49 protein-coding genes and 3 pseudogenes (1 of these 52 cut by a window edge) are annotated in these 56,805 nt (G+C 67.3%); 18 read left to right on the plus strand and 34 right to left on the minus strand.

Going from position 1 to position 56,805, the window contains the following annotated elements; genetic code table 11:
- The 5 genes and pseudogenes from FPJ27_RS27690 to FPJ27_RS36945 form a co-directional block, all read right to left on the minus strand.
- On the minus strand, nt 1-41 hold the 5' end (the start) of the coding sequence (locus FPJ27_RS27690; RefSeq protein WP_204423364.1) for a pyridoxal 5'-phosphate synthase. The gene continues 613 nt to the left of window position 1, outside the view; only the first 41 of its 654 coding nucleotides appear in the window; it begins with the start codon at nt 39-41; its stop codon lies beyond the left edge, outside the window.
- Nucleotides 42-49: 8 nt separating this feature from the next.
- A complete protein-coding gene (locus FPJ27_RS27695) occupies nt 50-952 on the minus strand; it encodes a CoA ester lyase (protein WP_204423366.1) in 903 nt (300 codons plus the stop codon).
- Between the two features lie 49 nt (nt 953-1,001).
- Nucleotides 1,002-2,144 (minus strand): acyl-CoA dehydrogenase family protein, encoded by a 1,143-nt coding sequence (locus FPJ27_RS27700; protein WP_204423368.1) that lies wholly within the window; start codon nt 2,142-2,144, stop codon nt 1,002-1,004.
- Nucleotides 2,145-2,578: 434 nt separating this feature from the next.
- A complete protein-coding gene (locus FPJ27_RS27705; protein WP_072441393.1) occupies nt 2,579-3,454 on the minus strand; it encodes a lipid A biosynthesis lauroyl acyltransferase in 876 nt (291 codons plus the stop codon).
- A pseudogene (locus FPJ27_RS36945) lies at nt 3,451-3,962 on the minus strand (phospholipid methyltransferase); the annotation flags it as partial. The gene FPJ27_RS27705 and the pseudogene FPJ27_RS36945, both read right to left, overlap by 4 nt.
- Nucleotides 3,963-4,200: 238 nt before the next feature.
- Between FPJ27_RS36945 and FPJ27_RS27715 the strand changes: the two are divergent.
- The 5 genes from FPJ27_RS27715 (at nt 4,201) to FPJ27_RS27735 (ending at nt 6,673) form a co-directional block, all read left to right on the plus strand.
- Complete coding sequence (locus tag FPJ27_RS27715) at nt 4,201-4,674, plus strand: universal stress protein (RefSeq protein ID WP_204423370.1); 474 nt, start codon at nt 4,201-4,203, stop codon at nt 4,672-4,674.
- Between the two features lie 49 nt (nt 4,675-4,723).
- Nucleotides 4,724-4,999 carry a DUF1488 domain-containing protein gene (locus FPJ27_RS27720; RefSeq protein ID WP_072441130.1) on the plus strand — a complete coding sequence of 92 codons (276 nt, stop codon included), beginning with the start codon at nt 4,724-4,726 and terminating at the stop codon, nt 4,997-4,999.
- A gap of 182 nt (nt 5,000-5,181) precedes the next feature.
- Complete coding sequence (locus tag FPJ27_RS27725) at nt 5,182-5,616, plus strand: Hsp20/alpha crystallin family protein (protein ID WP_072441132.1); 435 nt, start codon at nt 5,182-5,184, stop codon at nt 5,614-5,616.
- Nucleotides 5,617-5,727: 111 nt separating this feature from the next.
- Nucleotides 5,728-6,378 carry a BON domain-containing protein gene (locus tag FPJ27_RS27730; protein WP_072441396.1) on the plus strand — a complete coding sequence of 217 codons (651 nt, stop codon included), beginning with the start codon at nt 5,728-5,730 and terminating at the stop codon, nt 6,376-6,378.
- Nucleotides 6,379-6,433: 55 nt separating this feature from the next.
- Nucleotides 6,434-6,673 (plus strand): hypothetical protein, encoded by a 240-nt coding sequence (locus tag FPJ27_RS27735; RefSeq protein ID WP_072441134.1) that lies wholly within the window; start codon nt 6,434-6,436, stop codon nt 6,671-6,673.
- 86 nt (nt 6,674-6,759) lie between these two features.
- On the opposite strand, the gene FPJ27_RS27740 is transcribed toward FPJ27_RS27735, so the two are convergent.
- The 5 genes and pseudogenes from FPJ27_RS27740 to FPJ27_RS27755 form a co-directional block, all read right to left on the minus strand.
- Nucleotides 6,760-8,508, minus strand: a complete 1,749-nt coding sequence (locus FPJ27_RS27740; protein WP_204426363.1) for a SulP family inorganic anion transporter — start codon at nt 8,506-8,508, stop codon at nt 6,760-6,762.
- Between the two features lie 186 nt (nt 8,509-8,694).
- Nucleotides 8,695-8,931 carry a hypothetical protein gene (locus FPJ27_RS36635; RefSeq protein WP_239483323.1) on the minus strand — a complete coding sequence of 79 codons (237 nt, stop codon included), beginning with the start codon at nt 8,929-8,931 and terminating at the stop codon, nt 8,695-8,697.
- Between the two features lie 151 nt (nt 8,932-9,082).
- Nucleotides 9,083-9,892 (minus strand): annotated as a pseudogene (locus FPJ27_RS27745) (TIGR00730 family Rossman fold protein); the annotation flags it as partial.
- Nucleotides 9,893-10,027: 135 nt separating this feature from the next.
- Complete coding sequence (locus tag FPJ27_RS27750) at nt 10,028-10,363, minus strand: c-type cytochrome (RefSeq protein WP_204423372.1); 336 nt, start codon at nt 10,361-10,363, stop codon at nt 10,028-10,030.
- 41 nt (nt 10,364-10,404) lie between these two features.
- Complete coding sequence (locus tag FPJ27_RS27755) at nt 10,405-11,406, minus strand: nitroreductase family protein (protein ID WP_204423373.1); 1,002 nt, start codon at nt 11,404-11,406, stop codon at nt 10,405-10,407.
- A 176-nt stretch (nt 11,407-11,582) separates the two neighbouring features.
- Here FPJ27_RS27755 and FPJ27_RS27760 point away from each other — a divergent pair, with 176 nt between their 5' ends.
- Nucleotides 11,583-12,572 (plus strand): zinc-dependent alcohol dehydrogenase family protein, encoded by a 990-nt coding sequence (locus FPJ27_RS27760; RefSeq protein ID WP_204423374.1) that lies wholly within the window; start codon nt 11,583-11,585, stop codon nt 12,570-12,572.
- 34 nt (nt 12,573-12,606) lie between these two features.
- Here the strand turns inward: FPJ27_RS27760 and fnr are convergent, their stop codons facing one another.
- Nucleotides 12,607-13,380 carry a fumarate/nitrate reduction transcriptional regulator Fnr gene (gene fnr, locus FPJ27_RS27765; protein WP_204423375.1) on the minus strand — a complete coding sequence of 258 codons (774 nt, stop codon included), beginning with the start codon at nt 13,378-13,380 and terminating at the stop codon, nt 12,607-12,609.
- Between the two features lie 302 nt (nt 13,381-13,682).
- A pseudogene (locus FPJ27_RS27770) lies at nt 13,683-13,790 on the minus strand (DNA-binding response regulator); the annotation flags it as partial.
- A gap of 138 nt (nt 13,791-13,928) precedes the next feature.
- On the opposite strand from FPJ27_RS27770, the gene FPJ27_RS27775 reads away from it, so the two are divergent.
- Entirely contained in the window at nt 13,929-14,387 is a 459-nt protein-coding gene (locus FPJ27_RS27775; protein ID WP_204423376.1) for a universal stress protein, read from the plus strand.
- 52 nt (nt 14,388-14,439) lie between these two features.
- On the opposite strand, the gene FPJ27_RS27780 is transcribed toward FPJ27_RS27775, so the two are convergent.
- From FPJ27_RS27780 to FPJ27_RS27790, 3 genes are all read right to left on the minus strand, one after another.
- On the minus strand, nt 14,440-15,273 hold the full coding sequence (locus tag FPJ27_RS27780; protein ID WP_204423378.1) for a universal stress protein: 834 nt from the start codon (nt 15,271-15,273) through the stop codon (nt 14,440-14,442).
- Complete coding sequence (locus tag FPJ27_RS27785; protein ID WP_072441161.1) at nt 15,270-15,773, minus strand: universal stress protein; 504 nt, start codon at nt 15,771-15,773, stop codon at nt 15,270-15,272. The genes FPJ27_RS27780 and FPJ27_RS27785 overlap by 4 nt, the downstream gene beginning before the upstream one ends.
- Nucleotides 15,774-15,964: 191 nt before the next feature.
- Nucleotides 15,965-16,804: a universal stress protein gene (locus FPJ27_RS27790; RefSeq protein ID WP_204423379.1), complete on the minus strand. Its 840-nt coding sequence runs from the start codon at nt 16,802-16,804 to the stop codon at nt 15,965-15,967.
- Nucleotides 16,805-17,014: 210 nt separating this feature from the next.
- Between FPJ27_RS27790 and FPJ27_RS27795 the strand changes: the two genes are divergently transcribed.
- The 5 genes from FPJ27_RS27795 to FPJ27_RS27815 are packed head-to-tail and all read left to right on the plus strand — an operon-like array spanning nt 17,015 to nt 21,257.
- Complete coding sequence (locus tag FPJ27_RS27795) at nt 17,015-17,512, plus strand: hypothetical protein (protein WP_072441166.1); 498 nt, start codon at nt 17,015-17,017, stop codon at nt 17,510-17,512.
- The gene (gene phbB / locus FPJ27_RS27800; RefSeq protein ID WP_204423380.1) at nt 17,502-18,248 is read left to right on the plus strand and encodes an acetoacetyl-CoA reductase; all 747 of its coding nucleotides are present in this window, start codon (nt 17,502-17,504) and stop codon (nt 18,246-18,248) included. The genes FPJ27_RS27795 and phbB overlap by 11 nt, the downstream gene beginning before the upstream one ends.
- On the plus strand, nt 18,245-20,059 hold the full coding sequence (locus FPJ27_RS27805) for an alpha/beta fold hydrolase (protein ID WP_204423381.1): 1,815 nt from the start codon (nt 18,245-18,247) through the stop codon (nt 20,057-20,059). Before phbB ends, FPJ27_RS27805 begins: the two co-directional genes overlap by 4 nt.
- Nucleotides 20,056-20,220: a hypothetical protein gene (locus FPJ27_RS27810; protein ID WP_177318398.1), complete on the plus strand. Its 165-nt coding sequence runs from the start codon at nt 20,056-20,058 to the stop codon at nt 20,218-20,220. Before FPJ27_RS27805 ends, FPJ27_RS27810 begins: the two co-directional genes overlap by 4 nt.
- Nucleotides 20,217-21,257, plus strand: coding sequence for a zinc-dependent alcohol dehydrogenase family protein (locus FPJ27_RS27815; protein ID WP_072441170.1), 1,041 nt, complete (start codon nt 20,217-20,219; stop codon nt 21,255-21,257). Before FPJ27_RS27810 ends, FPJ27_RS27815 begins: the two co-directional genes overlap by 4 nt.
- An 81-nt stretch (nt 21,258-21,338) precedes the next feature.
- Here FPJ27_RS27815 and FPJ27_RS27820 read toward each other — a convergent pair whose 3' ends face one another.
- Entirely contained in the window at nt 21,339-22,742 is a 1,404-nt protein-coding gene (locus FPJ27_RS27820) for an MBL fold metallo-hydrolase (RefSeq protein WP_204423382.1), read from the minus strand.
- A gap of 285 nt (nt 22,743-23,027) precedes the next feature.
- On the opposite strand from FPJ27_RS27820, the gene FPJ27_RS27825 reads away from it, so the two are divergent.
- A complete protein-coding gene (locus tag FPJ27_RS27825; RefSeq protein WP_239483324.1) occupies nt 23,028-23,549 on the plus strand; it encodes a hypothetical protein in 522 nt (173 codons plus the stop codon).
- 40 nt (nt 23,550-23,589) lie between these two features.
- Here the strand turns inward: FPJ27_RS27825 and FPJ27_RS27830 are convergent, their stop codons facing one another.
- From FPJ27_RS27830 to FPJ27_RS27845, 4 genes are read right to left on the minus strand one after another with little or no spacing between them, the layout of a single operon-like run.
- Nucleotides 23,590-24,714 carry an ABC transporter permease gene (locus FPJ27_RS27830; protein ID WP_204423383.1) on the minus strand — a complete coding sequence of 375 codons (1,125 nt, stop codon included), beginning with the start codon at nt 24,712-24,714 and terminating at the stop codon, nt 23,590-23,592.
- A 2-nt stretch (nt 24,715-24,716) separates the two neighbouring features.
- On the minus strand, nt 24,717-27,521 hold the full coding sequence (gene rbbA / locus FPJ27_RS27835) for a ribosome-associated ATPase/putative transporter RbbA (protein WP_239483325.1): 2,805 nt from the start codon (nt 27,519-27,521) through the stop codon (nt 24,717-24,719).
- A complete protein-coding gene (locus FPJ27_RS27840; protein WP_204423384.1) occupies nt 27,518-28,591 on the minus strand; it encodes an efflux RND transporter periplasmic adaptor subunit in 1,074 nt (357 codons plus the stop codon). Before FPJ27_RS27840 ends, rbbA begins: the two co-directional genes overlap by 4 nt.
- A complete protein-coding gene (locus tag FPJ27_RS27845) occupies nt 28,588-30,087 on the minus strand; it encodes an efflux transporter outer membrane subunit (RefSeq protein ID WP_204423385.1) in 1,500 nt (499 codons plus the stop codon). Before FPJ27_RS27845 ends, FPJ27_RS27840 begins: the two co-directional genes overlap by 4 nt.
- A gap of 617 nt (nt 30,088-30,704) precedes the next feature.
- Between FPJ27_RS27845 and FPJ27_RS27850 the strand changes: the two genes are divergently transcribed.
- From FPJ27_RS27850 to FPJ27_RS27870, 5 genes are all read left to right on the plus strand, one after another.
- Nucleotides 30,705-32,198: a basic amino acid/polyamine antiporter gene (locus tag FPJ27_RS27850; RefSeq protein ID WP_204423389.1), complete on the plus strand. Its 1,494-nt coding sequence runs from the start codon at nt 30,705-30,707 to the stop codon at nt 32,196-32,198.
- Nucleotides 32,199-32,335: 137 nt separating this feature from the next.
- Nucleotides 32,336-33,559 carry an arginine deiminase gene (locus FPJ27_RS27855; protein WP_204423391.1) on the plus strand — a complete coding sequence of 408 codons (1,224 nt, stop codon included), beginning with the start codon at nt 32,336-32,338 and terminating at the stop codon, nt 33,557-33,559.
- A 38-nt stretch (nt 33,560-33,597) separates the two neighbouring features.
- The gene (locus FPJ27_RS27860) at nt 33,598-34,599 is read left to right on the plus strand and encodes an ornithine carbamoyltransferase (RefSeq protein ID WP_072441181.1); all 1,002 of its coding nucleotides are present in this window, start codon (nt 33,598-33,600) and stop codon (nt 34,597-34,599) included.
- A 14-nt stretch (nt 34,600-34,613) separates the two neighbouring features.
- Nucleotides 34,614-35,546: a carbamate kinase gene (locus FPJ27_RS27865; protein WP_204423395.1), complete on the plus strand. Its 933-nt coding sequence runs from the start codon at nt 34,614-34,616 to the stop codon at nt 35,544-35,546.
- Nucleotides 35,547-36,172: 626 nt separating this feature from the next.
- Nucleotides 36,173-36,484, plus strand: a complete 312-nt coding sequence (locus FPJ27_RS27870; RefSeq protein ID WP_204426366.1) for a hypothetical protein — start codon at nt 36,173-36,175, stop codon at nt 36,482-36,484.
- A gap of 140 nt (nt 36,485-36,624) precedes the next feature.
- Here the strand turns inward: FPJ27_RS27870 and FPJ27_RS27875 are convergent, their stop codons facing one another.
- From FPJ27_RS27875 to FPJ27_RS27940, 14 genes are all read right to left on the minus strand, one after another.
- Nucleotides 36,625-36,999 carry a DUF3564 family protein gene (locus FPJ27_RS27875; RefSeq protein ID WP_204423396.1) on the minus strand — a complete coding sequence of 125 codons (375 nt, stop codon included), beginning with the start codon at nt 36,997-36,999 and terminating at the stop codon, nt 36,625-36,627.
- Nucleotides 37,000-37,387: 388 nt separating this feature from the next.
- Nucleotides 37,388-39,307, minus strand: a complete 1,920-nt coding sequence (locus FPJ27_RS27880; RefSeq protein ID WP_239483326.1) for a bifunctional aminoglycoside phosphotransferase/ATP-binding protein — start codon at nt 39,305-39,307, stop codon at nt 37,388-37,390.
- 320 nt (nt 39,308-39,627) lie between these two features.
- Nucleotides 39,628-42,801 carry a multidrug efflux RND transporter permease subunit gene (locus tag FPJ27_RS27885; RefSeq protein WP_204426368.1) on the minus strand — a complete coding sequence of 1,058 codons (3,174 nt, stop codon included), beginning with the start codon at nt 42,799-42,801 and terminating at the stop codon, nt 39,628-39,630.
- A 112-nt stretch (nt 42,802-42,913) separates the two neighbouring features.
- Nucleotides 42,914-44,548 (minus strand): dipeptide ABC transporter ATP-binding protein, encoded by a 1,635-nt coding sequence (locus FPJ27_RS27890; RefSeq protein ID WP_204426369.1) that lies wholly within the window; start codon nt 44,546-44,548, stop codon nt 42,914-42,916.
- Complete coding sequence (locus tag FPJ27_RS27895) at nt 44,548-45,651, minus strand: ABC transporter permease (protein WP_204423397.1); 1,104 nt, start codon at nt 45,649-45,651, stop codon at nt 44,548-44,550. The genes FPJ27_RS27890 and FPJ27_RS27895 overlap by 1 nt, the downstream gene beginning before the upstream one ends.
- The gene (locus FPJ27_RS27900) at nt 45,605-46,657 is read right to left on the minus strand and encodes an ABC transporter permease subunit (RefSeq protein WP_175961361.1); all 1,053 of its coding nucleotides are present in this window, start codon (nt 46,655-46,657) and stop codon (nt 45,605-45,607) included. The genes FPJ27_RS27895 and FPJ27_RS27900 overlap by 47 nt, the downstream gene beginning before the upstream one ends.
- A 12-nt stretch (nt 46,658-46,669) precedes the next feature.
- Nucleotides 46,670-48,574: an extracellular solute-binding protein gene (locus FPJ27_RS27905; protein WP_204423398.1), complete on the minus strand. Its 1,905-nt coding sequence runs from the start codon at nt 48,572-48,574 to the stop codon at nt 46,670-46,672.
- Nucleotides 48,575-48,814: 240 nt separating this feature from the next.
- Nucleotides 48,815-51,595 (minus strand): TonB-dependent receptor, encoded by a 2,781-nt coding sequence (locus tag FPJ27_RS27910; protein ID WP_204423401.1) that lies wholly within the window; start codon nt 51,593-51,595, stop codon nt 48,815-48,817.
- A 351-nt stretch (nt 51,596-51,946) separates the two neighbouring features.
- Entirely contained in the window at nt 51,947-52,522 is a 576-nt protein-coding gene (locus tag FPJ27_RS27915; RefSeq protein ID WP_204423403.1) for an XRE family transcriptional regulator, read from the minus strand.
- Between the two features lie 310 nt (nt 52,523-52,832).
- Nucleotides 52,833-54,023, minus strand: coding sequence for a tetratricopeptide repeat protein (locus FPJ27_RS27920; protein ID WP_204423405.1), 1,191 nt, complete (start codon nt 54,021-54,023; stop codon nt 52,833-52,835).
- A gap of 16 nt (nt 54,024-54,039) precedes the next feature.
- Nucleotides 54,040-54,471, minus strand: a complete 432-nt coding sequence (locus tag FPJ27_RS27925) for a biopolymer transporter ExbD (protein WP_072441201.1) — start codon at nt 54,469-54,471, stop codon at nt 54,040-54,042.
- A gap of 174 nt (nt 54,472-54,645) precedes the next feature.
- Nucleotides 54,646-55,068 (minus strand): biopolymer transporter ExbD, encoded by a 423-nt coding sequence (locus tag FPJ27_RS27930; RefSeq protein WP_204423406.1) that lies wholly within the window; start codon nt 55,066-55,068, stop codon nt 54,646-54,648.
- A gap of 20 nt (nt 55,069-55,088) precedes the next feature.
- Nucleotides 55,089-55,997 carry a MotA/TolQ/ExbB proton channel family protein gene (locus FPJ27_RS27935; protein WP_204423407.1) on the minus strand — a complete coding sequence of 303 codons (909 nt, stop codon included), beginning with the start codon at nt 55,995-55,997 and terminating at the stop codon, nt 55,089-55,091.
- Between the two features lie 86 nt (nt 55,998-56,083).
- Nucleotides 56,084-56,785, minus strand: coding sequence for an energy transducer TonB (locus FPJ27_RS27940; RefSeq protein ID WP_204423408.1), 702 nt, complete (start codon nt 56,783-56,785; stop codon nt 56,084-56,086).
- Nucleotides 56,786-56,805: the final 20 nt, after the last annotated feature.

A 56,805-nucleotide genomic window follows, 5' to 3' on the forward strand; every position in this document is an offset into this window, starting at 1 on the left:
AGTGTTTTCAGCGCCTTCAGGCGCGTTGCGATCGTATCCATGGCGTGGCTCATGCGATGCCGAAGCGGGTCGCGCGGCCGATCAGCCGATGCGCGGCGAGATAGTCGGGGACTTCCGCGAGGAAACCGTCGACGACGGCCGCGGCGACGCGGCGGCCGCCGGATTCGCGCCGCGCGGTGTCGAACGCGTCGATCACGCGGCGGGCGAGGGCGACTTCGTCGGCCGTCGGCGTGAGCACGCGATTGACGACCGGCACGAACTGCGCGTTGACGATCGCTTTCGCCTGATAACCCAGGCCGCGCGACACGCGCATGTCGAGCTCCGCGCCTTCGTTGTCGGCATAGCTGTACGGGCAGTCGATCGCCGTGACGCCGACCGCCGCGCATTCGACGCGAAAACGCGAGCGCACATAGTCGAGCTCGCGGCCCGCGCGCGTGCGCTCGGCGCCCATGTCGGCCACCATGTCCTCGGTCGCGACGAGCACGGCCGTCACGCGCGGGCTCGAACGCGCGATCGCCATCGTGTTCACGAGGCCGAGCGTCGTCTCGACGTTCGGCACCAGTTCCGTCGAACCGGGCGCGATATCGTATTCGCGCTCGAAACGCGTCACGGCTTCGTCGAGCGCGACGACCTGCTCGGGCGTCGCGACATACGACATCATCACGATGTCCGGGCGGCCGCGCATCGCGGCGCGCAGGTCGTCGATCCCGCCCGCGTCGAGCGGGTTCACGCGCACGGACGCCAGTATGCCGGCGTCGCGCCAGCCCGCGAGCACGCGCTCGCTGAGCTCGCGCGCAGCCGGACGCCGGTCGGGCGGCGTAAAGGTTTCGAGTTCCTGGATCAGGACGTCAGCGCCGCTCGCGGCGCCGTCAACGAGCGCATCGTGATCGGCGCCGGCGAGAAACAGCCAGGAGCGGCGCAGGCGGGAAGGGCGTCGGTTCGTCGGTGTCATGCGTGGTTTCCTGTAGGGCGCGTGTTACGCGTATCGATGGCGCGGGCGTTCAGCCGGCGCGCATCATCTGGTTGAAGATGTTCTTGCGATGCATTTCCTCGGTCCCGCCGACGCTCATGAAGCCGAGCGCGTCCGATGCGAACGCGGCCACCGGCCCGGCCTGGTAGCCGAGGCTGCCGTACAGCCGCACGAGGCCGAGCGCGCCGTCGACGAGATCCTGTGCGCCGACCAGCTTCGCGATCGAGCAGGTCATCAACGCGCGCGGGTGATCCGTCAGCAGCTGCGCGAGCGCGCCGCGCGCGAGCCACGTGCCGCGCTCGATGCCGATCTGCAGGTCCACGAGACGACCCTGCACGTACTGATGCGCGTCGATCGTGCTGTCGAAGCTGCGCCGGTCGCGGCAATAGCCGATCGCGTCGCGCAGATACGGCGTGGTCACCTGCGCGGCAACGAGGCCGTAGTAGAGGCGGCCGAGCGAAATGATGTCGATCAGGTTGCCGAGCCCCGCACCGGGCTCGCCCAGCAACTGGCTGCGCGCGATCGGGCAGTCGTCGAAATGCAGCGCGCCGGTGGGCAGATCGTCGAGGCCGAGCTTGCGGTCGGGCGCGGCGACGGTCATGCCCGGCTGGTCGCGATCGACGATCACGAGCGCGGTATTGCGCCGGCCGGGCGTATCGATGCGCGTGACGACGAGGATGAAGCGCGCGAGCGGCGCATGCGCGATGTTGAATTTGCTGCCGGTCAGCCGATAGCCGTCGCCGTGCTCGACCAGCTTCGTCGCAATGCTGCGCACGTCGGTGCCCGTGCCCGGTTCGGCAATCGCGGTCGCGCTCAGCTCGCCGCGCAGGATCGCGCCGAAATAGCGGTCCTGTTGCGGCGCCGTGCCGTATCGTTCGAGCGCGCGCACCATGCCGGCCTGCGCGATCACCGACAGCAGCAGCGCCGGGCGGCGGATCGCCGACGCAAGCCCCTCGAGCGCCGCGGAAAAGTGCCACCAGCCGTGACCGTCGCCGCCATACGTCTCCGGCACGATCATGTCCCACAGTCCTTCCTGCCCGAGCCGCGCCCAGCCGGCTGCGTCGAAGCCGACAGGCACGCTGCCGTCGTGCTCCGCGGCAGCGGCGATCTCCGCGCCGATCCCGCGAAAACGCGCGAGCGTCGCATGCTGTTCCTGCGTCCAGTCAAATGGCATCTGTCGTGTCTCCGGTCGAAGCGGCGCGGCCTTCGACGGCGCGCCAGCGATGTCGACAAGATTACGGGGGCACGGACAGCAGGGGTACTGGCAGTAGTGGTAGTTGCCGGGTGCGTGCTCGGCACGCCGTCGAAGATCGACCGCGGTGTCGCGGATGCGGCCCCGTCGTTTCCTCGCGCGCGCATTTCGCAAGCCGACGTCATGAAGGCATCGCGTTTCGGATCGCCACGGTGGTCGTGCCGCAGGCGATCAACAGCGCTGCATCGATCGGCAGGCCTCGGCGCTGGTCGGCAAGGACAGCGGGGCATGGCAGCCGCTGCCGGATTTACCGCCCCGGTCGTAGGGCAGAGAGAAGTCGGCTCGTCATGGCACGACAAATATCATTCAAATTCGCATCTGTGCGTCAGCGCCGGGTTCTGCCGCTCATGCAGCCGTCAATAGACGCCTGGCTCGCCTGCCGGGCGATGCTTGAACCGTCGGTGCACCCAGTAGTACTGCTCGGGAAATCGAAGGATCTGCTCCTCGAGAAAGGAATTCATCGTGCGCGCATCGAACGACTCGCTGCCGGTCGGATAGCTGTCGAGCGGCTCGAAGATGGTCAGCTTGTAGCCGCGGAATTCCGGCAGCACTTCGGTCACGAACGGTACGACCCGCGCGCCGCTCAGCTTCGCCAGACGCGATACCGACGTCAACGTGCAGGCCTGCACGCCGAACAGCGGCGCAAACACCGAACCCGTCGTGCCGTGATCCATGTCCGCGGCGAGCATCACCGGGGTGCCCGCGCGAAGTAGTCTGACGAGGTGTTTCGCGCTCGCACTGCGTTCGATCATCTCGGCGCCGAAGCGCCCGCGCTGACGTTTGGCGAGGTCGCACACGCGACGGTTCGACATGCGCGTATAGAGCGCCGCCACGGGCAGCGACGACGAATAGAGCATGCAGCCCACCTCGATGCCGACGAAGTGAAATCCCATGAAGATCGTCGGCGGCGCATCCGGATCGTGGAGATCGATGCGGCTGTCCATCTCGACCAGGCGATTGAGCGACCGCGCGTTGCCGAACCACTGGAATCCGCGCTCCAGGTAGCTCCGGACGACATGTTCGAAATGGGCACGCGCGAGCACGTCGCGCTCCTCGTCGGTCTTCAGCGGAAAGCAGAGTTGCAGGTTGACATGCACCACGTGCTTGCGTCGGCTCGGTATCCGGTAGAGCGCAGCGCCGATGCCGCTGCCGGTTCTCGCGACCAGCGAGTACGGAAGAATGGACAGGAACCGTAGGAGGCCGAACAGCAGCCAATACCCGAGAGCGTTCATGATGATGATGGACTTCCGTCTGATGACTGCCCGGCGCCGCTCGAGTCGAGTGATGGGGTACGGGGAAATCGGGTTGTGTCGAGACCGTGCAGGGCAGTTGCTTGCGCGACCGCCTCCGACGGCGGCCGCGCGCCAGCGCCGATGATGGCCGACCGCTTCGATCCGACGTTCGAAGCGATACATGATGGCGGGCGGAAAGTTCATCCACGCGATGCCGAGCCGGACGGCGCGGATGCGCATGGCCTCCAGATAGCGCGCCGGGTTCGGGCAGCGCGGCACATACGTGAATCGATGGAACGCGCCACCGGCAGCCAGGTGGCGCGCGAAGGCGCAGGGAACGATCGCGGCGGCCGGTTCGACCGGCATCGCGACGATGTGGCAATCCGCTCACGATAACACGTGCGTGCTCCCCGCCGAAGAAGTCGCCCGTCATGCCGGGTCGGGCCGCATCCATCCGCATGATCCGCAACGCGGGAAACCGATGCCGAAGGGCGTTCGCGAAAGCGGGCCGGTTCCTCCTGAAACTCACGGCCTTCCTCGCCGGCTATCGCCAATCTGCCTTCATCAAGGCCGATCCCCGCAGGGTGCCGCATCTCGTTTGGTAGCCCTGCATCGTTTCGCGAACCTCGATCCATTTTGTCGGTTTTCGCACCATTGATTTCGGTCAACGTCCGATCCCGTCGCGCGCCGATGATGGAGGCAAGTCCAAACGTCGCATGTACGCCAGTCCATCCCGCGAGGTCCGTATGTACACGAATATCATGGTCGCCGTAGACGGTAGTGCTTCGTCTAGACAAGCCCTCGACGAAGGCCTGAAGATGGCCCGCCTGCATCGGGCCCGTCTGTTTGCCGTTTTCGTCGTCGACAAATCCATTCTGCTCAGCTACGCCGGACGACTCGATCCGAATGCATTGATCGAGGAGGTCAGACACGACGGCGTAGCGGTGCTGCGGGACGCCGAGCGGACGATCGCGCACGCCGGAGTGAACGGCGATACGGAAATCGCCGAAACGGAGCTCGGTCAGGATGTTGCGGAACGCCTGCAGCACTATGTCGCCGAACATGCGATCGATCTGGCCGTACTCGGCACGCATGGCCGGCGCGGCATCCGGCGCGCGATGCTCGGCAGTGTCGCGGAACGCTTCCTGCGCACGTCGAGTTGCCCGGTACTGCTCGTGCGCGGCGACGACGCGACGCGTGCAGCCGTTGCGGCCGCATAGCGCAACTGCGCAAGCGCCGGTCGGTGCGCCATCCCGTCAGGAGAGCGTCATGGAAATCTCGTTTCCCGTCGAATCACCGTCATATTCCGGGCAGGAGCCTGCGCTGGCCTTTCCGGCACTGGTAGAAGGCCGGCGCGTGCAATGCGCGATCACGGCCGCGGCACTGGAAGATCATTTCCTCGCCGCGTCGCCTCGGGAGCCGGATCTCGTGGCCGCGTTCTCGTGCAATCGTCCCGCCATCGAAAGCGCGGCACGCCGCATGCTCGAGGAACTCGGCGGCCGGCCGATCCTGCTCCACAGCGGATTTTTCCGGTTCTGCACGTAACCGGCTCGCGCCGTTGACGCGTATCAAGCCGCAGCCGGCCCGCCCGTCTACGCTGGATTCCTGACGGGACGGTTCGTTCCCCGCGCGACAGGCGTATGCCGCAGCGACGCGTCCCGCATTCCGGTCCGGCACCGTCAGGACGAACGCGCCGGGTCGATTCAACCGTTCGAGGAGTACATATCATGAGCAACCTGACTCGCTACGATCCGTTTTCGATCGATCCCGTCTCCGACCTGTTTCAGGGGCTGTTCAGGCCGTTGCGAGGCATGACGCTGACGGACGAACCCGATCTCGCGTCGATGAAGATCGACGTCACGGAAAGCGATAATGCCTACAAGGTCAACGCGGAATTGCCCGGCGTCGCGAAGGACGACATCGACGTCCAGGTGACGGGCCGGACCGTATCGATCAACGCAAAGATCGAACGCAACAACGAGCAGAAGGAAGGCGAGCGCGTGATCCGGCGCGAGCGCTACAGCGGCACGATCAGTCGCTCATTCTCGCTGCCCGGCGAAATCGACGACGCGAACGCGACGGCAGCGTATCAGGACGGCGTGCTGTCGCTGACGCTGCCGAAGAAGACGCCGGCCGGACAGAAGAAGCTGACGATCGGGTGATCCGGCGGCACGAGATATCCGTTGACCTGCATCAGCGATCCGGCGCCGCGCGTGTGCAAATCTGGCTGCATGCGGCGGACAGGCGCGCCGCGGCTCACAGGAGTGCACGCGATGAAAACCGACAAGCAATTGAAGCAGGACGTTCAGGATGAACTGGAGTCGGACCCGGCGATCGACGCGACCCGCATCGGTGTCGAGGTGGCCGACCGGATCGTGACGATTTCGGGTCACCCGCCAAGCTACGCGGAGAAACTGGCGATCGAGCGCGCGGCGAACCGCGTGGCCGGCGTCAAGGCACTCGTCGTCGACATGACCGTGCATCTGCCTGACGACGACGTCCGCACCGACGAGGACATCGCCAACGCCGTGCGGTCGGTCCTGCACTGGACGGTCGGTCTGAACGACGATGCGGTCAAGGTGCAGGTCGAGCACGGCTGGATCACGCTGTCCGGCACGGTCGACTGGGCATACCAGAGCCATGCGGCCGTGCGCGCGATCTCGCAGATGCGCAGCGTGACCGGCGTGACCAACCACATCAGCGTGCAGGGGGCGATCGGATCGGCCGACATCGGCAGCAACATCAAGCGCGCGATCATGCGTCACGCGGAGCGCGAGGCGAAGCACATCGCGATCGAGGTGCGCGACGGCACCGTGCGGCTCTCCGGCAAGGTCGGCTCGTTCTCCGAGCGCAAGGCCGTGCGCGGTGCCGCGTGGTCCGCACGAGGCGTGCGTGCCGTCGTCGACGACCTGGTCGTCGAGTGAACCCGGCCAGCGGCGGCCGGATGCGCCGTCCGCGTGGATGATGGAGGGAAGTCAGATGACAGTGTCAGGCGAGGTACATGACGCGGACTGGTCGGTGGCGATCGAGACGATCGCCGCCGAAACGGGCGGCTATCATTGCAGGATCCATGTGACGCTCACGTCGCCGGATGGCGCATGCGAACACACGTTCGCGCATAACAGGGCCCATGCCACCGAGCGCGAGGCCGCGGTCGAAGGGCTGCGAGCCGGGATGACGTGGGTCGAGATGAGGAAATCGAACACGTTCACGGTCTGAATCGCCGGCCGTCGCGGACGTGTCGCATCGACGATGATTTCCCGGGTCACGCAAGGCGACACGCGCCATCGCACGCATTCGTGTGACTACTCGTCCGCCGGATCTCGTGCGGAACCCGGTGACGACGGACGCGCGACGTGTTCGCCTTGCCGCTGGACATGATGCGCGACCGCGTCGGTCACGGTCGGAAAGAAGCTGGCTGATCCGAATACGTCGAACAAGCCGTAAGCGCGCAGGCGATCCTTCACCGGGCCCTTCATTTCCGCGAAATTCAGCGCGATGCCTTGCTCGCCGAGTTCCTCGCGAAGCGCCACGAGCCGGTCCGCCGCGCTGACATCGATATCGGTGACGGGTTCTGCCGCGACGACGACTCGATCGACCGGGCCCGTCGCTTGCGTGAGCGCAGCGTGCAGATGCTCGCAGAAAATCTCGACATTGGCATAGAAGAGCGGGGCATCCCAGCGGAACAGCACGAGCCCGGGTGTTTGCACGGCGTCCGGATGTCGCGCAATGTCGTGATAACCGCGAACGCCCGCCAGCCGGCCAAGCACCGCATCGTACGGATGCCAGGCCCGCCAGACGAACGACAGCAGCGACAGCGCGCTCGCAAGCAGGACACCCGGTACGACACCCATGCCGACGACGCCCGCAAGGCACAGCACCGAAATCAGGCATTCGCCGCGGCGCATTCGATACAGTCGTACCACGCCGCGGACGTCGGCGATGCCGAACGCGGCGTAAATCACCACGGCAGCCAGCGCCGCACGCGGGACGAGCGTCAGCAGCGCCGGCGCGACAATGAGCAGCAACACGATGCAGGCCGCCGCGACGAGATTCGTGACCTGGCTTTGCGCGCCCGCGGCAATCGCGACGGGCGTGCGGGACGCGCTGCTGCTGACCGCGCAGCCCTGCATCACGCCAGCCAGCAGATTGGCCGCCCCCAATGCGACCAGTTCCTGGTTGCGGTCCGGCGTGTCGCCTGCACGAGCGGAAAGGGCGCGCGACAACATGCTGATGTCGGCGAACGACACCAGTGCCACGGCGACCGCGCCGGACGCAAGCGCGGTCACGTCGGCGAGCGACACGGCCGGAAGATGGGGCATGGGCGCGCCGGCGGGCAACGCGCCGACCGTCGCGACCCCGTGCAACGGCAATACGCGTGCGGCCAGGGTCGCCGCCAGCACGGCGATCAATACGCCGGGCCAACGCGGCGTCACGCGTTTCATGGCCGCAATCGCCGCCAGAACGCCCACGCCCAGCACGCACGCATCGATGGAAAACCGGCGCTCGACGAGCGCCCGCACGATATGCGACAGGCTGGAGAACACGTCGTTGCCCGGCACGGACATGCCGAACAGCTCCGGCAGCCTGCCGACTGCAAGGGCGATGGCGATGCCGTTCAGGTAACCGTACTGGATCGGGCGCGACAGCAGATCGGTGACGAACCCGAGGCGGAGCGTACCGAGCAGGATGCAGATCGTTCCGGCCGATAGTGCCAGCGCGCCGGACAGCGCGACGGCCCGCTGCGGATCATGGTCGGCGAGCGGCGCGATGGCCGCTGCGATCAACGCGGCCAGCGCGGAATCCGGGCCCAGGACGAGGATCCGGCTCGGTCCGAGCACCGCATAGGCGAGCAACGCGGCGATCGATGCGTAGAGCCCGGTGACGGCGGGCAGGCCGGCCGCCTGCGCGTAGCTCATGCCGACCGGAACCAGCACCGCGGAGAGCGCCAAGCCCGCATACAGGTCGCGCGAGAGCCACGCACGCCGGTAGTTCGCGAGCAGAGCGATTCCCGGGAGCATGCGTGCGATGCGTCCGGAAAGAGGCCGGTTCATCGCGGTTTCGTCACGGAAAAGCCGGGGCGACTGACATGGCTTGCTCCGGCAAGCGTGCATTCGACGGGATGCCGTCGGACCGTAACAGGCGCGAGAAACGCAAGAGCGGGAAGCGCCATTGCGCCGGATGACGGGAGCGCGGCCGCCTGACCGGATACCGGCGGCGCGACACGACGGCGCTCGACATCACGCAGCCTGGAGCGCCGAAAGCTGCAGCGCCTGGGCAAAACGGGCCAGCGAGGCAAGCGATCCCGTCACGCTTTCGTAGCGTTCGCGCCCGATCTGGGCATCGAGCATGACCATCATGCCGGCTTCGCGCGCAAGTGCGAGGAGCGTCTGCGTATCGGGTACCGTGCATCCTTGCGCAGCGGACCTGGAGGTGCCGGTGCGGCCGGCTGCCCGGTTCGAAACAAGACATCGCATGTAGCATGACGGCTCTCCTGGGCGAACGGCCGGGAATCGATGTGCGGTACGACCGGTCGTCGTGCATCCAGTATCGTTTCCGCTCCCGCGGGATTCAATCAGGCAGCCCCGAACCGCGTGTAGGAAACGGGCAGATGAAATCGGCCGATTCCTACATCGCGCGCCGCGGCGGCCGTGATCGCCGCTGCGCATACCAGCAGCCGATTGCGTGCCAGATGTCCTGCGCGGATTCGCAATAGACGAACAAGTCGAGATCGCTGCGATCGATCATCCCGTCATCCGCGAGAAAGGCGAAATCGACGACGCGGCGCCAGTATGCTTCGCCGACGAGTATGACCGGAAGCGGCGCGATCTTCCGGGTCTGCAGGAGCGTCAGCACCTCGAACAACTCGTCGCAGGTGCCGTACCCGCCCGGGAAGAACACGGCGGCTTTCGCGCGTTCGAGCAGATGCAGCTTGCGGATCGCGAAATAGTGAAAGCGAAAGCACAGGGCCGGCGTGAGATAGGGATTGGGCGCCTGTTCGCGCGGAAGTTCGATGTTCAAGCCGATGCTCGGTGCACCGTTTTCGTAGGCGCCTCGATTGGCGGCCTCCATGATGCCCGGGCCGCCGCCGGTGATCACGGCGAGCCTTGCCGTGCGGGTACGCCGGTCGGCACGGCCGACGATGCGCCCGAATTCGCGCGCGACGCGATAGTAGGCACTGTATTTGACCAGACGACTCGCGACCGCGACGGCGCGACGCCGGCGAGCGTCGTGCGGCCGCTCCGCCAGCGCACGGCTCGCTTCGCGCAGCCGCGCATTGGCTTCGGCGGGCGCGACGATGCGCGTGCTGCCGTAGATCACGATCGTGTGGCCGATGCGTTCCTGCTGCAGGCGCTCCTCGGCTTTCCAGTAGTCGAGTTGCAGCCGGATGCCCCGCATGCCGGGGCGCTTCAGGAGCGTCGTGTCTTCATCGGCCTGTATGCAGTTCGCGGTGTCGGCCCGGCGCCGCATCCGCGGCGACAGCGGGCGCGAGGGTCGCGCGCGACGTTGCCGGGCCCTGACAGCGGTCGGTTTGACGGCGCTCATGGTGGAAGGGGGAGCTGACAAGGCCGGTTACTGACTCAGGACCCATTGCACCAGTTGACGGGCGTCGTCACGCGTGAGCGGCCCGCCGCGCTCGGCGGCGGACGGCATCGGCGTATCGCCCCAATGCGCGCGGCCGCCGAGGCGCAGCTTGATTTCGAGTTGCTCCTGGGCGTGCGGCACGCCCCGGTAACGTTCTGCAATCTGGTGGAACGATGGCGCAAGAAACGGCATGTCGGATGTATGGCAAAACATGCAGTGCTGGGCATCGACGAGCGCGGTCGGTTCGGGCACCGCCGTCTGGGCGGCCGCGATGCCGGCCGTCGCGGCGAGCATGCAGGCGGCGAGTAGGCGCGTGACGTTCATGTTTTTTTCCTCGTCAGGACGAAAGCGGGCGCGGCGCGCGATCAGGAAATCACTTCGTCGAGCGGTCGGCGCGGCGAATGCGGCACATGCGGGCCGCGCCCGATGCGCAACAGCAGTTGCGGATGCCCGCGAAGCGCGAGCATGTCGCACAGCTGCGCGCGCAGTCCGGCCGTCTCGATCGGCTGGTTCAGGTACGACGCCGTGTAGCCCGCACGCGTCGCGACGAGCAGCATGCGCTCGAGCGCTTGCCCGGCGGCGAGCCAGGCCTCGCGATCGTCGCGAGCCGTCGCGATGCAGACGATCAGCGGCGACGCACCGACGAGCTGGTGATGCAGCGCGGCCAGGCCGTTGCCGAGATCGAACGTGCGCACCGCGGTCGTCACGAGCGGCGCCGCGAAATCCAGCAGTGCCGGCACGCCGGCCGCGAACGCGGGCATGCCGTCGACGTGCCGGCGCGGATCGATCCAGCTCGCCAGTTCGCGCCGGAACCGCGGGTCGGCGAACTGCTGGCGATCCGCGTCGGCGATCACCTCGGCCACCCGCGCGCGCCGCGCGATCGAGTCGGCACAGGCCACGTCCGCGCCTTCCGCGGCGCCCGCCGCGATCAGCTCGTGCGGGAGCGCGTCCGGAACGGGTTCGGATTCGAACGGGGCGCGCGTCGTGACGCGCTCGGGGATCGCGGCGAACAGCGTACCCAGCTCCGCGTCGGTGTAGCCGTCGTCACACACGCGCACGAGTGCCAGGACGTCGGGATCGACGTCGGACGGGAACGCGCTGATCGTATGCGCGATCCCGGCATGATTGAGCGCGACGCGGAGGTTGAGCAACGCCGCCCCGCAACTGATGATCAGTTCGCGATCATACGGATCGACCACGGGCAGCGCGCGAACCCGGTCCGCGCAGACAGCAATCGTCGTGCCGTCGACGATGAACCGCCACGGCTGGGAATTGTGGCTCGACGGCGCCAGCACCGCGTAGCCCAGCAGCGACCGCAGTCGATCGTCGAGACGGGGGCTTGCAGCAACGGGGGTAACGGATGTCATTCGGCAATCTCCAGGGAGCCGGCCAGCGGCGGAACGCCATTTCATCCTGTCAGCAACCGGCCGGCGGCCGTTGACCCACGTCAAGCCCGCGTCAGCGAGTCGTACGGACACGGTTCCAGGCGCCTACGCTTGGAACAAGCGAAGCGCGCGACGCCGATCGCGCGGGGGAGGCTCATATGCTTGCGATGATGTTCGACGGTACGACACCGGATTTGCGCGAGGCACACGTGCCGGACCCACGGCCCGCGGCGGGCCAGCTGCTGATCGACGTGCACGCATGCGGCGTGTGCCGTACCGATCTCCACGTCGTCGACGGCGATCTCGCGCATCCGAAGCTGCCGCTGATTCCGGGGCATGAAATCGTCGGGACGGTACGCTCGCTGGGCTCAGGCGTGACGGGTTTCGCGGTCGGCGACCGGGTTGGCGTGCCATGGCTCGGCCGGACCTGCGGGCATTGCGCGTATTGCACCGCCGGACGGGAGAATCTGTGCGACAGCCCCGGATTCACCGGCTATACGATCGACGGCGGTTATGCCGAGCGCACCGTTGCGGACCACCGTTATTGCGTGCATCTGCCGCAGCGCTACGCCGACCGGGAGGCCGCACCGCTGCTTTGCGCCGGCCTGATCGGCTACCGTACGTTGCGCATGGCCGGCGACGCACGGCGAATCGGGATCTACGGGTTCGGCGCGGCAGCGCATCTCGTCGCGCAGATCGCACACCATGAAGGACGCCGGGTGTTCGCGCTGACGAAACCCGGCGATACCGCTGCGCAGCGGCTTGCGCTGTCGCTGGGGGCGGCATGGGCAGGCGGCAGCGACGAAGCGCCGCCCGAAACGCTCGACGCCGCGCTGATTTTCGCGCCGGTCGGCGCGTTGGTGCCGGCGGCGCTGCGGGCGGTCGACAAGGGCGGGATCGTCGTGTGCGGCGGCATTCACATGAGCGACATCCCGGCTTTTCCGTACGCGTGGCTGTGGGGCGAGCGCCGAATCGCATCGGTGGCCAACCTGACGCGCGCGGATGCCGTCGCGTTCATGCGGATCGCCGACGCGACGCCGCTGCGGGTCGAAGCAACGCGCTATGCGCTGACCGACGCGAACCGCGCGCTCTCGGACCTGCGCATGGGGCATCTATCGGGCGCCGCCGTACTCGACATGCGCGGCTGAACCGCGCGACGTGCGAGCCGGGAAACCCGCGCGCTCAGATGCGCGCGAGTTCTTCCGAATCGACGATGCGGATCTGCTTGCCCTGCGCCGCGACGAGCCCTTTCTGCTGGAACTTCGACAGCATGCGGCTGACCGTCTCGAGTTTCATGCCGAGATACTCGCCGATCTCGTCGCGGGTCATCCGCAGCACGAACTCCGCGGCCGAGTAGCCGCGCGCCTTGAAACGCGTGGAGAGATTCAGCAGGAACGCGGCCACGCGCTGTTCCGCGCTCATCGTACCGAGCAGCAGCATCAACGCGGACTCGCGGACGATCTCGCCGCTCATCATCTGGTAGACGTGGTGCTGCATCGTCCGTACTTCTCGGCAGATCTGTTCGAGCTGGCCGAACGGAATGATGCAGACGGTGCTGTCCTCGAGCGCGATCGCATCGCCGTTGTGATGGCCGGTGTGCACCCCCTCCAGTCCGAGAGATTCGCCGACGATCTGGAAGCCGGTCACCTGCTCGTCGCCGTCGCGATGCATGACGACGGTCTTGAACGATCCGGTTCTCACCGCATAGATGCTGTTGAATGTATCGCCGGCCCGATACAGGGTGTCGCCGCGCTTGACATGACGCGTCGTGCAGATCATCGCGTCGACCCGCACGAAATCGTCGGGTGTCAGTTCCTGGGGCAGGCAAACGGCGCGCAGCGCGCACGAAGAACAGCGGGACGACGCGCGCTTCGGCTGGTCCGACCGCTCGACGGGGTGCAGCGGAATAAAGGGGCGCGACTGCGGCGGCATCGACACTTCGGCATGGCTCTGCATGATCTGCTCCGGTTTGTTGGGCGGCGGCGAATCGCGTGGGCACGGTCGCGCTGGCCGCTACGGGCGGCGTGAATCTTCGCCGCCTTCATCAAGGACGCGCCGCACCGGGGCGTCGGGACGACGATGCAGTCGAGGCAGGACTGCGCCGCCGCGCCGCTCCGGGAGGCACGCGTGTTTGTTTTTCTTGACGGGAAGTATGGACAGCCGGACGCGCGAATGTAATCAGCGGAAATGGAAGATTAAGTAGGCGTTGAAGAAGGGCTGTAGGGCAATTCCTACAAGCGTGCGGCGTCTTGTCGCGCTCAGGGTTCGTCCGGGTCGTCGAACAGCTTGTGGCGTACGGCGTAACGCACGAGCGCCGCATCGTTCGGCATCTGCATTTTCTCGAGGATGCGCGTCTTGCAGGTGTTCGCCAATCGGCGCGCATGCCCGGGGCCGCCATGTCCGGCGCGAGGCCCGCTTGATCGGTGTCAACGGGCCGGACTGCGGCGGGCCCAGACTGAAGATCCCGATCCGGCCGGAACGGGATGGATAAACCGGGAGGCGCCATGTATGAACGGATCTTCGCCGCGCTCGACGACAGTCGCGGCGCGCGGCTCGCGCTCGACGAGGCGATAACGCTCGCCCGCGCGTCGGGCGGCCTCGTCGTCGCCGTGTGCGTCGTGTCGGATACGCCGCAGCCGACGAATATCGATAGCGGCTATGTCGATCGGATCGACCCGGGCGGAGTAGGGGCAGACCGCGCGGCGACGGCGGTCGCCGATGCCGAGACCGCGTTCCGGCTGTGCGGGGTGCGCGGCACCGCGCAAACGATCGACGCGTGCGGCGAGAACGTGGCGTCGGTGCTGGCGCGCGCGGCCGCCGACTGCGATGCCGACCTGATCGTGATGGGGACGCACGGCCGGCGGGGTGTTCGCAGGGCGTTGCTCGGCAGCGTCGCCGAGTCGCTGCTGCGCACCGCGGACCGGCCCGTGCTGCTGGTCCGCGACGATTCGGGCGCGTCGTGATCCGCCAGGACGACGGGGCGGCCGACGGAGGCCGCCCCGTTCGCGTTCATGCTCAGTGCGACAGCAGCACCGGCACCGTCATGGTTTCGAGGATCGTGCGCGTCGCGCCGCCGAGTACGCGCTCGTGCATCCGGGTATGGCTGTACAGGCCCATCACGATCAGGTCCGCGTGAAGGTCGGTGGCCCGGTTCAGCAGCGTCGCGCCGACGCCGACCGTGCCTGGGCGTGTCGTCGTCGAGAACGATGCGCGGATGCCGTGGCGCTCCAGGTATGCGGCGACGTCCACGCCTGCCGGCGTCTTGTCCGGATCGGGTTGCCCGTGGCTGACCGTCTCGACGTTGACGAAGCGCGCACGCGCGAGCAGCGGCAGCGCGTCGGCCATTGCGCGCGCGGCTTCGCGTCCGCCGTCCCAGCCGATCAGCACGTTCTCGCCGATCTTGCGCACGTCGCCCGCGTACGGCACGACGAGCGCCGGACGGCCGCTGCCCGTCACGACGTCCTCGATGAAATGGTGCGCGACGTGCGTCAGGCGGTCGTCCGGATCCTCCTGGCCGAGCACGAGCAGGTCGGCATGGCGCGCATGCAGGATCGCGGCGTCGGTCGCGGCGCCGGCGGGCGCCTGCCATTCGACGCTGCGCCCCGCGCGCTCGGCGGCTTCGAGGAATTTCTCCTCCGCGTCCTTGCGCCGCTGTTCGCACAGGCGCTCGTACTCCGCGAGCTTGAGCGGCTCGTCGGGCCGCCGCAACGGTTCGAAGAGATCCTGGCAGACCACGTACAGGCCGATCAGGTGCGCGTTCCAGCGTCCTGCGAGTTCGAGCGCCAGTTCGACGCGCGTCGCGCAACGATCGCTATCGTCGAGATGGACGAGCAGGGTCTTGTAGCTCATGACGGCTCCTTTTCGGTCGATGCGGCGGCGGGCGCCGCAGCGGGTACCGGCGCGCAACTCGCCGGAATCATCAGCACGGGGCACGCGGCCCGCCGCAGCAAGCGCTCGGCGACGCTGCCCAGGACGAGGCGGCTGAAGCCGCGCCGGCCGTGGGTGCCCATCACGATCAGGTCGGCGCCGGCTTCCTTCGCGACGATCAGGAGCCGCTGCGCGACGTCTTCGCCGCCCGGATCGACATTGGCGATCCGCGGCGTGCCGGTTACGCCGCGCGCAGCCATGCGCTTCGCCGCGTCGTCGGTGACGCGCAGCCCTTCCTCGCGGAACGCGTCGATCAGGATCGACGGATCGTAGCCGTACATGTCGTAGGCCGGCACCAGGAAGTCGACGACGTAGACCGGCGTGAGCCGCGCGCCCGATTCCGACGCAAGCGTCAGTGCGGCGTCGAGCGCGCGGGACGACGGTTCGCTGCCGTCGAGCGCGACCAGAATGTTCGAGTACATGGCGGTTCCCTCTGAACGCGTGTCAACGATTTCATCATCGGCGCACGCGCGCCGATCGCGCTGATCTGGATCAAGCGGCGCCGTCGCGTCGCAGCCGCCGCACCGCATCGCGTGCCGCAATCCACGCTGCGTCGGCCGGCTCGACGACGAGCAGCGCGAGCGTACGCATCGGCGCGCTCAGTGCGACATCCTCAGTGCGACATCAGTACCGGCAGCGTCATCGACGCCAGCACCGTGCGCGTGGCGCCGCCCATCAGCAGTTCGCGCCAGCGCGGATGGCCGTACGCGCCCATCACGAGCAGATCGCTGCCCGTTTCGTACGCGCGCGACAGCAGCGTGTCGCCGACGGACGTGCCGGGGCCGCTATCGATGTCGAGCACGTTGACGTCCGGCGCGTGGCGCGCAAGCATCAGCGCGGCATCCGCGGCCGGAATGCGGGTGGTCGCCGCTTCGGAATCGCCGTCGACCACCGCGACGACCGTCGTGCGTTTCGCGTGCTCGAGAAAGGGCAGCGCGTCGTGCGCGGCGCGCGTGGCCTCGCGGCTGCCGTCCCACGCCACCAGCGCGCGTTCGCCGAGCGACGGGAATTCCCCGGCATACGGCACGAACAGCACCGGACGCCCCGCCGACAGCACGAGCGTTTCCGGAAACTGGTCGTCGATATAGGTTTCGGGATCGTTCGGGTCGCTCTGGCCCGCGATCACGAGATCCGCGAGACGCGCGAGACGCGGCACCGCGACGTTGGCGCGCTCGTCGGCGCGAATCCAGGCCGACGATACGCCGGCCCGTGCCGTTTCGGCATGAAACAGGCGTTCGAGCGCGGCGAGACGCTCGTCGCGCTGGTCGCGCTGTTCGCGAAAGTAATCGGCGGAACCGGCCATCACGTAAAACGAAGTCGGCTCCGGTGTGTAGATCGCGAACACCCCGGTCAGGTGCGCCTTGAAGCGCCGCGCGAGACGCAACGCGAGCTCGAGGCGCGAATGCGCGCGAACGCTCGTATCGAGATGCACGACCATGCTCTTGTAGCTCATCGGGATCGCTCCATCGACGGTGTATCCGCCATTGCAATTCAGTCTACGAAGCGGGCTTCCCGCGCGCTTGACGCAGATCAACGGCTGCCGTGCCGCACAGCCGCACAGTGAGGCGGTCGCGGCCGGTACCGGGCAGGCGGCGCAAGACGGGTGCCGCCCGGGGTGCAGCCGGGGGGCCGACCCTTCGACCGAATCGACAGAGGGAAGACGATGACCACCGACGCTTTGACGACACCGAACGGCGCGTGCCGGGCAGCCTGCGACATCGCGCTGCGCCTGTTCGCGCTGAATCGCGACTGGCAGCACGAATGGCATGCGCTGACGGGACGGCGCATCGAGCGGGATCGCGACGCGGCGCGGCAGTTGCAGCAGGCGCTCGCGCAAACGCGCGAATGGACCGAGTTCGGCGCGGCGGCACAGCGCGTGATGCGCGATTATGCGATCGCGAGTGCCGCGATCTGGCAGGACGCCGTCGAATGGGGCATGCGCACGCAATACGAGGAGGCGGGGGTCTGGCGCACGTGGCTGCGCGAGTATGGCGCGGACATGCTGTCGCGCTACCAGACCGACTGGCTGCCCGACGTGAGCCGGCTGGCCGTGGTCAACGAAGCGAGCATGCCGTGGCACGAATGGATGGCGGCGTTCGGACGCGGCATGACGGACATGGCCGGCGCGAATGCGACGCAGGAGCACGATCATGTGCGCTGACCGTGTCGCATTCGTGACGGGCGGCACGGGCGGCCTGGGCGCCGCGATCAGCCGTCGTCTGCACGCCGCTGGCATGACCGTCGCCGTGTCGCACACGGAGCACAACGACCATATCGCGACCTGGCTGGTACAAGAACGCGAAGCAGGGCGCAGCTTCCATGCGTTCGAGGTCGACGTCGCCGACTACGACTCGTGCCAGCACTGCGCGGCGCGCGTGCTCGCGCAATTCGGACATGTCGACGTGCTCGTCAACAACGCCGGCATCACGCGCGACGCCAGCTTCGTGAAGATGACCAAGAGCATGTGGGACGCGGTGCTGCGCACCAATCTCGACAGCATGTTCAACATGACGAAGCCGTTCGTGCCCGGCATGATCGAAGCCGGCTTCGGCCGCATCGTCAACGTCGGCTCGGTGAACGGCTCGAGAGGCGCGTACGGGCAGGCCAACTATGCGGCCGCCAAGGCGGGCATTCACGGTTTCACGAAGGCACTCGCGCTCGAACTCGCGCGACACGGCGTGACGGTCAACACGGTGTCGCCGGGCTACCTCGCGACCGCGATGGTCGAGTCGGTGCCGAAGGACGTGCTCGACACGAAAATCCTGCCGCAGATTCCGCTGGGGCGCCTCGGCAACCCCGACGAAATCGCGGCGCTCGTCGCGTGGCTGTGCTCGGACACGGGCGCATTCGCGACCGGCGCGGAATTCGACGTCAACGGCGGCATGCACATGCGATGAATGATTCCGTCATCCACGTGCCGGTCACGCGCCGTCCGGCTGCCGACGCCGGTGAGCTCGCGCAGGCCCCGCGTCCGTGCGCGGGCGAGCGGCCCGACGTGTCGCCGGCTGAACAATGGGATCGCGCGGCGCGGGCGAGCCTGGCCGCGATGACACTCGGCTTGTCGCCGGTGTCGCTGGCGCTGGCCGTGATCGACTGGGGCGCGCATCTCGCCGTGTCGCCCGGAAAGTGTTTCGAACTCGCGTGGCAGGCATGGCGCGCGGCCGGTCCGTTGCCGGCGGCGAACGGCGCGTCCGACGACCCGGACGAAGCCGGGCTGACGGTGCATGCCGGGCAGGCCGATCCGCGTTTCGCCGCACCGGCATGGTCGAACTGGCCGTTTTGCGCGTATCGCGACGGCTTCCTGTCGATCCAGTACTGGTGGCACGATGCGACGCGCGGCGTGCGGGGCGTCGAGCGGCATCACGAGGCACTCGTCGGGTTCGCCGCGCGGCAATGGCTCGACGCATGCTCGCCGGGTAATTTCATCGCGACCAATCCGGTCGTGCTCGACGCGACGATACGCAGCGGCGGCGCCAATTTCGCGGCCGGTGCGCGGCACTGGCTGGACGATCTCGGCGCGCTGATCGATCGCGCCGGCGGCGCCCGTCCGCGCGATGGCCGGGCCTATCTGCCCGGGCGCGACGTCGCGATCACGCCGGGCCGGGTCGTATGGCGCAACGCACTGTGCGAATTGCTGCAGTACGAACCGACGACGGCCGGCGTCGCACGCGAGCCGATCCTGATCGTGCCGTCGTGGATCATGAAGTACTACATCCTCGACCTGCAGCCGCACAATTCGCTGATCCGCTTCCTGGTCGACGCGGGCTACACCGTGTTCGCGATCTCGTGGCGCAATCCGGGCGCGGAGTCGCGCGATCTCGGGCTCGACGATTACCTGCGCGACGGCTGCCTCGCCGCGCTCGACGCCGTTCGCGAGCGGTGCGGCGAAGCCGTCCACGCGGTCGGCTACTGCCTCGGCGGCACGCTGCTGGCCATCGGCGCGGCGGCGCTCGCGCGCGACGGGCGGCAGCACCACGCGTTGCGTTCCGTCTCGCTGCTCGCGGCCCAGACCGATTTCAGCGAACCCGGCGAACTCGGCCTGTTCGTCGACGCGAGCGAGCTGTCCGCGCTCGACGCGCTGATGTGGCGGCAAGGCTACCTGGACGGCTCGCAGATGTCCGCCGCGTTCGAGCTGCTGAATGCGCGCGACCTGATCTGGTCGCGCATGATGAGCGAGTATCTGCTCGGCAAGCGCACGAAGCCGAACGACCTGATGTCGTGGAATGCGGACGTCACGCGCATGCCGTACCGGATGCACACGGAATACCTGAAGCGGCTGTTCCTCGACAACGACCTCGCGGCAGGCCGCTATTGCGTCGACGGCCGGCCGGTCGCGCTGTCGGATATCGACGTGCCGATGTTCGTGGTCGGAACCGAGCGCGATCACGTGTCGCCGTGGCACTCCGTCTACAAGCTCCACCTGCTCACGCACAACGCGCTGACTTTCGTGCTGACCTCGGGCGGCCATAACGCAGGCATCGTGTCGGAACCCGGCCATCCGGGCCGCCACTATCGCCACGCCACCCGCGAACCGGGCGCGCCTTACCGCAGCCAGCACGACTTCGTGAACGAAACGCGCGCCGTCGACGGGTCGTGGTGGACGTGCTGGCGCGACTGGCTGCGCGCGCACGGGTCGGGCGACGTGCCGGCACGCACGCCGGACGCCGGCCTGGGGGCGGCGCCCGGCGCTTACGTGCTGGAAACATGAAGAACCTGACCGGCGGCGTTTTCGATCGCGCCGCTCGTCGTCGCGGCGGCATCGGGCCTGCGCATCGGCAGCGCTGCCGGCGCATGCGACGCCGGCCCGCAACGCGCACGCCGGGCCCGATCAACGAACGAACCTCCCTTTCGACGGAGATGACGCAATGAAAGCACTCGTATACCAGGGGCCGCGGCGCAAGGCGCTCGAACGGCGGCCGATGCCGGAGCTGCAGGCGCCGACCGACGCGATCGTCCGCGTGACGCGCACGACGATCTGCGGCACCGACCTGCACATCCTGAAGGGCGACGTGCCGTCGTGCGAACCCGGCCGCGTCCTCGGCCACGAGGGCGTCGGGATCGTCGAGCAGGTCGGCGCGGCGGTCGACTCGCTGCAGCCGGGCGATCACGTGCTGATCTCGTGCATCACATCGTGCGGCCGGTGCGAATACTGCCGGCGCGGCCTGTACTCGCATTGCACGACGGGCGGCTGGATCCTCGGCAACCGGATCGACGGCACGCAGGCCGAGTACGTGCGCATTCCGCACGCGCAGACCAGCCTGTACCGGCTTCCGCCCGGCGCGGACGAGGATGCGCTCGTGATGCTGTCCGACATCCTGCCCACCGGATTCGAATGCGGCGTGCTGAACGGCAAGGTGCAGCCGGGCTGTTCGGTCGCGATCGTCGGCGCGGGGCCGATCGGGCTCGCGGCGCTGCTGACCGCGCAGTTTTACTCGCCCGCGCAGATCATCATGATCGACCCGGACCGCAACCGGCTCGACGTCGCGCGGCGCTTCGGCGCGACCGACTGCTTCGACGGCGCCAATGGCGACCCTGTCGCGGACGTGATGAAGCTGACCGACGGCGTCGGCGTCGATTGCGCGATCGAGGCGGTCGGGATTCCGGCGACGTTCGAGATGTGCACGTCGCTCGTCGCGCCGGGCGGCGTCGTCGCGAACGTCGGCGTGCATGGCGTGAAGGCCGACCTGCATCTCGAGAAGCTGTGGGATCGCAACATCGCGATCACGACCCGGCTCGTCGATACGGTCAGCACGCCGATGCTGCTGAAGACCGTGCGCGCGGGGCGGCTCGATCCGAAGCGTTTGATCACGCACCGTTTTTCGCTCGACGACGTCGAGCGCGCGTACGACACGTTCGGCCGCGCCGCGGAAACGCATGCACTGAAAGTCATCATCGAAGTGGCGTGATGACGGCGCGCGGCGCGGCGGGAGCGGGCGCCCGTCGCGCAGGATGACGGGACACGTGCGGCATTCGTGTGCCGCACGTCGTCAGGATGACGGCGCCGCCGGTTCGCGCGTATCGTCGCGCTCAGCTTCGTCGAGATCGACGGTCTGCCCGTAGGTCGGCACCTCGCACGGCCAATGCAGGGTCTCGGCGATGCGCCGCCGCAGCGCATCGGCCGCCGCCGGCTCGCCGTGCGTGACGAAGGTCCGGAACGGCGCGCGTTGCATCGTGCCGAGCCATCGCAGGATTTCCTCGTAGTCGGCATGCGCGGACAGCGACGCGATCGACTCGACCCGCGCACGCACGCGCACGTACTCCCCGTGAATCTTCAGCGTCGGCTCATGAGCCGCCAGCGCCGCGCCGCGCGTGCCCGCGGCCTGGTAGCCCACCAGCGCGATCGTGTTGCGCGGATCGGGCGCATAGCGGCTCAGGTGATGCAGCACGCGCCCGCCCGTCGCCATGCCGCTTCCCGCAATGATGACCATCGGCCCCTGATGGTCGGCGATCGCCTTCGACTGGTCGACCGTGCGGATCATCGTCGCCGCGTGGCCGAGCGCGTTCGCTTCCGACAAGGTCAGCCGGTGCTCGAGGACGTGGTGGCGATAGATCTCCGTCACGTCCGTCGCCATCGGGCTGTCGAGAAACACCGGCACGCGCGCCATGCGGCCGGCCGCTTTCAGGCGCGCGATGTAGTGCAGGATCTCCTGCGCGCGGCCGACGGTGAAGCAGGGGATCACGACCACGCCGCCGCGCGAGAAGGTGTTTTCGAACAGTGCCGCCAGCTCGGTCTCGGGGTCCGATGCCGGATGCAGCCGGTCGCCGTACGTCGATTCGACGACCAGGTAATCCGCATGCGCCGGCGGCGTCGGCGGCTGCATGATCGGGTCGTGATAGCGGCCGAGATCGCCGGAGAACGCCAGTACCTTGTGATCCCAGTGCATGACGACGCTGGCCGCGCCGAGGATGTGACCGGCGGGCAGCAGCCGGAACGACAGGCTGCCGCCCAGTGCGACGCATTCGTCGAGTGCGGCGGGTTTCATCAGGTGCAGCGCGCGCTGCGCATCGTCGGTCGTATAGAGCGGCCGGGCCGGGTGGTGCTTCGAATAACCGTGCCGGTTCGCGAAATCGGCTTCTTCCTCCTGCAGCCGCGCGCTGTCGCGCAGCATGATGTCGCAGAGTTCGGCCGTGGCCTGCGTGCAGTACACCGGGCCGCGAAACCCGTCGCGCGCGAGCACCGGCAGGTAGCCGGTGTGGTCGAGATGCGCATGCGTGAGGACCACCGCATCCAGCGTGTCGGGCGCGACCGGCAGCGGGTTCCAGTTGCGCAGCCGCAGGTTCTTCGTGCCCTGGAACAGGCCGCAGTCGACCAGGATGCGCCGGTCGCGATGCTCGACCAGATACTTCGATCCGGTCACGGTTTCGGTCGCACCGAGAAAAGTCAGTTTCATGGCTTGCCCCGCCGGGAGTTGAGGAGTTCGGTGTTCCGATTACATCGCGTGTGCGTGCAATCGCTTTGACGGAAGTCAGGGATTGCCGTGTCCGCGTGCGAGGGAGCGCGCGACCGTGGCGATTCGACAGGAGAATGGCGGCGAGCGGCCGTCCGGCATGCGGGGCGCTCCGTTTCGCGGGCTTGATGTGTGTCAACCGCGCCCGTCGGCACCCACATACAGTCGACACCAAGGCTTGCGCACGTGGTGCGCGGAGCCGACCAGCGCGGCACGTTCGGAAGCCGGATGACCCAGCCGATGCCGCGCGTTTGCGTATGGAACTCACGGCGGTGCGAGGCGTTGGCGATGAAACGACGATGGTTGGCGATTAGCGTGCTGCTCGCGTTGAGCGCTTGCGCGGGAGAGGAGCATACCGCCGCATTCAGGAAGAAGGAAACGCAACTGCTCGAGACGCGCCAGACGGCATTGCTGCGGTGTGCGACGCAATCCGAATGCGACCGTGCGTGGAATCGCACCCGGGACTTCATCGAACGACATTCGTCGACCCGGATCACGCGATTCGGCTCGGACCTGATCGAAACCGCGCAGCCGAGTCTGGCCGGAAACGTCTATCTCTGGGCGTCCCGTACGGCATCGGCAGACGGGAGCTCGACGATCCGGCTCAAGGCGATGTGCAAAGGCATGTACGACAGCAATGGCGGCCCGGGCTGGCAATACGACGGTTGCGCGACGCAGATCCTCGAGATACAGGAAGGCTTCCGCTCGCTCCAGGATCCGTCGTCTGCACAGGGAACGCCTCCAAGATAGTGCGACAGCGCGCGCGGCGCAGTGCCGCTCGCCGGGTCGGTCACGTCATCTGGCCGATCGTCTTGCGGAACCGCATCAGCGACAGCAGGAACAGCGCGCATCCGATCGCGAACAGCACCGCGAACTGTAGCCATACCGCATCGAAGCCGGCGCCGCGATACAGGATGCGCTGCGCCAGCTCGACGAAATGGGTGGTCGGCGCGGCCAGCATGACGCCCTGCACGGCCAGCGGCATGCTTTCTCGCGGCGTCAGCCCGCCTGAGAGCAACTGCAGCGGCAGCAACACGAGCACGAGCAGCATCCCGAACTGCGGCATGCTGCGCACGAGCGTCGCGAGAAAGATCCCCATCGACGTCGTCGCGAACAGGTGCAACGCCATCCCGGCGACGAACAGCGGCACGGAGCCCGGAATCGGCACGTGCAATGCGCCGCCCACCACGAACGTCAGCGATGCGACGGCCGCCACCGTGACGACGAGCCCCATCGACCAGACCTTCGCGAGCATGATTTCCGCCGCGGTCACCGGCATGACCAGCAGATGCTCGATCGTGCCGTGCTCGCGCTCGCGGATCAGTGCCGCCCCGGTCAGGATCATCGACAGCATCGTCACGTTGTTGATCAGCTCCATCAGCGCGCCGAACCATACCTCGTCGAGATTCGGGTTGAAGCGCATCCGCATCGCGAGATCGACGGGCGGCCGCGGCGTGCCGCGATAGCGCCGCACGAACGCGTCGATCTCGCCGGACACGATCTGCTGGACGTAACCGCTGCCGGTGAATGCCTGGGTCATGCGCGTCGCATCGACGTTGAGCTGAATCGTCGCATGGCGGCCGGCCAGCACGTCGCGCTGGAAGTCCGGCGGAATATCTAGCGAGAACGTGTAGTCGCCGTTGTCGAGACCGCGATCGGCCGCGACGGCGTCGATTATCGGCGGCGCCGCGAACTGCGGCGGGAAGAACGCCGCGACGATGCGCGCCGACAGCGGCGACGCGTCCTCGTCGACGATCGCGATCGGCACTTTGTGCAGCGTTTCCGGGCGAGCGGTGGCGGCGACGTAGATCGACGCGCTGAACGTGTAGACGATGAGCGCGAGCAGGATCGGGTCGCGGGCGAGGCTCCAGAGTTCCTTGATGCCGAGCCGGTAAATGGCGAGCAGGCGAGACATGGTCAGCGCTCCTGTTTGCGCAGCAGGAGACCGGTCATGATCAGGATGACCGGTGCCGCCGCGAGCAGCGGCCAGAACTGTGACGACAGGTCGGCCAGCCCGAGCGCCTTGTTGTAGACGCCGCGGCTGATCGCGAGCATGTAGGTGGCCGGGTAGACCGTCCCGACCCACTTGCCGCTGCCTTCGAGCGACGACAGCGGCGTGAGCAGGCCCGAGAACTGCACGACGGGGATCAGCGTGCCGATGATCGTCATGAAGATCGCGGCGATCTGGCTGCGGGTGAACGTCGACGCGAACAGCCCGATGCCCGTGGCCACGACGTTGAATATCAGCACCGCGGCCGCCAGCGTCGCGAAACTTCCCTTGATCCGCACGCCGAATACGACGTCGGCCAGCACGACCATCAGCAGGAAATTCAGCATCGCCAGCATCACGTAGGGCGCCTGCTTGCCGAGCAGGAATTCCGCCCGCGTGACCGGCGTCACGTACAGGTTGACGATCGACCCGAGCTCCCGCTCCCGCACGACGGCGAGCGCCGTGAGCATCGCGGGCAGCATCAGCAGCAGCATCGGCATGATCGCCGGAATCATCGCCGGCAGGCTCTTGACGTCCGGGTTGTAGCGATAGCGGACGGCGACGTCGACCGCGGGGGTGAGCGACGCGCCGAGCCGGCGCTTCGCCTGATCGCGCAGCCAGTTCTCGTGCATGCCGGCGACATAGCCGCGGATCGTCTCCGCGCGCATCGGCATCGCACCGTCGACCCATGCGCCGATCTCGACGCGCCGGCCGCGCGCGACATCGCGTGCGAATCCGGGCGGGATCTCGATCGCGAGCGACAGGTGGCCGCCGCGCATGCGGCGATCGATGTCGCGATCGTCCACGAGCGGCGCGCGCGGCACGAAGTAGCGCGAGCCGGCGAGGTTCTGCGCATAGTCCTGGCTCAGGATCGACTGGTCGCGGTCGAGCACCGCGAACGTCAGGTTGTCGACGTCGAGACTGATGCCGATACTGATCACGCACATCAACACGAGCGAACCGAACAGCGCCAGCGTCGCGCGCAGCGGGTCGCGTCGCAGTTCAAGCACCTCGCGCCACAGATAACTGCCGGCGCGCGCCGGGCTGAACCACGCGGCCCCGTGGCTCGTGCCGGCCGCCTCGGGCGGCGCGGCAAGCCAGCCGGCGTCGGACGGTGCCTCCGTCAACGCGCCGTCCGCTTGCTGCGCATCGGTCAGGTATCCGATGAACGCCTCCTCGAGCGTGCCGGCGCCGCGCATGCGAACCAGTTCCGCGGGCGCGGCGCTCGCGAGCACGCGGCCCGCGTGCATCAGCGAGATGCGATCGCAGCGCTCGGCCTCGTTCATGAAGTGCGTCGAAATGAAGATCGTCACGCGATCGTGCCGCGCGAGCTCGATCATCAGTCGCCAGAAATCGTCCCGTGCGACGGGATCCACGCCCGACGTCGGCTCGTCGAGGATCAGCAATTCGGGCTTGTGCACCATCGCCACCGCGAGGGACAGCCGCTGCCGCATGCCGAGCGGCAGGCGCTCGGGCAGCGCGTCGAGCGCGTCGGCGAGCCCGAAGCGCTCGACCATTTCGGCAACCCGTCCGGATACCTCCGGCTCCGGTACGCCGAACAGGCGCGCATGCAGCACGAGGTTCTGCCGGACGGTCAGTTCGCCGTACAGCGAAAAACCTTGCGACATGTAGCCGACTCGCCGGCGGGTGTCGATGTCGTCCGCGGCGACCGGTCGACCGAATAGCGTCGCGGTGCCTTCGGATGCGGGGAGCAGCCCCGTGAGCATCTTCATGGTCGTCGATTTGCCGCAGCCGTTGGAGCCGAGAAAACCGAAGATTTCGCCCCGGCGGATCTGCAGGCTCACGTGATCGACCGCGACGAAATCGCCGAACCGCATCGTCAGCGCATCCGCCTCGATCGCATAACCGGCGGAAGCATCGGGCTGAAAAGGCTCGATCCGGATCGGCTGGTGCCCGCGCCGGCGCGCGTCCGGAAGCAACGCGACGAACGCGGCTTCCAGCGTGTCGCAACCGGTATGGGCGAGCAGTTCGCCGGGGCTGCCCGTCGCCAGCACGCGGCCGGCGTCCATCGCGATCAGCCAGTCGAAACGCCGGGCCTCGTCCATGTACGCGGTGGCGACCAGTACGCTCATCGCCGGGCGAGCGGCGCGAATGCGTCCGATCAGATCCCAGAACTGCGCGCGAGAGAGCGGATCCACGCCGGTCGTCGGCTCGTCGAGGATCAGCAGGTCGGGATCGTGGATCAACGCGCAGCACAGGCCGAGCTTCTGCTTCATGCCGCCGGACAGTTTGCCGGCGGGACGGTCGAGGAACGGGTGGAGGCCGGTGCTGCGCGTGAGCGCGTCGATCCGGCGGCGGCGCTCCGCCGCATCGTGGCCGAACAGTCTCGCGAAGAACTGCAGGTTTTCCTCGACCGACAGCGTCGCATACAGGTTCCGGCCCAGGCCTTGCGGCATGTACGCGATCCGCCGGCAGACGCGTTCGCGGTGGCGCCGTGACGACAGATCCCCGTCGAGGGTCCAGACCTGACCCTGCTGGACCTCGCGCGCGCCGGACGCGAGCGCGAGCAGGCTCGACTTGCCGACCCCGTCCGGCCCGATCAGCCCGACCATGCGGCCGGCCGGAATCTCGAGCGTCACATCGTCGAGCGCGTACTTGCCGCCGTATCGCAACGAGACGCCCGACAGGCGGACGACCGTGCCGGGTGCACCCGCAACAGGCGGGCCTTCGGTCGATCCGGCGTCGGCGCCGGCCGGCGACATCGATTTCATTGCGGCACCCTGATCGCGAGGCGCTCGGGCCACGCCATGTCCCGATCGACCTTCAGCCACGCGACACCCGGCAGCCCGGTCTTGACGAGCTTCAGATGGCGCTGCAGCAGATCGCGGTCGATGCGCGCCTTGACGCGAAACATCAGCTTCTGCCGCTCGGTGGCCGTCTCGACCGTCTTCGGCGTGAACTGCGCGGTGCTCGACACGTACGACACGCGTGCCGGAATCACGTATTCCGGCGCCGCGTCGAGCACGATCCGCACGTCGGCGCCGAGCGGCACTCGACCGACGACCGTTTCGGGCAGAAAGAACGTCATGTAGACGTCCGACAGGTCGACGACATTGAGCACCTTGCCGCCTGCCGGCAGCACCTCGCCCGATTCGGCCACGCGATACTGGACGCGCCCGTCGCGCGGCGACGTCAGATCGCTGTCCGAGATGTCGGCCTGCACGCGCGCGACGGTCGCCTGCGCGGCCGTCACGGCGGAGCGCGCCGCGACCAGCTGGGCCTTCGTGGCGTCGATCGCGGCCTGGGCGGCTTCCGCCTGCGCGCGCGCGGCGCTCACGGTTGCCCGCAGGCTGCCCGCGCGCGCGCGATCGTCGTCGAGCTCCTGCAGCGACGACGCCCCGTCGCGCGACAGCGTCTCGGAACGCGCGAGCCGCCGCGTCGCCGCATCGAGTTCGCTTTCCCGCTGCACGACGACAGCCGTCGCCGCGGCCTTGTCGCTGCGCCGCTGCGCGACCTGCGCGTCGATGCTCGCCGCGGTGTTCACCGCCTGCTGCTCCCTGGCGCGCGCTTCGTCGAGCTGCGCCTGCAGGACGACGACGTCCATGTGCGCGAGCGGCTGCCCGGCCTTCACGAAGTCGCCTTCGTCGACGAGCATCGCGGCGACGCGCCCCGGCAGCTTGGTCGCGACGTCGATCTCGGTCGCCTCGATCCGGCCGTTGCCGCTCACCAGGCCGGCATCCGCGTGTCCGTCACGCCAGCGTGTCCACCCGTAGTAGATCAGGCCGATCGCGAGCACGGCGGCGCCTGCACCGATCAGAAGAGGGCGCTTGATGGTTTTCATCGTCTGGAATCCGGATCGGTCGAAGTGTTGATCGGCGACGCGGCGGCCTCGTCGTCCTCGTGCGTTGCGCCGCCGAGCGCGCCGTACAGCGCGACGCGGCTCGACAGCAGCGCACGGCGCGCCATTACCCATTGCTGCTCGGCGTTCATCAGGTCCCGTTGCGCGTCGAGCACTTCGAGAAACCGTGTGGCACCGCTGTCGTAGCGCAGCTTCGCCAGGCGCGCCCGTTCGGTTTGGGAGGCCAGCGTGGCGCGCTCGATGCGTACCTGGTCGGCCAGCCAGTAGCGGGACGCGAGCGCGTCGGACACGTCGCGGAAGGCGCCTTGCAGCGTCTTTTCGTACTTCGCGAGCGCCTCGTCGCGCTGCGCATGCGCAAGGTCGAGATTCGAGCGATTTCGGCCGCCGTCGAAAAGCGGCAGCGTCACGGTGGGAACGATCGACCATACGCCGGCGCCGGACGACAGCAGATCATGCAGCGCGCTGCTGCCCGAGCCGATCGAGCTCGTCAATGCGATGCGGGGAAAGAATGCGGCGCGCGCCGCGCCGATGTTCGCGCGCGTCGCCTGCAATTCGTGCTCGGCTGCAATCACGTCCGGACGGTTGGCGAGCAGCGAGGAGGGCAGGCCGGGGGCGAGCGACGGCGTCACGGCGCCGTCGTCGAGCGCGAGCGGCGCGTCGGGCAGATCCGGCGGCCCGCCGACGAGCAACGCCAGCGCATCGGCAGCCGACGCGCGTGCCTGCTGCAACTGGACCCCAAGGGATTCCGCCTGTTGCAGCAGGATCTCCGATTGCGTCAGGTCCAGTCGCGAGATCGCGCCGGCCGCATGACGAAGCCGGAAAATCCGCAGCGATTCGCGCCGCGAGTCGATCGTCGCGCGGGTCAGCGCGATGCGTTCGTCGAGCTCGCACAGGGTCAGGTACCCGTCCGCGACCGCGGTGATCACGCTCAGCGTCGCGGCTCGCCGGGCCGCATCGCTCGCCAGGTAACGCTGGAGCGCCGCGTCTTTCAGGTTGCGCACACGGCCCCAGAAATCGATCTCCCATTGCGTCTCGGCCAGCCGAACCTCGTAGACCTGGCCGATCATGGGCGTCGGGGACAGGAAGCCGCCCGGTGTACGAAACCGTGCGTAGGCCGCGCCCGCATCGATCGACGGCCACTGGTCCGAGCGGCGGATGCCATAAACGGCGCGTGCCTGCTCGACGCGCGCGACGGCCGCGCGCAGATCGCGATTGTCGGTGAGCGCCCGCGCGATCAACGCGCGAAGCCGCGCATCGACGAAGTACTGCTGCCACGCCGGCACCTGAGCCGCGGCCAGGGCGTTGGCGTTGACGGAAGGATCCGGAAATGCGGCAGGGATCGGCGCGGCGGGACGCTCGTCGGGCGGCGCAAGCGACAGGCATCCCGAAAGCAGTCCCGCGCCCGTTGTCATCGCAACGAAACGCACGCACCGCGCAACGGCGATGTGGAAGTCAGCGGGAAGCGCGATGGCGCGCATGGAATGCCTCGGTAAATACGGGAACATGGGATGGCGCCGCCTCATGGCGTCGCCGCTTCGGGTTCACTTATATCCGACGAGTGCGGTTCCCCCCCTTGATCTGTGTCACTTCGGCGGAGATGCGTTTCGAGCGGTGCTTCGCTTGACATCTGCGCCAAGCATGTATCAAACCCACGGGTTGCGTCGTACGCCGGGCTTGAGCAAGCCGCCGGGGGGGAGAAGTGCAAAGCGTCGACGCCTGCGCCAATCCACCGCCGACCGCTTGCAGGCTCCCCGCTCTTCTCTGTTGCAGCACGCTGGTTTCCGCTTGACATGAGTCAACCGATACCGGCGATTCGGTACCTACTATCGTCATTGGAATCGACGGGCGCCACGATCCGATCGCGCGATATCCGGTTTTCTTCGATCCGAACCACATCGATCGATATAAGCAGGACTCCAATTTTTCCCGATTGGACCACGGTTTGTTACCGACGCGTTTCCCGCTCGCATTGACGAAAAACGCATCGGCCGGTTGCGCTGCCGGCAGCCGGGAAGAGTGCCCGTCACGGTGCGACGTCGCAGCGATCCAGTCGCATGCCGTGGCCAGGCCAAGTCAACGCATTCGGAGAACTGGTATGAGCCAACCTGTAGTCGAAAAACCGCCGGTCGACGGCAAGCAGCCGTCGAAGCCGGCGGCAGGCGGCCCGGAAACGCGCAAGCTCGGCCTGCTGCTGCTGAGCGGCATCGTCGTCGGCTCGATGATCGGCGGCGGTGCTTTCAACCTGCCACAGAACATGGCAGCGGGCGCCGGCCTGGGCGCCATTGCGATCGCATGGGCCATCACGCTCGTCGGCATGTTCTTCATGGCCAACGCGTTCCGCACGCTGGCGGACCAGCGTCCCGACCTGACCGCCGGTATCTATTCCTATGCACGGGAAGGTTTCGGCAAGTTCGCCGGCTTCGAGATGGCGTGGGGGTATTGGCTCAGTTCCGCATTCGGCAACGTAGCGTTCGCGGTGCTGATCATGCAGACGCTGGGATATTTCTTTCCGGTGCTCGACGGCAAGAACTGGCAGTCGATCGTGGGCGGTTCGCTGTTGATCTGGGTATTGCACTTCATGGTGCTCTCCGGCGTGAAGCGGGTGGCGATCCTCAACACGATGGCGAGCGTCGTCAACATCGTTACGCTGTCGATCGCGATCGTCGTGATCGCGCTGTTCTTCCAGAAAGGGCACTTCACGTTCGACGTCTGGGGGCAGCAGCAACACCTGGGCGGCACGCTCGCGCAGATCAAGAGCACGATGCTGGTCACGCTGTGGGTGTTCATCGGCATCGAGGGCGCCGTGGTCGTGTCCGATCGCGCGCGCAACCAGCACGAGGTGGGTACCGCGACGTTCATCGGGCTCGCGGTCTGCACGACGCTCTACTTCCTGCTTTCGGCGCTGCCGTTCGGCGTCATGTCCCAGCACCAGTTGGCCGGCCTGCAGAATCCGTCCTCCGCGTATGTGCTGGAGCAGCTCGTCGGGCACTGGGGCGCGATCTTCATCGTCGTCGCGTTGCTGTTTTCGGTACTGAGCTGTTGGCTCGCCTGGACGGTGCTCGTCGCCGAACTGCCTTATGCGGCTGCCAAGGACAACATTTTCCCGCGCTTTCTGTCCCGCGAGAACCGGCATCACGCTGCCGCGCCGTCGTTATGGCTGTCGAGCGCGGTGATGCAGGTCATGATGTTCGTCGTGCTGTTCGCGCATGACGCGTGGATATGGCTCATCAGCGTGGCCGGGGTCATGATCCTGCCGCCGTATCTCGCGAGCACCGGCTTTCTGTGGAAGTGCGCCACGCAAAAGAGCTTTCACGAGCGGGCGGGCGAGGGCAAGCGCGCGTCGATCTGGACCGGCGTGCTGGGAACCGTCTATGCGGCCTGGCTGCTTTATGCGGCCGGCCCGACCTATCTGCTGATGTCCACCATTTTCTTCGTCGTCGGCATCCCGGTGTTCTGGTATGCGCAGCGCGAGAAGGACCCGCAGTCGAACGTCTTTACCGCTCGCGAACGCGTCGCGGCCGCCGTGCTGCTTGCGGTCGCGGCGAGCGCGGTCGTGCTGTTCGCGAAGGGCATCGTGTCGGTCGGCTGACGCGCGCGCCCGCCGGCTTCCGGGTTTCGACAGCGTGATCCGGAACCTCGACGGCGGGCATGGACGCGACGGCCGCAGGCGACTCCCGACCGCCGTCGCGATCGAACCACTACTTCAGGATCAAGGACAATCAAACCATGACATTGGGCGTTCACTCCGAAGCCGGCAAGCTGCGCACCGTGATGGTGTGCGCGCCGGGCCTTGCTCATCGGCGGCTCACGCCGGCCAACTGCGGCGCCTTGCTGTTCGACGACGTGCTGTGGGTCGACAAGGCGATCGAGGATCACCAGACCTTCGTGCGCGTGCTGCGCGAACGGGACGTGGAAGTGCTGGAATTCCAGCACCTGCTGGCCGAAGTCTGCCTCGATACCAACGCGCGAGACTGGATCCTCGATCGCCGCATCACCGAGGAGGAGGTCGGCACCGGCATGTTGCGCGAGCTGCGGTTGTGGCTCGAATCGATGCCGGCGCAGCGGCTTGCCGAGGTACTGATCGGCGGCGTCGCGAAATCGGAGCTGCCGTTCGACGCGCGCGGCCTGTTCGGCGGCTATCTGGAGCGGTCCGACTTCGTGATTCCGCCGCTCGTGAACCTGATCTTTCAGCGCGATCCGAGCGCCTGGATCTACGGCGGCGTGACGTTGCATCCGATGTTCTGGCCGGCGCGACGCAAGGAAACGCTGCTGCTCGCCGCGGTCTATGCATTCCATCCGCGTTTTGCAGGCCAGGTTCGCACCTGGTGGGGCAATCCCGACGTCGACCACGGCGCCCAGACGCTCGAGGGCGGCGACGTGATGGCGATCGGTAACGGCGTGGTGCTGATCGGCATGGGCGAGCGTTCGAGCCCGCAAGCCGTGACGCAGGTGGCGCGCGCGCTGTTCGCCGGCCACGGCGCGAAGCGCGTGATCGCCTGCCAGTTGCCGAAGTCGCGCGCGTCGATGCATCTGGACACGGTGTTCTCCTTCCTCGACGCGGACTTCGTCAGCATTTATCCGGACGTGGCCGACGAGATCCGCTGCACGAGCCTGTACCCGGGCGACGCGCTCGGGCAGGTGCGCTACGAGCGCCACGACGGCCGGTTCCTGGAAGTCGTGGCCAATGCGCTCGGCGTCGGCTCGCTGCGCGTGCTGACGACGGGGGGAGACCGCTACGAGAGCGAACGCGAGCAATGGGACGACGGCAATAACGTGCTCGCGCTGGATCGCCGCGTCGTGCTCGCCTACGACCGCAACACCTACACGAATCGCAAGATGCGCCAGGCCGGCGTCGAAGTCATCGAGCTGCCGGGCGGCGAACTCGGCCGCGGGCGCGGCGGCAGCCATTGCCTCAGTTGCCCGGTGGCGCGCGATCCGATCGCGCTCTGACCGCGCATTCGACCGATATCGACAGACGGAATCTCACCATGTTCAACGTACACAACCGCAGCTACCTGACGCTGATCGACTACACGCCGCGCCAGATCCGCTATCTCCTCGACCTGTCCCGCGACCTGAAGCGGGCAAAATATGCGGGCACCGAGCAGCCGCGCCTGACCGGCAAGAACATCGCGCTGATCTTCGAGAAGACCTCCACGCGCACGCGCTGCGCGTTCGAGGTCGCCGCGCACGACCAGGGCGCGCACGTCACCTATATCGACCCGACCGGCTCGCAGATCGGCCACAAGGAATCGATGAAGGACACGGCGCGCGTGCTGGGCCGCATGTACGATGCGATCGAGTATCGGGGCTTCGGCCAGGCCATCGTCGAGGAACTCGCGCAGTATGCGGGCGTGCCGGTCTACAACGGGCTGACCGACGAATTCCATCCGACCCAGATGCTGGCCGACGTGCTGACCATGCACGAACACAGCGACAAGCCGCTGCACGAGATCGCGTATTGCTATATCGGCGACGCGCACAACAATACCGGCAATTCGCTGATGATCGTCGGCGCGAAGCTCGGCATGGACGTGCGTCTGTGCGCGCCGCGGCATCTGTGGCCGCACGACGAGCTGATCGCGCAATGCCGCGAGATCGCCGCGAAAACCGGTGCGCGACTCACGCTGACCGAGCAGCCCGCGGAGGCCGTGAAGGGCGCGGACTTCATTTATACGGACGTGTGGGTGTCGATGGGCGAGCCCGAGGAGGCCTGGGTCGAACGCATCCGCACGCTGCTGCCCTACCAGGTGAACGCCGCGCTCCTGGCGGCAACCGGCAACCCGCGCGCGAAGTTCATGCATTGCCTGCCGGCTTTTCATGACGCTCATACGGTAGTGGGCAAGCAGCTCGCGGATCGCTTCGGATTGACCGACGGCGTGGAGGTCACCGACGAGGTATTCGAGTCGGACGCGTCCATCGTCTTCGAGCAGGCCGAGAACCGGCTGCATACGATCAAGGCGGTGCTGGTCGCGACGCTGGCGAGCTAGGGGAGGGTGAACCGATGCGTATCGTGGTCGCTCTGGGTGGCAACGCGCTGCTGCGACGCGGCGAGGCAATGACCGCCGCCGCACAACAGGAAAACGTGAGACTGGCCGCCGCCCAGCTCGCGGGCATCGCGCACGGCAACGAACTCGTGATCGTGCACGGCAACGGCCCGCAGGTCGGCATGCTCGCGGCATTGTCCGGGCAGGTGCCGGTTGCCGAACGTTTCCCGCTCGACGTGCTCGACGCCGAGACCGAAGGCATGATCGGTTACCTGATCGAACTCGAGTTGCGCAACCGGCTGTCCGCATCGCGCCCGTGCGCGACGCTGCTGACGATGGTCGAGGTCAGTGCGGCCGATGCCGCGTTCGACCGGCCCGACAAACCGGTCGGCCCGGTGCTGACGCAGACGGCTGCGACCGAAGCGGCGCGTTCGAACGGGTGGACGATCGTCGCCGACGGCAGCGGTTATCGTCGTGCCGTGCCGAGCCCTCGGCCGCTGCGCTTTCTGGAGATCGAACCGGTGCGCGCGCTGCTAGCGACCCAGGCTATCGTGATATGTGCGGGGGGAGGCGGCATTCCCGTCATGAAAGCGGACGACGGTCGGCACCGGGGAATCGAGGCGGTGATCGACAAGGACCGCAGTGCGGCGCTCCTCGCGCGCGAACTCGACGCGGACCTGTTCGTGATCGCAACCGACGTGGCTGGCGTCTACCTCGACTGGGGCACGCCCGACGCACGCCTGGTCCGGCGCACGTCGCCGGAAGCGCTCGCGGCGCTGCAGTTCGCGGCCGGATCCATGGGGCCGAAGGTCGAGGCAGCCTGCGACTTTGCGCGGACAACCGGGCGACGCGCGGCAATCGGCGCGCTCCCGGATATCGCGCGGCTCGTCGACGACACGGCGGGTACATCGGTCCTGGTCAGTCAGGCAAGCATGTTCGTGGAGCGATGAGGCCTCGCGCGACGCTGGTTGCCAAGGTGCGGCTCCGAGCATTGCTGACGACGGAGTGAAGAACCGGCTCGCCGATTCCGTCGGGCGCGTATCGTGAAGCATCCGAACACCGGACGCGCGTTCATTCGATCGCACGGACAAATGCCTGCATCAGGTGAAGTTCGTCCGTGCTTCATCGTGACGCCCTGACGTTCGTGCGGATCCATTCCTGCGTGTCGGCCGAAGATTCAGTTGCCCGTCTCACGCGCACCGAGCGGGCCGGCGTGCGCTTGAGCGCCCCGGCCCGCCTGGTGCCGCCGGAGCGGAGCGGTTGCGACGCAGCGGTCGGTGAGGGTTGCTGCGTCGCGGCTCCCGCGGCACTCCGGCCTGTCCGGTTTCACGGTGAAAGCGTGCGATCCGCTGCTTGACCACGGTCGACGCGAACCGCCGGTTCGTCACGCGACCGGCGCCGGTTGTCGGGCGGCGTCGGCGATGTCCGTCGGTTGACGCACATCAACGAGGCTGTGCCGCCGCCGGGGAAGATGGACGTACGAGTACGAAATCAAGTATTGCGAGCGCACCACACTGATGAACCGGCTCTGGCCATCAATCGGCGCAATCAACAGGAGCGGAACATGGGAATCTGGATGCAAATCGCCTACTTCGGCTTTGCCGGGTCGACTCAGCTGGAGGCGGAAGCTAGCATCCAGCTGATGCGTCTCGAGCCGTTCGGTACGCAACTGGCCGGCTGCCATCTCGCGATCGAGGCCATGGGTGCGTCGACTCGACAGCCGAAGTATGACGTGCGACTCGATCTGATCACGCGCAACGGGGAATTCCGTCCGGTTCCGCATATGACGGGCGTGGACCCCATGGACGCGCTGGAGCGGGCATTCGACCTTGCCGAGCGGCAACTCGCCACGACCGCGGCCACTGGAACCCATGAGAACCCGCTCTGACACGTCCTGCCCATCGAGCGGGATTCGCCATGGCCCGCTGCGCCGGCCCGCCGCGGTTCACAGCAGTTCCCGGCGGTTCGCGACGCGTGTGCCGGTCCGCCGCAGCAAGGGAGACGGTGCGGTCGGCAGCCCTGGTCCGGCTAGCTTTCTTCGTCGCCCGTGAAGACCTCGTGTTCCGGCATCTCCGCCGTATCGTCGACACACTGCACCCGCCATGCGCCAGGCACTGGCGCCTGCCGGGCATCGCGCAACCAGCGCGCGATGCCGGCCTGGCCTTCGAACGGCCCGCACGGTGCGTCGAGATCGAAATCGTCGAGCCAGCACAGGGCGCCGGCGTTGTCGGGGCCCGTCATCACGGTGGCGCCGCCTTCGCGGACGAGCGTCCCCCACACGGGCAGGTCCATCCCTGCATGACCTTCGCGCGACCAGCGACGCATGGCCGTGTCGATCCAGAGAATGGCATAGGCCGAAGGGGTGTCGCAGGCGAAAGTATCGAGATGCAGGGTGATTCGCACGATGGGCTCCGAATCGACGAAGGAGGGCGGCCGCCGTCACCGGCGGTCGCGGCTTTTACTGGCTCATGACCCGGCGAATCAGCGCATGCTCGGAGCACAGCGGGCCGCCGTGCTCGGCGGACAGCGGCATCGCGGTATCGCCCCGGTGCGCGCGGCCGCCCGGTCTCGGCGTGTCATTGGAGCGGTAGTCGTCGCGCGGTGTCCGGCAAGTAGTCCGACTCAGTTTATGCGCGGCCCCGAGCCGGCGATTGATGCAGGTCAAACGCCGGAACGCGCTCGCCGACCGGTTCCTGTCGAGCCGGCCCGCGGCCGGACCGGAATCGGCAGGGATCGAAAGTCAGCCGGGGTTTGGAGAACGGCCGTAGGGGTATGTCAACGGTCTTTGTGCTCACGCATAGGGCCTGAGCGATCTCGGCAATCGTCTCGCCGGCGCCGTTCCTGGAAACGAACCGACGCGCGGATGCTTCGTCGCGTCTGCGGCGGCGCGCCCCCGTTCCGCGCGCAACGCGGCCAGCAGCGGCCGCCAGTATCCCGCCGACCGGAACCGTTCGATCGGCACCTCGGTGTCGAAGGGAAGCGAGATCGCCGCTTCGTCCGGCGTCAACGGCTCGGCGTCGCGCCACTGTGCGTCCAGCACCGCGGGCCCGGCATCGGACACGTCGTTTCCGGCCAGCCAGCGCCGCTTGACGCGTTCGGCCATGCAGGTCCGGCCGGCGCGGAAATCGAGGATGAACACGGGTACGCCAAGCGCCCCGGCCAGCGCGACGAAGCGCGCACGGCGGGCGTGGGCCAGGAAGGTGGCGTCGACGATCGTCGGGTAGCCGGCCCGCAGCGTGGTCTCCGCGATCTCGCGCAGCCGATCGTATTGGGCATCGATCGCGTGCGCCGCATAGGCGCTGTCGGACAATGCGCCGCGCCCGACGGGGGCGAGCGGATGCGTGCGTTTGCGCTCGCTGTCGCTCGACACGCGAACCGCGCCGATCAGATCGGCGAGCGCGCGGCTTGCGACGGATTTGCCGGAGCCGGACGCGCCGTGGCATAGCAACAGATACGGCGGCGGCCTGTGTGCGACGCGCGCGGCGAGCGCAATGTAACGTCCGGCCGCGCGCAGGTCGTCGCTTTGCGCCGATGTGAGTCGCGGGCCGCCCGAACCGGCGCGCAGCACGGCCACCTGCGCGCGCACCAGCGCGCGATAGCCGACGTACAGCGGCAGCGCCGCGAGGCCGGCGAAATCGCCGGTCGCCTCCAGCCAGCGATTGAGCAGGCGATAGGCAAGGTCGGCGCGGCCGTGCGCATACAGATCCATCGCCAGGAATGCCAGGTCGTTGACGACGTCGATCCAGCGAAGTGCGTCGCTGAATTCGATGCAGTCGAACATCAACACGTCGGTGCCCCGGCGGACCAGATTGCCGAGGTGCAGGTCGCCATGGCAGGCGCGCACGAAGCCGCCCGCCCGGCGCGCGTCGAGATGACGGGACAGTGCCGCGCAGTTGCGTCGGTAGCAGTCCCGCAGCGTGGCCGGCAGGGCCATGGGCCCGACCGCGAGCGAGGCGAGCACGGCATCGAGTTGCGCGTGCAGCAAGGCCGCGCTGCCGAACGCGGCGGACGGTACGTCCTTGCTGGCGCGCGCATGAAAGCTCGCGAGCCGGGCCGCGACGCGGTCGATATCCGCGTTCGTGAGCGCTCCCGCCGCAAGCAGGCGGGAAAACAGCGCTGCCTGGTCGAAACGGCGCATCTTCACCAGATAGTCGATGGCCGCCACCGCACGCGTATCGCAGCCGGCAAGCCGGCAACCGCGTCGCGTGCGTTCGAGCGGCATGACGGCCAGATAGAGCTCGCGCGCCAGCGGCCGGTTCAGGACCAGCTCGGCGGCGCAGCTGCGGCGCCGGGCGGAGAGGGGTCTGAAGTCGGCAAAGCCCAGGTCGAGCGGCTTGAGCCGCTTGTACGCGAAACGCCCGGCCAGGTAGATCACCGAGAGATGCGTCTCGATTCGTTCGATCCGGCCGGCAGGGTGCGGGTAGGAGGACGCGCGCCGCAGCGCCGTGTCGAGCCGCCGCGCGTGACGGCGGGCGGCCCGCAACCGGTTCTGCTTTCGCGCCGGGCCCAAACGCCGGGGGATCACGGCAAGCGACATGATTTCCCTGGGATTCGACAATGAATCGCGCATGGCGGGCGTCCGGCCGCCGGATGCGGCTGGCGCCACCGATGCGATGCCGCCGCCTATCAGATAGAACCGACCATTGTCCCGATCGATGCCCGCCGCGCGTCGACGAGCGGCTCGATCCGAATCCCGTGTGCGGCGTTGCATGGAAAAGCCCCTGTTCAGATTGAATGAAACCGCTGTCGACGTCCACGGACGCGCCGAATCGCGCTGCCGCAATTCGCGAGCGCCCGCACCACGATATCCGCGTTCCGGACACGGCGATTGAGATGCGTCAACCGATCCGGCTGGTTGCATGGTCGGCTCCGCGCATGCTCAACGAGCCGTCCAGCATGCGCCTAAACCCTTGAACTACGACATTTCAACTTAGCCTCCACAATTTTCTGTGCGCTAATTATGATTATGTCAAATTAGATACTCACATCCGAAAACCCCTGATCCCACCGCCAACAACCCGCCCGCGGCCCTCAATCCACCTCCAGATCCCCAACCGTTTCCGCCCGCCGCGCGTCGCGCCTCGTCATCGCAGCGTGCCGTCCACGCCGGCCGACGGACACCACCACGCGAAACGCCACCGGCGCGAACACGAGCCCGAACATCGTCGCCGCAAGCACGCCCCCGAACGCGCCCGTGCCGATCGAGCGCCGGCTTTCCGCACCGGCGCCCGTCGCCAGCACGAGCGGCACGACCCCGAGCAAAAACGCCATCGATGTCATTACGATCGGCCGGAATCGCGCGGCGGCCGCGTCGATCACCGCTTGCCGCAGCGGCACACCGCGCCCGGCGAGATCGCGCGCGTACTGCACGATCAGGATCGCGTTCTTCGCCGCCAGCCCGACCACGGTGATCATCCCGACCTTGAAGTACACGTCGTTCGGCATCCCGCGCGCGAGCGCCGCCGCGATCGCGCCGACCATGCCGAGCGGCACGATCGTCAGCACGGACAGCGGAATCGACCAGCTCTCGTACAACGCGGCAAGCGCCATGAAAACCGCCAGCACGGACAGCCCGACGAGCAACGGCGTTTGCCGCGCGGCAACCTGCTCCTCGCGCGCCGCATCGACCCAGTCGAAGCCGATCCCGGCCGGCAGCGTGCCCGCCAGCCGCTCCATCTCCGCCATCGCCGCGCCCGAACTCGTGCCGGTCGCCGCCCGGCCGCTGATATCGAGCGACGGATAGCCGTTGTAACGATTCAGCATCGCCGGCCCGATCGTCCAGTGCGGCGCGGCGATGGCCGATAGCGGAACCATGTCCCCGGTGCGGTTCGGCACCGTCAGCGCCATCAGTTGTGCATCGGTCGCGCGTGCGACCGGGTCGGCCTCGACGATCACCCGCCGCATCCGCCCCGACGCCGGAAAATCGTTGACGTAGTTCGAGCCGAACGTACCGCCCAGGAGGCCCGCGATCCGCTCGAACGGTACGCCGAGCGCATACGCCTTCGCGCGATCGACATCGAGTTCGATACGCGGCGCGTCCGGCAGGTCTTCGAAATGCACGGCGGCCAGCAACGGATCTGCCTTCGCGCGTTCGGACAGCTGCTCGCGAGCCGCCTTCAACGCGTCGAGCCCGACGCCGCCCCGATCCTCGAGCCGGAACGTGAATCCGTCGGAATGGCCGATGCCGCGCACCGACGGCGGCAGCGACGCCTCGACGTCGCCGTCGAGGATCGTGCCGAAACGCCCGTTGAGCCGGTCGCGCAACGCGATCGCGTCGACGTCGCGCTGCGCCCAGTCCTTCAGCTCCACGAACGCCATCCCGACGTTCTGTCCGCTGCCCGCGAAACTCCAGCCGATCACGCTCGTCACGTTCGCGATCGCCGGCTCCGCGCGCAGGATCGCCTCGACACGCTCGACGACCGCGAGCGTGCGCGCCTGCGTGGCGCCCGCCGGCAACTGGATCATCACCTGCAGTTGCCCCTGGTCCTCGGTCGGCAGGAAGCCGCCCGGCATCATCCAGTACAGCAGCCCGCATGCGACCACGAGCGCCGCGTACACTGCCACGACCATGCCGGTGCGGCGCACGGCGAACACGGCGATGCGGCGATAGCCCGTTTCGACGCGTGCGAACGCCGCACCGAACCGGTCGGCCAGACGCGCGCCGATGCCGCGTCGCCGCGCGCGGCCGGTTCCGCCCGCGTGTCGCGCGACCGGCTTCAGCAGGTTCGCGCACAGCGCGGGCGTGAGCGACAGCGCCATGAACGACGACACCAGCATCGATGCGATCATCGCCACCGCGAACTGCCGGTAGATGCCGCCGACGGTGCCCGGAAAAAACGCCATCGGCACGAATACGGCGGTCAGCACCGCGGTCACGCCGACGATCGCCCCGCCGATCCGCTTCATTGCGCGGCGCGTGGCGTCGCGCGGCGACACGCCCTCCTCCATCACCCGGTGCACGCTCTCGACGACGACGATCGCGTCGTCGACGAGGATGCCGATCGCCAGCACGAGACCGAACATCGTGAACACGTTGATCGACAGTCCGAACGCCCACATCGCGACGAACGCGCCCATCAGCGTGACGGGAATCACGACGGTCGGCACCAGCGTGTAGCGCAGGTCGCGCAGGAACAGCCACATCACGCAGAACACCAGCACGACCGCCTCGACGAGCGTCAGCACGACCTCCCGGATCGCGATCGTCACGAAATGCGCACCGTCGAACGGAATCTCGATCGCCACGCCCGGCGGCAACACCCTCGACAACTCGGCGAGCCGCGCACGGATCGCGTTCGACGTTTCGAGCGCGTTGCCGCGCGGGCCGAGCTGGATGCCGACCGTGGCCGCCGGCCGGCCGTTCAGCCGCGAATAGAACGAGTAGTCGTCGCGGCCGAGTTCGACACGCGCGACGTCGGCGACGCGCACCGCCGAACCGTCCGTCTTCGACTTCAGCACGATCCGGCCGAACTCGTCCGGCGACGCGAGCTGCCCCTTGACGACGATCGACGCGGTGAGTTGCTGGCCGCCCGGGAACGGCGCATCGCCGATCGCGCCGGCCGTCACCGTCGCATTCTGCGTGCCGATCGCCGCGATCACGTCGTCGGCGCCGACACCGTATTCGCGCAGCTTGTGCGGATCGAGCCAGACGCGCAGCGCCTCGTCGGCGTCCCACAGTTCGGCCGCGCCGACGCCCGGCGCACGCTTCAGTTCGCGCAGCACGTAGCGGTTCAGGTAATCGCCGAGTTGCGCGGAATCGCGCGTGCCGTCGGTCGACGTCAGCGTGACGAGCATCAGGAACGTGTTCGCCGCCTTGAATACGCCGATCCCTTGCTGGACGACCTGCTGCGGCAACCGTGACTCGACCTGCTTCAGCCGGTTGTTCACGTCGACGAGCGCGATGTCCGGATCGGTGCCGGGCGAAAACGTCACGTCGATCTCGAGGTTGCCGTGACCGTCGCTGCTCGTCTCGTAGTACAGAAGCCCGTCGGCGCCGTCGAGGCTTTCCTCGATGATGCTGCCGACGTCGCCGTCGACCGTCTCGGTCGACGCGCCCGGATACGCGGCCGTGATCACGACCCGCGGCGGCGCAAGGCGCGGATACTGCGCGATCGGAAGCTGCGGAATCGCGAGCACGCCCGCGACGACGATTGCGAGCGCAACGATCCACGCAAAGACGGGACGATCGATGAAGAACGACGGCATCGGCATGCGTCAGCGAACCGCCGGCGTTCCGGCGCGGGACCGCAGGACCGTATCACCGTCGGCACCACCGCACGGCGCGTGGGTGGCCTGGGCGCGCTTCGCCCGGTTCATGTCAATCATCGGTTCCCTCTTGCGGGCCGCGCACCGGAGCCAGCATCGACGACGCAAGCAGCGCGCGTGTATACGGATGGGACGGCGCATGCAGCACGTCGAGCGTATCGCCCTCCTCGACCACGCGCCCCGCCTTCATCACGACGACCCGGTGGGCCATCGCACGCATCACCGCGAGATCGTGCGTGATGAACAGGTAGCTCAATTTGTACTTCTTTTGCAGATTCGTCAGCAGATTCAGCACCTGCTTCTGGATCGACACGTCGAGCGCGCTCGTCGGTTCGTCCAGCACCAGCAATTCGGGTTCCACCGCCAGCGCACGCGCGATCGCGATCCGCTGCCGCTGGCCGCCGGAGAATTCGTGCGGATAGCGCAGCATCGACTCGGCCGCCAGGCCGACCTCCTGAAGCAGCACGGCGATTCGCGCGCGGCGCGCGTCCCCGGCCACCTGCGGCCGGTGCACGGCGAGCCCCTCGCCGACGATCTGCTCGACCGTCATCCGCGGCGACAGCGAGCCGAACGGGTCCTGGAACACGACCTGCATCCTGCCGTACAGCGCGCGCCTGCCACCCGTCGTCCGCAGCGCTTCCAGCGGCATGCCGTCGATCTCGATCGAGCCGGCCGCCGGTCGCTGCAGGCCGAGCACCGTCGCCGCAAGCGTCGATTTCCCCGAGCCCGACTCGCCGACGATCCCCACCGTTTCGCCGCGCCTCAGGTTCAGCTTCACGTCGTGCACGGCCCGGAACGTCGTCTTGCCGAGCACCGCGCGCCAGCCCTTCGCCGCGATGCGGTAATCGACGGCGAGGTCCTGCACGTCGAGGATCGTCGGTGCGCCAGCCGCGACCGGCTCGACGTCCCGCTGCGGCGCGCTGTCGAGCAGCCGGCGCGTATAGGCGTGCTGCGGCGCGACGAACAGCGCGTCGGTCGTGTTCGTCTCCACGAGCACGCCCTGCTCCATCACGGCCACGCGCTGTGCAAAGCGCCGCACGAGATTCAGGTCGTGCGTGATCAGCAGCACGGCCATCCCGCGCGCGGCCGCCTCCTGCTCCTGCAATTCGATCAGCAGATCGACGATCTGCTGGCGCACCGTCACGTCGAGCGCCGTCGTCGGCTCGTCCGCCAGCAACAGCCGCGGGCGGCACGCCAGCGCCATCGCGATCATCGCGCGCTGCCGCTGCCCGCCCGACAACTGATGCGGAAAGCTGTCGATACGCCGCTCCGGCTCCGGGATACCGGTGCGCCGCAGCAGCGCGATCCCCCGCTCGCGCGCGTCGCCCGGCCGCAGCCCCTCGTGCAGCCTCAGGCTCTCGGCGATCTGCTTGCCGATCGTATACAGCGGATTCAGCGCGGTCATCGGCTCCTGGAACACCATCGCGATGTCGGCGCCGCGAATCCCGCGCATCTGCTGTTCGGACTTCGCGAGCAGGTCCTCGCCGTCGAACAGCATCCGTCCCGACAGTGTCGCGTGCTGCGCGAGGCGCAGTATCGACAGCGCCGTCACGCTCTTGCCCGACCCCGATTCGCCGACGAGCGCCACGCGCTCGCCGCGCCCGATCGACAGGCTCAGGTCCTGCACGGCCGCCTTCGCGCCGAAGCGTGCCGAAAACCCGTCGATCTGCAGCAACGCGTTCGCCATCATCGCCCCCCGCCGAACGCCGAGCCGCGCGAGCGCGTATCGAGCGCGTTGCGCAGTGCGTCGCCCATGAACGTGAGCAGCAGCAGCGTGACGACCAGCGCCGCGAACGCGGAGATCGAGATCCACCACGCGTCGAGGTAGTTCTTGCCTTCCTGCAGCAGCTCGCCGAGGCTCGGCGTCGGCGGCTGCACGCCGAGGCCGAGGAAGTCGAGGCTCGTCAGCGACAGGATCGCCGCGCTCATCCGGAAAGGCAGGAACGTGATCACCGGCGTCAGGCTGTTCGGCAGCACGTGCCGCCACATGATCTGCCAGTTCGATAGCCCCATCGTGCGCGCGGCCTTCACGTAGTCGAGCGCGCGGTTGCGCAGGAACTCCGCGCGCACGTAATCGGACAGCACGAGCCAGCCGAACATCGACAGCAGGATGAACAGCAGCCACAGCGACGGCGTGAAGATCGACGCGAAGATGATCAGCAGGTACAGGTCCGGCAACGCGCTCCAGATCTCGATCAGGCGCTGCCCGACCAGGTCGGTGCGGCCGCCGTAGAAGCCCTGCAGCGCGCCCGTCAGCACGCCGACCAGCACCCCCGACACGGTCAGCGCGAACGCCATCAGCACCGACAGCCGGAACCCGTACAGCAGCCGCGCGAGCACGTCGCGCCCGAACTGGTCGGTGCCGAGCCAGTTGCTCGCCGACGGCGGCGCCGGATACGGCTGCGATGCGAAGTAGTCGATCGTGTCGTAGCGGTAGCGGTTCGGCGGATAGACCGCGAAATTGCCGTACGACTCGAGCTTCGCGCGCATGTAGGGATCGAGATAGTTCGTCTTCGCGGGAAAGTCGCCGCCGAACGCGGTCTCCGGATAGTCCTTCACGATCGGAAAGTAATAGTGCCCGTCGTAGCGCACGAGCAGCGGCCGGTCGTTCGACAGGCCGTCGGCACACAGGCTGAGCACGAACAGCGCCGCGAAGATCACGAGGCTTGCATAGCCGAGCGGCTGCGCGCGAAAGCGCTGCCACGTGCGCCGCCACGGCGACGGCGACGGCGCGCACGCGGGATCAGTGGTCCAGGCGGCTGAACTGGATACGGGGGTCGACGACGACATAGCAGATATCCGCGATGAGCTTGGTCAGCAGACCGATCAGGGTGAACAGGAACAGCGAGCCGAGCACGACGGGATAGTCGCGGCGGATCACCGAGTCGTACGACAGTTGCCCCATCCCGTCGAGCGAGAACAGCGTCTCGATCAGCAGGTTGCCGTTCAGGAACGCGCCGACGAATGCCGCCGGCAGCCCGGTGAGCAGCGGAATTGCCGCATTGCGCAGCACGTGCTTCCACAGCACGTCGCGCTCCGGCGCTCCCTTCGCGCGCGCGGTCAGCACGTACTGCCGGCCGATTTCCTCGAGGAACGTGTTCTTCGTCAGGATCGTGACGATCGCGAAATTGCCGATCACCGCCGCGGTCACCGGCATCGCGATGTGCCACAGATAGTCGAGCGTCCTGCCGATCAGCGTCAGGTCGTCGAAGTTGTCCGACGTGAGCCCGCGCATCGGAAACACCTGCCAGAACGTGCCGCCGCCGAACAGCATCAGCAGCAGCACGCCGAGCACGAAACCCGGCACCGCGTAGCCGGTCAGCACCAGCACGCTCGTCACGGTGTCGAACCGCGAGCCGTTGCGCACCGCCTTCGCGATGCCGAGCGGTACCGACACGAGATAGGTGAGGATCACCGTCCACAGCCCGAGCGTGATCGACACCGGCAGCTTCGACCGGATCACCGCCCACACGCTGCGGTGCGCGAAGTAGGACTGGCCGAGGTCGAACGTCGCATAGCTTTTCAGCATCAGCAGATAGCGCTCGAGCGGCGGTTTGTCGAAGCCGAACTGCTTGCGGATCTGCTCGATCTGCTGCGGATCGACGCCCTGGCTGCCGTGGTAGCCGCCCCCGCCTCCGCCCGCCTCGCCCCCGTGCGCGCTGCCGTGGCGCAGCTGCGCGAGCACCTGCTCCACCGGGCCGCCCGGCACGAACTGCGTGACCGCGAACGTGATCGTCACCACCCCGATCAGCGTCGGGATCATCAGCAGCAGCCGCCTGAATATGTATGTCAGCATCGTCGCTCCCCGTCAGGCCGTCGGAGCGGGTCGTGCCGCCGGCTTCTTCACGTACCAGTAGTCGATGATCCAGTCCTCGTACTGATAGGAGTCCGGCACGATCGCCGGGTGGCCGAGCGTCGCCTTGTACGCGATCCGCGCGTTCGGCAGGTAGTACTGCGGAATCAGCGCGTACAGGTTGATCAGCACGCGGTCGAGCGCGTGCGTGGCCGTTTCGAGATCGTCGAGCGTGTCGGCCGCGAGCGCCGCCCGGATCAGCGCATCGACGGCCTTCGACTTCACGCCCGGATAGTTCTCGGAGCCCGGCTGCGACGCGGCCGCGCTGCCGAAACGGCGCGTCAGCTCCGCGCCCGGGATCGTCACGGGCAAGTAGATGTACGTCGTCATGTCGTACTCGAAATTGTCGAGCCGCTTCTGGTAGAGCGCGCTGTCGATCTCGTGCAGGTACGCATGGATGCCGAGCGTCGCGAGCGCCTGCGTGTACGGCAGGATCAGGCGGTCCATGCCGGGCTGGTCGTCGATGATCTCGATCGTCATCGGCGTGCCGTTCGCGTCGCGCAACGCGCCGTCGCGGTAGTGCCAGCCGGCCTGCGCGAGCAGATCGCGCGCTTCCTTCAGGTTCGCGCGCAGAGAGCCGGGCGGCAGCGTCGACGGCTGGCCGACCATCGGCCCGAACACCGCCGGCGGCAGCGTCGACCGGAAGGGTTCGAGCAGCGCGAGCTCCCTGGCGCTCGGCACGCCGGACGCCGCGAACGGGCTCGCCTCCCAGAAGCTGCTGGTGCGGCGATACTGCCCGTAGAACATCATCCGGCTCATCCAGTCGAAGTCGAACGCCAGCGCGAGCGCATGCCGTACACGCACGTCCTGGAACATCGGCTTGCGCATGTTCATCAGGAAACCCTGCATCTGCGCGGGGCCGTCCGGGAATTCCCCCTTCTTCAGCATGCCGTTGCGGAAATTCTTGCCGACGTACTTGCGCGCCCACTGTGTCGAGCTGTATTCCATCCGCGCATCGACATCGCCGGCCTTGAACGCCTCGAGCGACGTGTACTGGTCCAGGTACAGCTTGAACGACACGTGGGCGAAACGAAACATCCCGCGCCGCGACGGCAGGTTCGCGGCCCAGTAGTGCGGGTTGCGCACGTAGCGGATCTGCTTGTCGTTCTTGCGCTGCTCGATCAGGTACGCGCCGCTCGCGATCGGCGGCACGGTCGCGAGCTGGTCGAACGGCGGCCGCGTGCCGTCCGCGCGTTGCCCCCATTTCGGCGAGAACACCGGCAAGTCGCCCGCGATCAGCGCCGCGTCGCGCTCCGCGTGCCTGAATTCGAAGCGGATCGCATGGCTGTCGACCACCACCGCGCGCTTGATGATCGAGAACTGCGCGTTGTAGATCGGCGACGCCTGCGGGCTCGTCAGCGTGTCGAACGAATACTTGACGTCTGCCGCGGTGATCGCGTCGCCGTTCGAGAAGCGCGAGGCCGGGTTGATGTGGAACGTTGCCGACAGCCGGTCCGGTGCGACCTCGACGTCATCGGCGATCAGCGCGTATTCGGACGCGAGTTCGTCCCAGCTGCGCTGCATCAGCGTGTCGAACATCAGGTTCTTGATGTCCGGCGCGGGCGAGCCGCGCACGAGGAACGGATTCAGCGAATCGTAGCTTTGCGCTTCGTCGTAGTTTTCGAAATTCAGCGTACCGGTGTCCGGCGCATCCGCATCCGCGTAATCGAAATGCGTGAAGTCCGGCGGATATTTCGGCTGGTCGTATTGCGAAATCGCCGACACCGCTAGCGCGGCCCGCGGCATGGCGCCGGCCGACGCGAGCAGCACCGCGCATGCGAGCAGCACGGCGCGCGTGCCGTTGCCCATCAGGTATGCATGGCGCGGCACATGTGCCCCTCGCCATTTCAACAGTGTCATGGTCAGTCTGTCCGGAAGCGTGCGGGCGCAATGCCTGCGCGCGGTCGATGCCTGTGCCGGACACGGCATGCCGCCCGCGTCCTGCTGGTAATTCGTGCTGCAAACGATCCGACAAGCTGCGCCGTCGCGGTCCCGTTCGCAGACCGTCGTGGCGCCAGGCGAAAAAAGGCCGCTCCAAAGAAAGGGGGGTGTGGACGTGGAGCGGCCGGTCTAAAGCCTGTCAGTGCATCGCGATCGCCGTCAGAACTTGTACGTCGCGCCGATCTGCGCGAAGCGGCCGATGTACGAATACACCGACGTGTCGTACCCGCTCTGGCTCAGCGTGCCGTTCGCGAAGATCGGATCGTACGGCGGCGTGCGGTTGAAGATGTTGTCGATGCCGCCGTAGATCGTCCAGTTCTTGAAGCCCGTGTACGTCAGCATCAGGTTGAACTGGCTGTACGAACCGACCTTCGGCGGCTCCGGCAGCAGGTTCTGCGCGTATGGGCCCGTGAACTGCCACGTCAGCGCCGCATCGAACTTGCGATAGTTCCAGTCCAGCGTCGTGTTGCCGCGCCAGCGCGGGAAGCTGCCGCCGAACGGCTGCGTGATCGTGAAGTTGTTGCCCGCGCCGTTCACCGGTGTGCCGCCCGGGAAGCCGATCTTGTAGCTGTTGATGTACGCCCAGTCGCCCGACAGCGTGAGCATGCCCCAGCCCTTGAGCGGCAACCCCTGGCGGAACGTGCCTTCGAAGCCGTTCGTGTCGAGGTAGCCGAGGTTCTGGTACGGAATCACCTTGTACAGCAACTGGCCGGTCGTCGGGTCGGTCACGACCTGCGACGGCTTGCCCTGGCCGATCACGTTGTCGATGCGGATCTTGTACCAGTCGAAGCCGATATCCGTGTAGCGGGCCGGCGAGACCTGGAAGCCGATGTTGAAGTTGCGCGTGCGCTCCGGCGCGAGATTCGGGTTGCCGACCGTGATCGACGTGTAGTTCTGGCCGGTGGCCGGGTCGACCTGGATGCCGAGCGTCTGCGACTTGCTGTCCTCGACGAAGGTCGGCGCACGGAACCCGCGGTTGTACGACGTATACAGCGTGAGCGCCTTGATCGGCTGGTAGCGCAACGCGAAGCGCGGCGAGAACGCACCGCCCACGTCCGTGTAGTGGTCGTAGCGGCCTGCCTGGCTGAACGTCAGGTTCTCCAGGATCGGCACGTTGATCTGGTAATAGACGGCCGCGACGTTGCGCGCGCCGTTCACTGTCTGCAGATCGGGCGAGATCACCGCGCCGCTCAGGTATTCGGAGCCCGGTGTCAGCGTTTCGCTCTGGTGCGTGAACTGCGCGCCGAAGCCGATGCCGACGTCACCGGTCGGCAGGTGGAACAGGTTCGGCGTCGACAGCGTCGCGTCGATCGTGTCGAGCTTCGAGATGCCGAGATTGTTCGCTTCCTGGTACAGGCCGTTGAACGCGTTCGGCGTCGCCGCCGGATTCGCGAAATTCAGCGTGCCGTTCTGGTAGATGTTGTTCAACGCGTTCACGTTCAGCTGGTTCGTGAACACGTTCGATACGGTGCTCTGCGAATGGCTGACCGAGGTCGCCCAGTCCCAGTCGCCGTACGGTAGCGTAAACGAACCCTTGATACCGGCCGACGCGCGCCAGTAGTTGGCCCAGGTCTTCTGCGCGACCGTGTTCGGGAACGCGTAGGTCAACGGCGTCGCCGCGCCCGTCGTGTTGTACGGGTTGGTCACCGGTACGACCGTGTTGAACGGCGACAGCAACTGCGTCTGCGGATTCCACACCAGCGCCGGGTTCTGCGGGTTGCCGATCACGTTGTTCCACAGACCGTTGTTGGTCGTGGTGGTGTTGTAGCTCTCGAGGAAGTCCGCGAAGGCCGTTGTCGTGTCGTTGATCTTGAAGTCGCCATGCAGCTTCGCATTCAGACGTTCGGTCATCGGCAGGATCGACGTGCTTTCGGCCGTGTTGTACGAGCAGATCGTGCCCGGCAGGCCGGCCGACAGCGAGTTCGGCGCGGCCGGTCGGACCGCCCCGCCGAACGGGCAGCCGCTCAACGCCTGCGCACTGCCGTCGGGCATGTTCCAGTAGGACGGCGCGAGCAGCGAAAAGCCGCCCGGCTTGCCCGTGAAGTCCTGGTTGCGGGTCGAATCGCGATCAGCAAGGGTAAAACCGTTCGACTTGTAGTAGCTGAGCGCCGCCGTCACGTTGAAGCGGTCGGCGTTCAGGTCGCCGAAGCCGCCGAGCACGCCGAACTTCGTCGTGCCGTCGCCGTTGCCGGCGTTGATTGCGCTGCCGATGCTGCCGTCGAGCTGCAGCCCGCGGAAATTGTGTTTCGTGATGATGTTGACGACGCCGCCGATCGCGTCCGACCCGTATTGCGACACCGCGCCCGTCTTCACGATTTCGATGCGCTCGATGTCGTTGAGCGGCAGCGTGTTGAGGTCGAAGAACGAATCGACGCTGTTCGAGAAGAATGCATACGGTGCCACGCGCTGGCCGTCGATCAACACGAGCGTGTATTTCTCGGACAGGCCGCGCAGCGCGATGCCGGCCGCGCCGGCCGCGAAGTTGCCCGACTGCCCTTCGTTCCAGCTGTTCGCCGAGTTGGCCGTCGCATTGCGCAGGAAGTCGGTCACCGTCACCGCGCCGCTGGCCTGAATCTCCTTCGGCGTGATCGTCTGCACCTGCTGAAAACCGGTCTTGTCGGATTGCCGGATCAGCGAGCCCGTCACCTCGAAACGCTTGATCTGCGCGACCTTGCCCTGCCCGTTCGCGCCGGGTGTGGCAGGCGTCACCTCGGTTGCCGCACCGGACGCCGCGGCACCCGTTGCAGCGGCGGCATCCGGCGTGCTGCCCGCCTCCTGTGCGACGGTCACGGGCGCGCCGTTCGCGACCGCATCCGCGATCGCGACGGCGCCCGGCGCCGGCTGGCTCTGGGCGAACGCCGGCGGCACCAGTGCGGCCGTCAGCGCCAGTTCCGCCCAGACTATCCTCTTGATGGCCAACGCCAAAACTCTCTGCTTCATCTTGTTCCCTCTCGCTCGTAGTAAGACCCCACCTGCAGTGCGCCGGAACCTTGTGAATTCCTTGCGCGTCCTGGGCGCCGGTGTATCGGAACCCGCGATTGCCACTCTTCCGACTGCCATGACTCCAACGGATCGGCCTCGGGCACCCGTGCCAGTCAGCACCACCGTCTTTTATGATTTTTATTCGTCATACTTATTACCTACATTGAGCGCACTTCCCTGCTACCTTCCGATTCGATGGACGACGAATCCTGCTGGCGACGAGCATGTCTCGCGCGCCGTACCGCGTGCCATCCGCTGTCGATCGGGTACTTCTCCTTCATCGCGGCGCGCAGCGCCGGCCGCCCCCGGCTAGAACAACCTCGGCGTGCCGACCCAGACGATTACCGCCTCTTCATCGGCCGTGTTGTGCCACGCATGCGGCATCGTCGATTCGTAATGCGCGGTATCGCCCTCGTTCAGCGTGAGCGTGCAATCCTCGAGGGTCAGCGCGACCTGCCCGCGCATCACATAGACGAACTCCTCGCCCGCATGCGTCGTCATCTCGGACGGCGACTGCCCTGCCGGCATCCGGACGAGAATCGCTTCGAGCTTGCGGCCATCCACCAGATTCGTCAGCCTGGCGAACTGGCTGGCCGAGTTCGCGAACTGGAAATACTGCAGCGCGTCCCTGCGGCACACCGAGCGCGCTTCCGTCGGCGTGTCGATGAAATACTGCATCGTCACGCCCAGCGCCTTCGCGATCCGGACCAGCGACGTGATCGACGGCGTTGCCCGCCCGCGCTCGACCTGCGACAGGAACGGCTTCGAAATGCCGGCGATCGTGGACGTTTCGTCGAGCGTGAGTTTCAGGCGCTGGCGCAGCGCCCGGATCTTGTTGCCGAGCGACACGGCGACGAGCACCGACTCATCAGGGGGCAAAACCATGGAAAGTCGGAGCCTCGCAGTCGAAATCGATTTGATGTCGGCGATCCTTGACCGATGCGATGACGCGATCGGCCCGGTGCGATACCCGGCTGCGCGCTGCCGCTGCGTGCAGGCGGCGCACGGCGCAGCACGGCACCGTCGCCGCACGGTCGCGCAGCCTTCGGATATTTCATTCGGTTTACTAACTAACAAGGCTGCCCCTTTTCTTCGTTTAACCTGACCGTCAGGCACTCGTGCTGCCGTACTGCCGCGGCGGCCCGCCGCTTTTCGACCGCGCCCGTGTTGCGCGCCGTCGCGCCCTTCCGTTGCGTTACCGGGACGCCACCGCCGTCCAGAGTTTTGCCAGGTCGCCGGAACCGTCGGCTCCCTTGACCGTGCGCAGCACCTGGACCGCGCGCGCCTTCTGACCGGCCACGTAGTACGCCTCGCCGAGCCGCAGCCGCGCCGCGTCGGGATGCTCGAGCCCGCCCTTCGCGATCGCCTGCTCCATCATCGGCAAGCCCTGCTGCGGGTGGCCCGCAAAGACGAGGTTCATGCCCGCGTCGATCGGCGCCGCCGGCGCGGCGGCGTCCCCGCCCGGTTGCGCGCGCTTGGCGGCGAGCGCCTGCAGCCGCTTCTCGCGGTCCGCCTGCGCGTCCTTGCCGAGTACGCCGGACGCGAACCCCTGGTCGATCACTTGCTTGCCTTCGGCGGGAGACCCTGCAACCAGCGCGAGCTGCGTCATCTCCATATACGCGTCGGCCGTCGCGAGCGACCCCGTCGCCCGGCGCAACCGGTAGATGTCGAGGTCGAGCGACGACAGATACCCGGGGTTGCCGCGAATGGCCGTGACCATTTCGTCCCAGTACGCGGGGCTTGGGTGGTAGGCCACCAGCAGCCCGAGCGCACCGCGGTATGCGCTGCCGTCCTTCACTTTCTGCGCGCACGTCGCGAGCATCTGCAACTGCCCTTCATCCGGTGCGTGTCCGCCATTCGCCTGCGCGTCCGTGCTCGCCTTCAACTGGCTCACGACCGGCGCGCAATCGCTCGACAGGTAATACGACTGCGTGAGCAGCGTGCGCATTTCCGGATCCGTCCCGCCCACCTTCAGGTAGCGCTGCGCGGTCCGGATCGCCAGCGGGTAGTTCTTCTGCTGGAAGTAGATGCCGGCGAGCGCCGCCGTCGTCCGCTGCTCGTCCTCGCCCGACAGCCGCCCCGAGTTCAGCACGGTCTCATACGCCTGCGCGGCCGTGCCGGACTCGCCGGCCGCCATCGCCGCCGCACCGCGCATCTCTTCCACCATGTACGTTTCGTACGGCGTCCGGCCGGGCACGGCGGCGGCCTGTGCGATCCTGCCGAGCGCCTCGCGATACTTGTGCGCCCGGTACAGCTCCTGCGCCGCCGCCAACGGTTTCGCCACGTCCGGCCGCAGCGCGTCCGCCGGCAGCGCCGGCCGGCCGAGCAGGCATGCCGCGCCGAGCGCGGTCACCGCCATCATCCGTTTCCATCGTCGCTGGTTCATCGGCTCGTCCGTTTCGTCATTGCATGAACTGCTCGTTGCCGATCAGACCGATCTTGGTCGCACCCACGCGTTGCGCGGATGCCAGCACGGCCGCCACGTCCTTGTATGGCACCAGCTTGTTGGGCCGCAGATGGATCTCCGCCTGCACGGGTTCCGCCGCCACCTGGGTCAGCTTCGCCTCGAGCGCCGCGCGGTCCGGCACCGGCGCGCCGTTCCACGTCGTCGTGCCGTCGAAGTCGATGTCGATCTGCACGATTTCCGGCGGTGTCGCCGGCGGCGGCGGATTGCCCACCGGCAAATCCATCTTCACCGAATGCATCTGAATCGGGATCGTGATGATCAGCATGATCAGCAATACCAGCATCACGTCGATCAGCGGCGTGGTGTTGATGTCGACCATCACGTCCGGTTCCGCATTGCCTCCGCCCGAAGGCACGTTCATTCCCATCGTCGACTCCTGTCGATCCGAGTAAGTGCTTCAGCACTTACTCTGCCCCATGCTTCGCATCTGATCCCATGCTTCGCGGTCGATCAGCGTTAGCGCTTTAGCGGTTATGTCGGCTGGAGTGGGTGCTTCGGCACTTACTCCGGCCCCATGCTTCGCAGCAATTCCCGTGCGACGCTAGCCACCGCGCGCCGGCGGCTCCGTAATGAATGACAGCTTCGCGATCCCCGCACGCTCGCACATCGTGACCACCCGGCCGATGAACTCGTAGCGCGTGTTCTGGTCGCCCCGCACGTGGACGCTCGGTTGCGGCTGCTGCTGCGACACGCCCTTCAGCTTCGCGAGCAGCGTCGACGCATCCACCAGTTGCTCGCCCCAGAAGAATTCGCCATCGCGGTTCACCGCGATCTCGATGCTTTTCGGCGTCGTCTGCAGCGGCTGCACCGTCTCTTTCGGAAGCTGAAGCTGGATCGTGTGCGTCACGACCGGAATCGTGATCAGAAAGATGATCAGCAACACCAGCATCACGTCGACGAGCGGCGTCGTGTTGATGTTGGCGATCACCTCGTCGCTATCGTCCTGCCCGACGTTCATGGCCATCGCGCGTCTCCGTCAGCCGATCAGTTCGCGAGCGATGCCGCCGGCGCCGACGCGCGCACCGGGCGCCGGTTGCCGGCCAGCAGCACCGTGTGCAGTTGCGCGCCGAAGTTGCGGACGCGTTCCATCACGGACTTGTTGCGCCGGACCAGGAAGTTGTAGCCGAGCACCGCCGGCACCGCGACGGCAAGGCCGATTGCGGTCATGATGAGCGCCTCGCCCACCGGGCCCGCGACCTTGTCGATCGACGCCTGGCCCGCGATGCCGATCGCCGTCAGCGCGTGATAAATCCCCCAGACCGTGCCGAACAGCCCCACGAACGGGGCCGTCGAGCCTACCGTGGCCAGAAAAGCGAGCCCGTCCTGCATCCGGTTCGACACGTTCGTGATCGAGCGCTCGACCGATACGTCGATCCACGTGTTGCGGTCCACCGCTTCCAGCAGTGCGTCTTCGTGATGCTCGCCGGCCTCGATCGCCGTTTCGGCGATGAAGCGGAACGGCGACGCCTCGTCGAGCAGCCTGGCGCCCTCCGCCAGCGACGGCGCGGTCCAGAGCTGGGCGTCCGCCAGCTTCGCGCGACGATTCGCGCGCAACTGTTCCAGGAACTTGGTGATCATGATGTACCAGCTTCCCATCGACATGATCACCAGCAGGATCAGCACGAAACGCGCGACGAAGTCGCCGTTCTTCCATAGCGCGCCGAGGCCGTACGGATTCTCGACCGCTTCCGTCGTGGCCGGCGCGGGCGGCGGCGCCGGCTCGGCGGCGGCCGGTGCCGGCGCCGGCGTGACCGACGGCGCCGCGGCCTGCGCCGACGTGCCGGCCGCCCCGCTTGCCTGCGCATGAGCGAGCTGCGGCGCAACGAACCCGTCGACTGCCGCGACGGACATCAACATGCTTGCCGCCAGCGCGGCCAGTGAACGCTTCGTCATACCCCACTCCAGTTCTTTCGGTGAACTGAATACTTCAGTTCGATATGGTTTTCCCCGACCCGGCGCGTGCCGGGCCGCCCACTGCATCAATTCAGATTGAACGAGAACGGCACCTGGACCCGTACCGGCTGGCCCTGCGCGACGCACTTGAACCGTTTCACGGTGTTGTAGGCGGCGCGATCGAGGATCGGATCGGCGGACTGCGCCACGCGCTCGTTCGTGATGTTCCCTTCCGCATCCACGACGAATTCGATCGTCACGTCGCCCGTGATGTTGTTTTCCTGCGCTTCCTTCGGGTACTGGATCGCTGCGCGCAGCGTGTCGGAATTCGGGCAGACGACGCCTACGTCATGGCTGACCGGCTTGGCCGGCGCCGGAGCGGGCGCCACGACCGGCGCCTGCACGGCCGGCGCGGAAGGAACCGGGGCCGACTGGTGCGTGATCGTCGCCTGCGGCGGCGCCTGCACCGGCACTTCCGGCGGCGGGACGAACGGCGGTGGCGGCGGCGCGAATTTCGGCGGCGGGAGCTTGACGACGGGTATCGGCAGCGGCGGCGGCGGCTTGACCGGCTCGATGATGCGGGTTTCGATCGGATGCTGGATCACCTGCACGACTTTCGTCGCGAGGCCGTTGAGCAATGCGTAGATCAGCACTGCATGCAGTACCAGGACGATTCCGATGCCGCCGAACCGACGCACCGGATTCTGCTGTTTCTTGCCGAACTCTCGCGGACGCCCCAGCGTAGCCAGTCCGCTGTTCGAAGTAGTCAAACCTTCTTCGACTTTCATGCCCACCATGCATCCCCCAA

The sequence above is a fragment of the Burkholderia sp. MS455 genome (genome assembly GCF_016899445.1).
GTDB lineage: Bacteria > Pseudomonadota > Gammaproteobacteria > Burkholderiales > Burkholderiaceae > Burkholderia > Burkholderia pyrrocinia_C.

Bases quoted from the DNA above. Each gene is read 5' to 3' on its own strand.
- FPJ27_RS27695 (WP_204423366.1), bottom strand. From the start codon at position 952: ATGACACCGACGAACCGACGCCCTTCCCGCCTGCGCCGCTCCTGGCTG.
- FPJ27_RS27700 (WP_204423368.1), bottom strand. From the start codon at position 2,144: ATGCCATTTGACTGGACGCAGGAACAGCATGCGACGCTCGCGCGTTTT.
- FPJ27_RS27705 (WP_072441393.1), bottom strand. From the start codon at position 3,454: ATGAACGCTCTCGGGTATTGGCTGCTGTTCGGCCTCCTACGGTTCCTG.
- FPJ27_RS27715 (WP_204423370.1), top strand. From the start codon at position 4,201: ATGTACACGAATATCATGGTCGCCGTAGACGGTAGTGCTTCGTCTAGA.
- FPJ27_RS27720 (WP_072441130.1), top strand. From the start codon at position 4,724: ATGGAAATCTCGTTTCCCGTCGAATCACCGTCATATTCCGGGCAGGAG.
- FPJ27_RS27725 (WP_072441132.1), top strand. From the start codon at position 5,182: ATGAGCAACCTGACTCGCTACGATCCGTTTTCGATCGATCCCGTCTCC.
- FPJ27_RS27730 (WP_072441396.1), top strand. From the start codon at position 5,728: ATGAAAACCGACAAGCAATTGAAGCAGGACGTTCAGGATGAACTGGAG.
- FPJ27_RS27735 (WP_072441134.1), top strand. From the start codon at position 6,434: ATGACAGTGTCAGGCGAGGTACATGACGCGGACTGGTCGGTGGCGATC.
- FPJ27_RS27740 (WP_204426363.1), bottom strand. From the start codon at position 8,508: ATGAACCGGCCTCTTTCCGGACGCATCGCACGCATGCTCCCGGGAATC.
- FPJ27_RS36635 (WP_239483323.1), bottom strand. From the start codon at position 8,931: ATGCGATGTCTTGTTTCGAACCGGGCAGCCGGCCGCACCGGCACCTCC.
- FPJ27_RS27750 (WP_204423372.1), bottom strand. From the start codon at position 10,363: ATGAACGTCACGCGCCTACTCGCCGCCTGCATGCTCGCCGCGACGGCC.
- FPJ27_RS27755 (WP_204423373.1), bottom strand. From the start codon at position 11,406: ATGACATCCGTTACCCCCGTTGCTGCAAGCCCCCGTCTCGACGATCGA.
- FPJ27_RS27760 (WP_204423374.1), top strand. From the start codon at position 11,583: ATGCTTGCGATGATGTTCGACGGTACGACACCGGATTTGCGCGAGGCA.
- fnr (WP_204423375.1), bottom strand. From the start codon at position 13,380: ATGCAGAGCCATGCCGAAGTGTCGATGCCGCCGCAGTCGCGCCCCTTT.
- FPJ27_RS27775 (WP_204423376.1), top strand. From the start codon at position 13,929: ATGTATGAACGGATCTTCGCCGCGCTCGACGACAGTCGCGGCGCGCGG.
- FPJ27_RS27780 (WP_204423378.1), bottom strand. From the start codon at position 15,273: ATGAGCTACAAGACCCTGCTCGTCCATCTCGACGATAGCGATCGTTGC.
- FPJ27_RS27785 (WP_072441161.1), bottom strand. From the start codon at position 15,773: ATGTACTCGAACATTCTGGTCGCGCTCGACGGCAGCGAACCGTCGTCC.
- FPJ27_RS27790 (WP_204423379.1), bottom strand. From the start codon at position 16,804: ATGAGCTACAAGAGCATGGTCGTGCATCTCGATACGAGCGTTCGCGCG.
- FPJ27_RS27795 (WP_072441166.1), top strand. From the start codon at position 17,015: ATGACCACCGACGCTTTGACGACACCGAACGGCGCGTGCCGGGCAGCC.
- phbB (WP_204423380.1), top strand. From the start codon at position 17,502: ATGTGCGCTGACCGTGTCGCATTCGTGACGGGCGGCACGGGCGGCCTG.
- FPJ27_RS27805 (WP_204423381.1), top strand. From the start codon at position 18,245: ATGAATGATTCCGTCATCCACGTGCCGGTCACGCGCCGTCCGGCTGCC.
- FPJ27_RS27810 (WP_177318398.1), top strand. From the start codon at position 20,056: ATGAAGAACCTGACCGGCGGCGTTTTCGATCGCGCCGCTCGTCGTCGC.
- FPJ27_RS27815 (WP_072441170.1), top strand. From the start codon at position 20,217: ATGAAAGCACTCGTATACCAGGGGCCGCGGCGCAAGGCGCTCGAACGG.
- FPJ27_RS27820 (WP_204423382.1), bottom strand. From the start codon at position 22,742: ATGAAACTGACTTTTCTCGGTGCGACCGAAACCGTGACCGGATCGAAG.
- FPJ27_RS27825 (WP_239483324.1), top strand. From the start codon at position 23,028: ATGACCCAGCCGATGCCGCGCGTTTGCGTATGGAACTCACGGCGGTGC.
- FPJ27_RS27830 (WP_204423383.1), bottom strand. From the start codon at position 24,714: ATGTCTCGCCTGCTCGCCATTTACCGGCTCGGCATCAAGGAACTCTGG.
- rbbA (WP_239483325.1), bottom strand. From the start codon at position 27,521: ATGAAATCGATGTCGCCGGCCGGCGCCGACGCCGGATCGACCGAAGGC.
- FPJ27_RS27840 (WP_204423384.1), bottom strand. From the start codon at position 28,591: ATGAAAACCATCAAGCGCCCTCTTCTGATCGGTGCAGGCGCCGCCGTG.
- FPJ27_RS27845 (WP_204423385.1), bottom strand. From the start codon at position 30,087: ATGCGCGCCATCGCGCTTCCCGCTGACTTCCACATCGCCGTTGCGCGG.
- FPJ27_RS27850 (WP_204423389.1), top strand. From the start codon at position 30,705: ATGAGCCAACCTGTAGTCGAAAAACCGCCGGTCGACGGCAAGCAGCCG.
- FPJ27_RS27855 (WP_204423391.1), top strand. From the start codon at position 32,336: ATGACATTGGGCGTTCACTCCGAAGCCGGCAAGCTGCGCACCGTGATG.
- FPJ27_RS27860 (WP_072441181.1), top strand. From the start codon at position 33,598: ATGTTCAACGTACACAACCGCAGCTACCTGACGCTGATCGACTACACG.
- FPJ27_RS27865 (WP_204423395.1), top strand. From the start codon at position 34,614: ATGCGTATCGTGGTCGCTCTGGGTGGCAACGCGCTGCTGCGACGCGGC.
- FPJ27_RS27870 (WP_204426366.1), top strand. From the start codon at position 36,173: ATGCAAATCGCCTACTTCGGCTTTGCCGGGTCGACTCAGCTGGAGGCG.
- FPJ27_RS27880 (WP_239483326.1), bottom strand. From the start codon at position 39,307: ATGCAACGCCGCACACGGGATTCGGATCGAGCCGCTCGTCGACGCGCG.
- FPJ27_RS27885 (WP_204426368.1), bottom strand. From the start codon at position 42,801: ATGCCGTCGTTCTTCATCGATCGTCCCGTCTTTGCGTGGATCGTTGCG.
- FPJ27_RS27890 (WP_204426369.1), bottom strand. From the start codon at position 44,548: ATGGCGAACGCGTTGCTGCAGATCGACGGGTTTTCGGCACGCTTCGGC.
- FPJ27_RS27895 (WP_204423397.1), bottom strand. From the start codon at position 45,651: ATGTCGTCGTCGACCCCCGTATCCAGTTCAGCCGCCTGGACCACTGAT.
- FPJ27_RS27900 (WP_175961361.1), bottom strand. From the start codon at position 46,657: ATGCTGACATACATATTCAGGCGGCTGCTGCTGATGATCCCGACGCTG.
- FPJ27_RS27905 (WP_204423398.1), bottom strand. From the start codon at position 48,574: ATGACACTGTTGAAATGGCGAGGGGCACATGTGCCGCGCCATGCATAC.
- FPJ27_RS27910 (WP_204423401.1), bottom strand. From the start codon at position 51,595: ATGAAGCAGAGAGTTTTGGCGTTGGCCATCAAGAGGATAGTCTGGGCG.
- FPJ27_RS27915 (WP_204423403.1), bottom strand. From the start codon at position 52,522: ATGGTTTTGCCCCCTGATGAGTCGGTGCTCGTCGCCGTGTCGCTCGGC.
- FPJ27_RS27920 (WP_204423405.1), bottom strand. From the start codon at position 54,023: ATGAACCAGCGACGATGGAAACGGATGATGGCGGTGACCGCGCTCGGC.
- FPJ27_RS27925 (WP_072441201.1), bottom strand. From the start codon at position 54,471: ATGGGAATGAACGTGCCTTCGGGCGGAGGCAATGCGGAACCGGACGTG.
- FPJ27_RS27930 (WP_204423406.1), bottom strand. From the start codon at position 55,068: ATGGCCATGAACGTCGGGCAGGACGATAGCGACGAGGTGATCGCCAAC.
- FPJ27_RS27935 (WP_204423407.1), bottom strand. From the start codon at position 55,997: ATGACGAAGCGTTCACTGGCCGCGCTGGCGGCAAGCATGTTGATGTCC.
- FPJ27_RS27940 (WP_204423408.1), bottom strand. From the start codon at position 56,785: ATGAAAGTCGAAGAAGGTTTGACTACTTCGAACAGCGGACTGGCTACG.